Raw genomic sequence first — 50,218 nt, 5'->3', positions numbered from 1 at the left:
CCCCCCCCCCCCCCCCCCCCCCCCCCCCCTGACTCACGTGCAGATCAGCCCCTCATACGATCACGAGCATCACCAGCCCTCCTCAGGAGTTCCCTCCATGAAGACGATCGACGAACTTCTCGCCGAAGGCGTGGACGGCAAGCGGGTCTTCGTCCGCGCCGACCTGAACGTGCCGCTGGCGGAAGGCCTCATCACCGACGACGGCCGCATCCGCGCCGTCCTGCCCACCGTCAAGGCCCTCGCGGACGCGGGCGCCAAGGTGGTCGTCGCCTCGCACCTGGGCCGCCCCAAGGGCGCCCCGGACCCGGCCTTCTCGTTGCTGCCCGCCGCCGAGCGGCTCGCCGAACTCCTCGGCGCCCCGGTCGCGTTCGCCCAGGACACCGTTGGCCCCGCCGCCCACGACGCGGTGAACGGTCTTGAGCCCGGCCAGGTCGCGGTCATCGAGAACCTGCGCTTCAACGCCGGTGAGACGTCCAAGGACGACACCGAGCGCGGCGAGTTCGCCGACCGCCTGGCCGCCCTGGCCGATGTCTACGTAGGCGACGGTTTCGGCGCGGTGCACCGCAAGCACGCCTCGGTCTTCGACCTTCCGGCGCGCCTTCCGCACTACGCGGGCTACCTCATCGCCACCGAGGTCGGCGTCCTGAAGAAGCTCACCGACGAGGTGCAGCGCCCCTATGTGGTCGCACTCGGCGGCGCCAAGGTCTCCGACAAGCTCGCCGTCATCGACCAGCTGCTCGGCAGGGCCGACCGCATCCTCATCGGCGGCGGCATGATGTTCACCTTCCTCAAGGCCAAGGGGTACGAGGTCGGCGCCTCCCTCCTCCAGGAGGACCAGCTCCCGGCCGTCAAGGAGTACATCGAGCGCGCGGAGAAGAACGGCGTCGAGCTGATCCTGCCGACCGACGTGCTGGTCGCCGCCGGGTTCCCCGACCTCAAGACCAAGGCCCCTGCCAACCCCGCCACCGTCGCCGTGGACGCCATCCCGGCCGGTCAGATGGGTCTCGACATCGGGCCCGAGTCCCGCAAGCTGTACGCATCGAAGCTCGTCGACGCCGCCACGATCTTCTGGAACGGCCCCATGGGCGTCTTTGAGCACCCCGACTACGCCGAGGGCACCAAGGCGGTCGCCCAGGCCCTCCTCGACTCCCCGGGCTTCACAGTCGTCGGCGGTGGCGACTCCGCCGCGGCCGTCCGCATCCTGGGCTTCGACGAGACCGCATTCGGCCACATCTCGACCGGCGGCGGCGCCTCCCTCGAATACCTCGAGGGCAAGACGCTCCCCGGCCTCGCCGCACTGGAGGACTGACCTTTTATGAGCACGCGCACGCCGCTGATGGCGGGCAACTGGAAGATGAACCTCAACCACCTTGAGGCCATCGCCCACGTCCAGAAGCTCGCCTTCGCCCTGGCCGACAAGGACTACGACGCCGTAGAGGTCGCCGTCCTGCCGCCCTTCACCGACCTGCGCTCCGTGCAGACCCTGGTCGACGGCGACAAGCTCAAGATCAAGTACGGCGCCCAGGACATCTCCGCACAGGACTCCGGCGCCTACACCGGCGAGATCTCCGGCCCGATGCTGGCCAAGCTCAAGTGCACCTACGTGGCGATCGGCCACTCCGAGCGCCGGCAGTACCACGCCGAGACCGACGAGATCGTCAACGCCAAGGTCAAGGCCGCCTACAAGCACGGTCTCACCCCGATCCTGTGTGTCGGCGAGGAGCTGGACGTCCGCGAGGCGGGCAACCACGTCACGCACACGCTCGCGCAGGTCGACGGCGGCCTCAAGGACATCCCCGCCGAGCAGGCCGAGTCCATCGTGATCGCCTACGAGCCGGTCTGGGCCATCGGCACCGGCAAGGTCTGCGGTTCCGACGACGCGCAGGAGGTCTGCGCGGCGATCCGCGGCCGACTCGCCGACCTGTACTCGCAGGAGCTGGCCGACAAGGTCCGCATCCAGTACGGCGGCTCGGTGAAGTCCGGCAACGTCGCGGAGATCATGGCGAAGCCCGACATCGACGGCGCCCTGATCGGCGGCGCGTCGCTCGACGCCGACGAGTTCGTCAAGATCGTCCGCTTCCGCGACCAGTAGGCCGAGCAGTGAGTATGCGGTAGCGGCGATCCGTCGTACCCTTGCGGGGGTCTGGTGTCCTTTCCACGTGCGGCTGTGCCGCGTGGCCACCGGACCCCCGTCGTCCATCCAGTTCCGAGGAAGTTGGTTCAGCCGTGGTTTTGGGGTTCTCGATCGCCCTGATCGTCTTCAGCGGGCTGCTGATGCTGCTCGTGCTGATGCACAAGGGGAAGGGCGGCGGCCTCTCCGACATGTTCGGTGGCGGCATGCAGTCGTCCGTCGGCGGCTCCTCGGTCGCCGAGCGCAACCTCGACCGCATCACCCTGGTGATCGGCCTGCTCTGGTTCGCGTGCATCGTCGTGCTGGGCATCCTGATGAAGGTCAACAACTGACCATCGGCCGACATCGGTCGACCCACATCGGCACAACAGCACATTACGCACGCATATTGCGCACGTAAGGCCCCATGTTCGGTACGCGACGTAAAGCGCGGCCTATCATGGGGCTTGCGTCTAGGTGCGGGGGGTGTAACTCCAACCACTGGACGCGCGTTGGGCCTTACGTAGACTGAGGCGCTCGCAGCGAAGCGTCACGCCGACTCGTTTCGCGGCACCATCACGCAGGGAGTTACGACCGTGGCAAGTGGCAACGCGATCCGAGGAAGCCGGGTCGGGGCGGGGCCGATGGGCGAGGCCGAGCGCGGCGAGTCCGCGCCGCGGCTGCGCATCTCCTTCTGGTGCTCCAACGGGCACGAGACGGTGCCCAGCTTCGCCAGCGACGCGCAGGTCCCCGACACCTGGGACTGCCCGCGCTGCGGCTTCCCCGCCGGACAGGACCGGGACAACCCGCCGGACCCGCCGCGCACCGAGCCGTACAAGACGCACCTCGCGTACGTACGGGAGCGGCGCAGCGACGCGGACGGCGAGGCGATCCTCGCCGAGGCGCTCGCCAAACTGCGGGGCGAAATCTAGAAGTCGAGTATCGGCCGGGCATCCAGGGATGCCTGGCCGATGGTGTTTTGCACGGCCTCCCGCTCGCTCCGAGGCCGATTGTCAGTGGTGCCCTCTACGGTTCTTGAATCAGCGGAACCGGAGGGGGAATTGTGGCAACGGTCGAGGTGCGGGACCTGCGGGTGCCCGCGTGGCGTGGGGGATTCGGGCGGCTGTGGAGTGCCGCCGTGCTCTCCAGCTTCGGAGACGCCCTGCGCGGCGCCGCGTTGCCGCTGCTGGCCGCGACCCTCACCGACGAACCGATGCTCATCGCGTCCGTCACCGCCTGCGGCTATCTCCCCTGGATCATCTTCGGACTGCTCGGCGGAGCCGTCGCCGACCGCGTGGACCAGCGGCGCGCCATGTGGAGCGTGGATGCCGTACGCGGAGTGCTGGTGGCGGGCTTCGCGGCAGCCGTGGCCCTCGGACACGCCTCGATCGCCCTGCTGATCGCGCTCGCCTTCGCACTGACCACCCTGCAGACACTCTTCGACAACGCCTCCACCGCCTTGCTCCCCGCCCTGGTCGACCGGGAGGCGCTGGGCAGCGCCAACGCGCGCCTGATGACGGGGCAGCGGGTGGCCGGAGGCCTGCTCGCAGCGCCGGTCGTGCCCGTGCTGCTCGCCGCGGGCTCGGCTGTCCCCTTCACCGTCGACGCCCTGACCTTCCTCGCCGCCGCCGCGCTGGTGGCGTCGTTGCGCGGCGGAGCGTCCGCACGCGAGCCGAGACCGGCGGGCAGCACTCTGCGCCGGGAGATCGCGGCAGGTCTGGGCGCTCTGTGGCGGGACAGGGCCCTGCGGGGGCTGTGCGTGGCCACGGCCGTCTGCAACATCGGCATGGGCGCCCTCATCGCCACGATCGTGCTCCTGGTCACCGACTGGCTGGACGCGGGCACCGTGGGATACGCGGCGGTGATGACGGCGTACACGGTCGGGAGCCTGGTCGGGGGAGTGGCGAACCGGTGGATCGTCGGACGCCTCGGACGGGTGCGCGGTGTCCTGCTCGCGGGCGGAGTGCAGATCGGCGCACTGGTCGTGATGGGCTCGGTGCGCGACCTGACCGCTCTGGGCGCGAGCATGGCGGTCTTCGGCCTCATGGGCATGGTGTGGAACGTCAACACGACGACGCTCATGCAGGAGCGCAGCCCCGCCGACATGCTCGGCCGCGTCAGCTCGGCCTTCCGGACCCTCGCCGTCGCGGGGGCTCCGGTGGGCGCCCTGCTGGGCGGAGCCGTTGCCACCCTCTGGGGCCTGAACGCCCCGCCGCTGCTCGCCGCCGTGTTCTTCGTCCTCTCCGTCGCCGCGCTGATACCCGCGCTCAAGCCGGACGTATCTGTTGTTGAGCCGGACGACGGCGTGACGACAGCTCACGTCAAGCCCTGATCAATTAGGTTGGGACCGGCAGCGGGGCAAGGTACGCAGCAGCACTCGCAGGAGAGAAGGCGGAAGTCCGAGATGAACGCAGAAAGCCGTACCAGGCTCAACCAGACGCCCGAGTGGGCCGCTCTCGCCAAGCACCGGGAAGAGCTCGGCGAGGTGCAGTTGCGCGAGCTGTTCGCCGCCGATGCGGAGCGCGGCGCGCAGTTCACGCTCCAGGTCGGGGATCTGCACGTCGACTACTCCAAGCAGCTGCTCACCGGGGAGACGCTGCGGCTGCTGCGCGAACTGGCCGCCGCCACCGACGTGTTCGGCCTGCGCGACGCGATGTTCCGCGGCGACAAGATCAACACGACCGAGGACCGCGCCGTGCTGCACACCGCGCTGCGCGCCCCGCGGGACGCCGTGATCGAGGTGGACGGCGAGAACGTGGTGCCGGCCGTGCACGCCGTGCTCGACAAGATGGCCGCCTTCGCGGGGCGCGTGCGCTCCGGTGAGTGGACCGGGCACACCGGCAAGCGCATCAAGAACATCGTCAACGTCGGCATCGGAGGCTCCGACCTCGGCCCGGCGATGGCGTACGAGGCGCTGCGCTCCTTCACCGACCGCGGCCTCACCGTCCGCTTCGTGTCGAACGTGGACGGCGCCGACCTGCACGAGGCCGTGCACGACCTGGACGCGGCCGAGACGCTGTTCGTCATCGCCTCGAAGACCTTCACCACCATCGAGACGATCACCAACGCCACCTCGGCGCGCAACTGGCTGCTGACCGAGCTGAAGGCCGGTCAGGACGCCGTGGCGAAGCACTTCGTGGCGCTGTCGACCAACGCCGAGAAGGTCGCCGACTTCGGTATCGACACGGCCAACATGTTCGAGTTCTGGGACTGGGTCGGCGGGCGGTACTCGTACGACTCGGCGATCGGCCTGTCCCTGATGATCGCCATCGGCCCGGACCGCTTCCGCGAGATGCTCGACGGCTTCCACCTCGTCGACGAGCACTTCCGCACCGCGCCCGCCGAGTCCAACGTGCCGCTGCTGCTCGGCCTGTTGGGCATCTGGTACGGCAACTTCCACGACGCCCAGTCGCACGCCGTGCTGCCGTACTCGCACTACCTCTCCAAGTTCACCGCCTATCTGCAGCAGCTGGACATGGAGTCCAACGGCAAGTACGTGGGCCGGGACGGCCGCGAGGTCGAGTGGCAGACCGGACCTGTCGTGTGGGGCACGCCGGGCACCAACGGGCAGCACGCCTACTACCAACTCATCCACCAGGGCACCAAGTTGATCCCGGCGGACTTCATCGGCTTCGCCGAGCCGGTCGCCGATCTGCAGCCCGGCCTGGTGGCCCAGCACGACCTGCTGATGGCGAACTTCTTCGCGCAGACCCAGGCGCTGGCCTTCGGCAAGACCCCGGACGAGGTCCGCGCGGAGGGGGTCCCCGAGGAGCTGGTGCCGCACAAGACGTTCAAGGGCAACCACCCGACGACGACGATCCTCGCGAAGGAACTGACGCCGTCGGTGCTCGGCCAGCTGATCGCCCTCTACGAACACAAGGTGTTCGTCCAGGGCGCCGTGTGGAACATCGACTCCTTCGACCAGTGGGGTGTCGAGCTCGGAAAGGTCCTCGCCAAGCGCGTCGAGCCCGCGCTCACCGAGGGCGCGGACGTGCCCGGGCTGGACGGGTCGACGACGGCACTCGTCGCCAAGTACCGGGAACTGCGCGGCCGTTAGCCGGCGTCCGATCGGGAGGGGAAGCGGGCGGCGGGAGTCCCTCCGCTTCCCCTGAGATCCCGGAGGATCACGCAGCGACGACTCGGGGGAGCGAAAGTTGGCACGCACGCGCGGGAACTGGATGAGCGACAGGATCACGCTGCACTCGATCCTGCAGCCGAAACAGGTGGCGCAGGCGCTGTACCACCCGGTATGGATCCCTGCGTCGGTGGATCCGTCCGTGGACCGACTCAAGAAGGCACGCATCATCGCCGGAGCCGTCGCGGCCTTCGGCGTGTACACCTTCGTGCAGCGGAAGTTCAACTTCGACGAAGTGCTGGAGAACATGCTGACGGCGTCCGTCGTCGTGCTGTTCATCACGCCGCTGTCGGTCGGCGTGATGCTCTTCGTGTGGCGGCGCACCGGAACGGTCCGCCAGATGCGGGTGCCACTCTTCAACTCGCTCAAGCTGCTGCTGTTCTTCATCGGCTCGGTCGTCGGCCTGGTGTTCCTGTGGGTGGGCACGACCGCGCTCGGGGGCTTCTGGCTGGTGCCGCTGGGCTTCACGGCGCTCTGGCTGACCGGCATGGTGGCCTACGGGGCGGTGCAGGTCTCCGGGAACTTCTTCGGCACGGCCGTCGTCCACCGGTGCCTGCCCCCGCTGCTCGCCACGATCACGACCTGGCTGATGGCGCTCCCGGACCTGCTCACCGGCGACCTGCACGGGCTCAGCTTCAAGATGGGCATCGTGTTCATCCTCGGGGCGCCGGTGACGGTCACGGCCATAGCCATGCTGGAGATGCGCCGGCTCAAGCGGCGCTACGGCATCCGGCTGAGCGCGCACCCTGCGACCCTGCCGCAGCCGCGGCCCGCGTACACACCGGTCAACAACGGGTTCATGCCGCCGCAGGGACACCCGTACCCGCCCGGGAATCCGTACGGCGCCGGACATCCCTACGCGCCGCACCCGCAGGGCAGTCCCTATCCGCCCGGATCACCGAACCCGTACGGCCAGGGACCCTACGGCCCGGGGCCCTACGGGAGCTGACCGGGCTCAGGCCATCGCGCTCAGCGTGTCCGCGAGTCGGCGGCGGCCCGCCCGTGCCGCCGGCAGGGCGGCGAGCGCGGTGGCGCCCAGCACGGCGGACGCGGCGAAGAGCAGCAGCAGAGAGACGGACGGAGCCTGGGCGATCCCGGCGCCGATGCCGCTCGACCGCCCCTGGGCGTCGATCAGCCAGTACCCCACAGGCACGCCCAGCGCGGTGCCGACGAGCACCGCGGCCAGGGCCGTGCAGCCGGTCGACGCCATGGTGACCGCGGTGATCTGCCGCGGGGACAGCCCGATCGCCTTCAGCGCCAGCAGATCCCGCTCGCCCTCGCGCACCGTGCCGCCGATCGCGGTGAGCAGTTCGATCAGCCCGATCAGGGCCAGTACGGCGATCAGCCCGACCACGACCCCGCGCAGCGGCGAGAGCCCGTCGGCCGGATTCGTCACCTCGTGCACGTCGACATGTCCGTGCCCGGCCCTCGCAAGCCCGGCGGCGACGGAGTGCGCATCGGCGCCGGCACGCAACTGCACCTGGTAGAGGGTCGGCCGCAGGGCCGGGTCGTTCTCGCGGAGGGTGTCGAGCGAGGTGGAGATGACCCGGCCGGCGTTCTCCGGCTCCAGACTGCGCCCCACGATGTGCAGGATCTGCGGCTGCTCGCCCACCGTGATCCGCACCCAGTCCCCGACCCGCACATCCATCAGGTCGAGCAGCCCCTGACCGGCCACCGCCTCGTCGCGCTCGCGCGCGGCGCGCCCCTCGGCCAGCGAGAACGGGTACGGGTCCGCGCGCGTGCCGAGGCCGCGCAGCGCGATGGTGCCCGTCTGGCCCGGGACCAGCGCCGCCACCTCGACACCCGGGTGGACGGCGGCGACCCGCGGATCGCGGGCCAGCAGCTTCCGGGCCGCCGGGTCGTCCAGGCTGTCGTCGGTCCGTACGGTGAGCGCGGCCGCGAGGCCGACCTGCTCGGGCCTGCTCTGGAAGCGGTCGATCGTGGTCCATGCGCTCAGCGCCACCACGATCAGCAGCAGCGGCAGCGCGAGCCGCGCCACCGTGGCCAGCGAACGCGGCCGCCGGGTGAACGCCTTGTGCCAGCCCAGGACCAGCGCGGGCGACAGCCGAAGACCGAACGCGCGCAGCCCGAGCGCCCGGCGCGCCACGCCCGACAGACGCCCTGCGGGCGGCGCCGCGGCCCGCAGTACGGGCACCGGAGTCACCCGCCCGGCCCGCCACGCCGCGAGGGCGGTCGTGGCCCCGATGAACAGCACCGCCGTCACAGGCACCGCCAACAGCACCGCGGTGTGGCCCGGCAGCCCCTGCCACACCCCGACCGCGTCCCCGAGACGCCCGGGAACCCGGCTGCCCAGCGCCTGCGTGAGCGCGGCGGCGACCAGCGCGCCCAGCAGGGCGAACGCCACATGCTGGAGCAGGAAGATGCGCACGACCTGGCCGGGCGTGAAGCCGATCGCCTTCAGCACCGAGATGTCCCGCAGATGACCGCGGATGCGGGTACCGATCGCCCCGTGCACGGCGAGCGCGGCGGCGACCAGGGCACCCAGGCCGAACAGCCCCAGGACCTGGCCGAGCAGCCGGTTGTCGCCCTGCGCCTCGGCACGCGCCTGCTTCCAGTTGTCGACCTCGGTGACCGCTCCGGCACCGAGAAGGGTGACGGCCCGCTGGATGACGTAGTCCGTGTCCCCGGGATCGTCCAGCCGCAGCCCGATGACCTGGCCCCCGCCGCTTGCGGCGGTGCGACCCACGGCGGAGGGGAGGGCCCAGACGAGCCCGGAGCGCTCCCCTGGGCGGTAGTGGGGCTCGGCGCTGTCGGCGACGCCCAGCACGGTCAGGGTGCGGCCGGTGCCGGGCAGGGTGAGGGTGTCTCCGGGCGCCGCCCACAGCGCACGGGCGAGGCTGCTCTCCAGCACCACCCCGTCCGGGGCGGTGGGGTCGAGCCAGTTGCCGGAGGTCATCAGCGGGCGCCCGGTGGCGGGCGGCTCGACGGTGCCGCGCAGCTCGACGGAGGCGCGGGTGCCGCGGGAGGCGACCGTCGCGGAGGCGGTGGGGTACGGGCCCGCCACCGGTCCGACGCCGTCCAGCTTCGCGAGGCGGGCCGCGTCGGCCGACGGGCCGGTGTGGATCCACACATGGGCGCCGTGCGACTGGGAGAACACCCGCTGCCAGGGGTTGGTCGCGTATCCGAAGAGCGCCGCGGCGAGCAGCAGCGAGACGACGATGCCCGCGGTGGCGAGCACGATGAACAGCGCCTCGCCGCGGTGCGTCCGCAGATCCGAGTGCGCCCAGCGCAGAGTGGCCCGCACGCCGCCTCAGCCTCCCGGCCCGCGTACGACGGAGGACTCGCCTACGACGGAGGACTCGCCTACGGGGGAAGACCCACGTACGACAGAAACCCGGTTCCCCGCCCGATGGTCGCGCACGCCGGCTCAGTCCTTCAGTTCCAGCAAGCCGGACACACCGGAGATCCCGGTGCCGGACGACGGCGCCGCGTCCAGTTCCGCGTCGTCGGCGATCCGGCCGTCGAAGAAGCTGATCACCCGGTCCGCGGCGCTCGCGAGCCGTGCGTCATGGGTGACCAGCAGGATGGTCTGGCCGCGCCCGTGAAAGCGGGACAGCAGCCGCATGACCTCGCGCGTGCCCTTGCTGTCGAGGCTCCCCGCCGGCTCGTCGGCCAGCAGCAGGGGCGGATGGTTGACCAGGGCCCGGGCCAGCGCGACCCGCTGCTGCTCGCCGCCCGACAGCTCGCCCGGCATGCTGCGCTCCTTGCCCGTGAGGCCCAGCTCGGCAAGCAGCTCCTCGCGCTCGGCGCGCGCCCGCTTGGGGGAGACCCCGGCGAGCAGGGCGGGCAGCTCGACGTTGTCGGCGACCGACAGGTTCGACACCAGGTTGAAGAACTGGAAGACGATCCCGATACGGCGTCGGCGCTCGACCGCCCAGCGGGCCTCGCCGTAGGCGTCGGTGCACTCGCCGTCGAGCCAGATGCTGCCCGAGTCGGGTCGCTGGAGCCCGCCCAGCAGATGCAGCAGGGTCGACTTCCCCGCGCCGGACGGGCCGGTGACGGCGACGAACTCACCCTGCCTCAGCGCGAGGTCCACGCCGCGCACGGCATGCGCGGGCGCACCCTCGCCGTGGTGGGTCTTCACCAGACCCTCGGCGCGCAGCAAAGGAGCGGTGTGGCTCATTCCGGCTCCTCCAACTCCTCCTGGCACCGCTCCAGCCAGTCGAGGTCGGCCTGCAGGTGCAGCATGGCGCCCTCGATGAGCAGCTGGGCGATGCGGTTGTCCCGGTTCTCGGCGGCGGCGAGTTTCGACAGGTTGCGCATGGTGTTCAGATACTGGCGGCGCTGCCTGTTGATGAGGGCTATCCGGTCGGCGAGACCGGTGGTGGGTGCCAGGGCGAGCTTCATGAAGAACTCGTCCCGCACCCGCGGCTCGTCCGCCGTCTCCTCGTACCAGGCGCGCAGCGCTTCCCGCCCGGCATCGGTGAGGTGGTAGATCTTCTTGTTGGGCCGGCTCGACTGCTCGACTTCCTCGCCCTCGATCAGTCCCGACTTCTCGAGGCGGCCGAGGGTCACATAGATCTGGCCGACGTTCGGCTGAGGGTACGCGGAGCCCAGCATCTGCTCAAGGTCCTGCTTGAGCTCGTAGCCGTGGGCCGGCCCCCGCGCCAGCAGGGCCAGGAGGGCCAGCCGCACTCGCGCTCTCCATCCTCGCGTTCTTGTGGTCGGTCGCGGGTCGCCGGACCGGAGGCCGATGTGCCGCAGGCCCTAGTATCGCCCATACCTAACAGGTATACATGGCCTCTGACGCCGAGCGAAGATGCTTGGCGCCGGTGTACGTGTACAGGGAGGAACCTATGCGGTGGATACGCGCCGCCGGTAGGGGCCTCCTGGTCGTTGCGGTCGTCCTGAGCGGTTACGTGGCCTCCGGGGCAGGGGTCGGTGGGGCCCGCGCGGGCGGCCGGGGCCCCCTCACGCTGGCCACCGCGGGCGATCTCACCAACTATCTGGGCCCGCTCCTCGACGACTGGAACCGCACCCACCCCGGTGAGAAGGTCACCCTCGTCGAACTGCCGGACTCCGCCGACGAGACCCACGCGCAGATGACGACCGACCTGCGCGGCGGCGACCGCGGCCGCTTCGACGTCCTCAACATCGACGTCGCCTGGACCTCGGAGTTCGCCGCCGCGGGCTGGATATCCCCGCTGGAGCGAGCCAGGTTCCCGCTCGACAGCTTCCTGCAGCCGGTCGTCGACACCGCGAGGTACGAGGGAAGGCTGTACGCCGTCCCGTACGTCACCAACGCGGGCCTCCTCCTCTACCGCAAGGACATCCTGGTCAAGGAGGGCGTCGCGCCGCCGCGCACCTGGGCCGAGCTGGAGCACGAGGCCAGGACCCTGGCACCGAAGTACGGCCTCGACGGCTACGCCGGCCAGTTCCTGCCGTACGAGGGCCTGACCGTGAACGCGGCCGAGGCGGTCTACTCGGCGGGCGGCACGATCCTCGGCGACGAGGGCGAACGCGTCACGGTGAACTCCGCCGCCGCCCGCGAGGGCATCGGGTTCCTCGCCCGCGGGGTGCGCGACGGCTGGATCCCGAAGAAGGCGCTGACGTACAAGGAAGAGGAGTCCAAGCAGGCCTTCCAGGACGGGCACCTGCTCTTCCTTCGCAACTGGCCGTACGCCTACGTCGGCGCCTCCGCGAAGGGCTCCGCCGTCGCCGGGAAGGTCGGCGCGGTGCCCCTGCCAGGACCCGACGGACCGGGCACGAGCGTCCTCGGCGGCTCCAACCTCGCGGTCAACAGCCACGCCCGGCACCCGGACTCGGCGCGACGGCTCATCGCCTACCTCACGAGCGCGCCGGTGCAGCGGCAGGTGCTGACCAAGGGGGCGCTGCCCCCCGTAAGGGCCGCGCTCTACGAGGATCCGGAGCTGATCCGGAAGTTCCCCTACCTGCCGACGCTGCGGGAGAGTGTGCTCGCCGCCGCCCCGCGCCCCAAGAGCCCGCACTACGACCAGGTCAGCCTGGCCGTGCAGGCCGTCGTGCACGACGCGCTGACGGGGTACGAGACGCCGGAGTCGGCGGTACGGCGGCTGGCCCGGGAGCTGGCCGCGATCTCGCGACGCTAGTTACCTGTTAGGTATCAGAGGGGTCTCGTAAGGCCCCTGAACCTGCCAAAAATACAGGACATAAGCGTCCATAGCATTTCGTCTTCCTGTCTACTCGTTGACACCCCGGCAACATGTCTACCTAACATGCATGCATAACGGCTGGCACAAACAGACAGGTCGACGGGTGTCTCTCAACACGCACCGCTGGTGGCGCGACGCAGTGATCTACCAGGTGTACGTCCGCAGCTTCCTGGACAGCACCGGTGACGGCATCGGCGACCTCGCCGGAGTCCGGGCGGGACTGCCCTACCTCAAGAAACTCGGGGTCGACGGCATCTGGCTGAGCCCCTTCTACCCCTCGCCGCAGCACGACCACGGCTACGACGTCGCCGACTACCGCGACGTGGACCCGCTCTTCGGCGACCTCGCCGAGTTCGACCTGCTGATGACCGACGCCCGCCGGCTCGGCATCAAGGTGCTCCTCGACATCGTCCCCAACCACTGCTCCAGCGAGCACCCCTGGTTCCGCGAGGCGCTCGCCGCAGCGCCCGGCAGCCCGGCCCGCGCCCGCTTCCACATCGCCGACGGCCGTGGCCCGGGCGGCGCCGAGCCGCCGAACAACTGGCATGCCATGTTCGGCGGCCCCGCCTGGTCCCGGATCACCGAACCGGACGGCACACCCGGCCAGTGGTACCTGCACATGTTCACGCCCGAGCAGCCCGACTGGAACTGGCGCGAGCCCGCGGTCGGCGCCCACTTCGAGGACGTCCTGCGCTTCTGGCTCGACCGCGGGGTCGACGGCTTCCGCATCGACGTGGCCGCCGGGCTCTTCAAGCACCCCCACCTGCCCGACTCCGACGACCCCGAGGCCGACGCCCGCACCCGCGACTCGGTCAACCCGCTCGCCTGGAACCAGCCCGAGGTGCACGACGTGTGGCGGCACTGGCGCGCGGTGTGCGAGGAGTACACCGCCCGCGACGGCCAGGAGCGGCTGCTCGTCGGCGAGGTCTCCGTGCCGACCGCCCGCGAGCACGCCGAGTACGTCCGCCACGACGAACTCCACCAGGCCTTCTTCTTCGACCTGCTCAGCGCCCCCTGGGACCCCGACGCCTTCCGCAAGGTCATCGCCGAGGCCATGCAGGACATCGCGGGCACCGGCTCCACCGTCACCTGGGTCCTCAACAACCACGACCAGGTCCGCACGGTCACCCGCTACGGCGAACCGGCCACCGAGGGCAGCGGCCTCGGCGCCGCCCGGGCCCGCGCCGCCGCACTGCTGATGCTGGCGCTGCCCGGAGCCGCGTACATCTACCAGGGCGAGGAGCTCGGCCTGCCCGAGGTCGTCGACCTGCCCGACGACGTGCTCACCGACCCGATCTTCCACCGCACCGGAAGCCGCGCCCGCATCCGCGACGGCTGCCGCGTCCCGCTGCCGTGGTCGGGGCAGGCCTCACCGTTCGGCTTCACGCCGGGCGCCGAGAGCGCCAAGCCGTGGCTGCCGCAGCCCGCCTATTTCGCCGAGTACGCCACCGACCGCGCCCTCGCCGACACCCGCTCCTTCTGGCACCTGTACCGCGACGGGCTCCAACTCCGCTCCGGACTGCCCCAGTTGGGCGAGGGCGAGCTGCGCTGGCTGGATACCCCGCCAGGCGTCCTCGGCTTCGTGCGCGGCGACGGCCTGGTCTGCGCCGTCAACTTCGGTACGGCGCCCACGCCCGCGCCCGTGGCCGGCACCCCTCTGCTGTCCAGCGGCCCCTGTGCCCCCGGCGTCCTGCCGGGCTCCACGGCCGCCTGGTGGATCAGCGACTCCAGCAATCCCTGACCCACCCATCCCTGAGCCTCCGTCAGTTCTGCACCCCTCGAAGGGACATCAACGATGATGCGACGATGTACCACCCTGCTCACGAGCTGCACCGCCCTCGCCCTGACCTTCGGCGCCACCGCCTGCGGAGGCGGCCCCGTCTCCGCGGGCGGCGGCGACAAGCCGCTCAGCGGCCAGACGGTCGATGTCGCCGGTGTCTGGTCCGGCAGCGAGCAGAAGAACTTCCAGAAGGTCCTGGACGCCTTCACCGAGAAGACCGGCGCCAAGACGCAGTTCACCTCCACCGGGGACAACGTCTCCACCGTCGTCGGCAGCAAGATCGAGGGTGGCAACGCCCCCGACGTGGTGATGGTTCCGCAGGTCGGCGTGCTCCAGCAGTTCGCGAAGAAGGGCTGGCTCAAGCCGCTGTCCAAGACCACGCAGCAGTCCGTCGACGCCGGCTACGCGAGCGTGTGGAAGAACTACGGCAGCGTCGACGGCACTCTGTACGGCCTCTACTTCAAGGCCGCCCACAAGTCGACCGTCTGGTACAGCCCCGCCGCCCTCGACCAGGCGGGCGTCAAGCCGCCGACGACGTACGACGCCATGCTGAAGGCCGGGCACACCGTCTCCGACTCGGGCCTCGCGGCGTTCTCCGTCGCCGGACAGGACGGCTGGACCCTCACCGACTGGTTCGAGAACATCTACCTCTCCCAGGCCGGACCCGAGAAGTACGACGCCCTGGCCGCCCACAAGATCAAGTGGACCGACCCGACGGTCGTCGACGCCCTCACCACGCTCGGCAAGCTGTTCAAGGACAAGCAGCTGATAGCCGGCGGCCGGAAGGGCGCCCTGAACACCGACTTCCCGGGCTCGGTCGAGAAGGTCTTCGGACCCAAGGCCGAGGCGGGCATGGTCTACGAGGGCGACTTCGTCGCCGGGGTCGCCAAGGACCAGTTCGGCAGGAAGATCGGCCAGGACGCAGACTTCTTCCCCTTCCCCGCGGTCGGCGGCGGCAAGGCACCCGTGGTCAGCGGCGGCGACGCGGCGGTCGTCCTCAAGGACGGCAAGAACCAGAAGGCCGGTATGGCGCTCCTGGAGTACCTGGCGACCCCCGAGGCGTCCGCCGTCTGGGCGAAGGCGGGCGGCTTCCTCTCCCCGAACAAGAAGCTCGCCCTCACCTCCTACGGCGACGACGTCACCCGCGAGACCGCCAAGTCCCTCGTCGCCGCCGGGGACTCGGTCCGCTTCGACATGTCCGACCAGGCCCCGGCCGCGTTCGGCGGCACCAAGGGAGCGGGCGAGTGGAAGCTCCTGCAGGACTTCCTGCGCGACCCGTCCGACCCGAAGGGGACCGCGGCGAAGCTGGAGAACGCGGCGGCCAAGGCCTACCAGGACTGATCACCGTGACCAGCACTCTCGTGAAAGAGACGAGCCCCCCGGCCGCCACGCCCGTGGCCGACCGCAGACGCCGGGCCAGGCGGCGCGGGCGGATCGTCGCCGCGCTCTTCGTCCTCCCGGCCCTGCTCCTGCTCGGCGCGCTCGTCGTCTACCCCGTGCTCTTCTCTGTCGGCCGCAGCTTCTTCGACGCCTCCGGCACCCGGTTCGTGGGCGGCGACAACTACGCCGAGATGTTCCGCGACCCCGCCACGCTCAAGGCCGTCCGCAACACCGTCGTCTGGGTGGTCGTGGCCCCGGCTCTGCTGACGGGGCTCGGCCTGATCCTCGCCGTCCTGGTGGAGAAGGTCCGCTGGGCCACCGCCTTCAAGCTCCTGCTTTTCATGCCCATGGCGGTCTCCTTCCTCGCCGCCGGCATCATCTTCCGCCTCGCCTACGACGAGGACCCGGACAAGGGTGTCCTCAACGCCGCGGTGGTCGGCCTGCACGACGCGTTCCAGGGGACCTCGTCGTACCCGACCGCCCGTGCGCGCGACGGGCACGGCCTGACCGAGGGCGCCGACGGCTCGTACGGTACGAGCGCCACCGCGTCGCCGGGCCACACCGTCGGCCTCGGGCTGGTGGGAGTCCTCCCCGGCGACCTGCCGAAGGACGCGAAGCCCGCGTACCCGGCCGCCGGGCGCAAGGCCGCCCCGGACGAACTCCGCGGCGTCGTCTACCTGGACTTCACGCCCGGCGGGGGAGGGGCGCAGGGCAAGGTCGACCGGGCCGAGAGCGGACTGCCGGGGGTGAAGGTCGAGGCGGTGCGCGACGGGAAAACGGTCGCCGGCACCACGACCGCGGCCGACGGGTCCTTCCGCTTCACGGACCTGGACTCCGGCGCGCCGTATGCCCTGCGGCTGCCCGCGTCGAACTTCGCGCCGCCCTACGAGGGCGTCTCCTGGCTCGGCCCGGCGCTCGTCACCCCGGCCATCATCGGCGCGTACCTCTGGATCTGGACCGGCTTCGCCATGGTCCTGATCGGCGCCGGGCTCGCCGCACTGCCGCGCGACGCACTGGAGGCGGCCCGGATGGACGGCGCGAACGAATGGCAGATCTTCCGCCGGATCACCGTGCCGCTGCTCGCCCCCGTGCTCACCGTGGTCTTCGTGACCCTGGTGATCAACGTGATGAAGGTCTTCGACCTCGTCTACATCATCGCCCCCGGTCCCGTGCAGGAGGACGCCACCGTGCTGGCCACGCAGATGTGGCTGGTGTCCTTCGGCGGCGGCAACAACCAGGGCCTGGGCAGCGCACTCGGCGTCCTGCTGCTGCTTCTGGTGGTCCCCGCCATGGTCTTCAACGTCCGCCGCTTCCGAAGGAGTCAACGATGAACGCGCTCAGGCGGGGGCTCGGCAACAGCCTGGTGCAGGCGTTCCTCGTGCTGGTCGGACTGGTCTGGCTCACCCCGCTCGCCGGGCTGTTCCTCTCCTCGCTGCGCTCCGCGCAGGACCAGGCGAGCGGCGGCTGGTGGACTTCGCTCGCCAGTCCCGGGCAGCTGTCCTTCGACAACTACTCGGCGCTGCTGGGCAATTCGGGCATGACCCGGGCCTTCTGGAACACGGTGCTGATCTCGGTGCCGACCACGACACTCGTCGTCGTCATCGCCGCGCTCGCCGGATACGCCTTCGCCTGGCTGGAGTTCCCGCTGCGGGAGCCGCTCTTCCTGCTCGTGGTCGCGCTGTTGGTGGTGCCCGTGCAGATCGGCCTGCTGCCGGTGGCCAAACTCTTCGGGCAGCTCGGTCTGTTCGGCACGATTCCCGGCGTCGTCCTCTTCCACGTCGCCTACGGGCTGCCGTTCGCCGTCTTCCTGCTGCGCAACTACTTCGCCGAGATGCCGAAGGAGATGCTGGAGGCGGCTCGGATGGACGGGGGCACCGAGTGGCGCATCTTCACCCGGCTCGTCCTGCCCGTCGGGCGGCCGGCCATCGCCAGCCTCGCGATCTTCCAGTTCCTGTGGGTGTGGAACGACATGCTCGTCGCGCTGCTCTTCGCCGACAGCTCCTCGCAGCCGTTGACGGTTGAACTCCAGTCTCAGATACGCCAGTTCGGCAGCAACATCGACGTGCTCGCGCCGGGGGCGTTTCTGTCCCTGGTGGTGCCGGTGGTCGTCTTCTTCGCCTTCCAGCGGCACTTCGTGCAGGGAGTGATGGCGGGGTCGGTGAAGTAGCGAACCGGGGCCGGGGGGAGGTTTTTCGCCCCCTCCGCCCCTGCCCTTCCCGTCTTCCGGGGCTCCGCCCCTGGACCCCCGCTCCTCAAACGCCGGAGGGGCTGAATTTCCACGCCGGCCGGAGAGTTTTCAGCCCGTCCGGCGTTTGAGGACGAGCGCGAAGCGCGATGCAGGGGGAGAGGGGGCGCAGCCCCCAGGACAACGGGCAGGGTAGGGGCGGAGGGGGCGAAAACCCTCCCCCGCCACCCCCCACCTCAGGGTGAAGCCGGCGGATACAGCGACCGTGGCAGCTGGGACGCCGCCGCGGCGTCCAGGAGCCACAGGGTGCGGGCACGCCCGTACGCCCCCGCGGCAGGCGCCTGTACCTCGCCCGCCCCCGACAGGGCGATCGCCGCGGCCTGCGCCTTGTCCTCGCCGGCCGCGAGGAGCCACACCTCACGAGCGGCCCGGATCGCGGGCAGCGTGAGCGACACCCGCGTGGGCGGCGGCTTCGGCGCACCGTGCACGCCGACCACCATCCGCCCCGTCTCCCGCACCGCGGGCAACTCCGGGAAGAGCGAGGCCACATGGGTGTCCGGCCCGACGCCCAGCATCAGCACGTCGAAGGTCGGCACGGAACCGTGGTTCTCGGGGCCGGCGGCGAGCGCCAGCTCCTCCGCGTACGCGGCAGCCGCCGCATCCGCGTCGGCGCCGTAGGGACCGTTCGACGCGGGCATGGCATGCACCCGCTTGGGATCCAGCGGCACCGAGTCCAGCAGGGCCTCGCGGGCCTGCGTGACATTGCGCTCGGGGTCGCCCTCGGGCAGGAACCGCTCGTCGCCCCACCACAGGTCGAGGCGGCCCCAGTCGATGGCGTCCCGGGCGGGCGCAGCGGCCAGCGCGGCGAGCAGCCCGTTGCCGTTGCGGCCGCCGGTGAGGACCACGGAGGCGTAGCCGCGCGAGGCCTGCGCGTCCACGACCTTCGTGATCAGCCGGGCGGCGGCCGCCTGGGCCATCAGCTCCTTGTCACGGTGGACGACGAGCTGCGGAGTACTCACTTCGCGGCCGCCTTCTTGGCCGGAGCCCGCTTGGCGGCGGCCTTCTTCGCCGGCGCCTTCGCGGCGGTCGCGACGGAGGCGCCCCCCGCCTCCGTCGCCTCGGACGTGGCCTCCGCCGCGGTGACGGTCAGCCGGTCCACGCCGAACCGCAGCGCCGAGGCGTAGGTGTCGTCCGGGTCGAGCCGGCGCAGCTCCTCCGCGATCAGCTCGGCCGTGTCACGGCGCTTGAGCGCCACCGCACGGTCGGGCTGGCCCTGGATGGAGAGCGTGGCGAGCGTTCCGTCCGCGCGGTCCAGGACGATCGGGCCGCAACTCGTGCCCATCCGGACGGAGGTGAGGCCGGGACCGGAGGACAGGGAACGCCTGACGGGGACGTCGAGGCGGTCCGCCAGCCACATCGCGAGCAGCTCGCAGCTGGGGTTGAACTCCTCGCCCTCCACCTCGACCTCCTCGACCTGGCAGGTGACCTGGTCGAGGGCGGCGGCCAGCATCGAGCGCCACGGCGTGATGCGGGTCCACGCGAGGTCGGTGTCACCCGGCGTGTAGGCGTCGGCGCGGGCGCTCAGCTCCCGCACCGGGGTCTCGGCCGCGTAGGTGTCGGTGACCCGGCGCTGGGCGAGCGCGCCGAGCGGGTCCCGCGCCGGGTCGAGCGGCGCGTTCACCGGCCACCAGACGACGACTGGGGCGTCCGGCAGCAGAAGCGGAAGGACCACCGACTGGGCGTGGTTGACCACCTCGCCGTACAGCCGCAGGACGACCGTCTCGCCGGTGCCCGCCTCCACGCCCACCCGCACCTCGGCGTCGAGGCGCGACTTCGTGCGGTCGCGGGGCGAGCGGGAGACACGCTTGACCACCACGAGGGTGCGCGAGGGGTGCTCGCGCGAGGCCTCGTTGGCCGCCTTGAGGGCGTCGTAGGCGTTCTCCTCGTCGGTGACGATGACGAGGGTGAGGACCATGCCGACGGCGGGGGTGCCGATGGCGCGGCGGCCCTGCACGAGCGCCTTGTTGATCTTGCTGGCCGTGGTGTCCGTCAGGTCTATCTTCATGGGCGACGCCAGCTCCGTCCGTCTCGCTCCAGCATCTGGTCCGCCTCGACGGGCCCCCACGTTCCGGACGGGTACTGCGCGGGCTTGCCGTGCTTGTCCCAGTACTGCTCGATCGGGTCGAGGATCTTCCAGGACAGCTCGACCTCCTCCGTACGCGGGAAGAGGTTCGAGTCGCCGAGCAGCACGTCCAGGATGAGCCGCTCGTACGCCTCCGGGCTCGACTCCGTGAACGACTCGCCGTAGGCGAAGTCCATGGACACGTCCCGGATCTCCATCGAGGTGCCGGGCACCTTGGAGCCGAAGCGGACCGTGATGCCCTCGTCCGGCTGGACGCGGATGACGATCGCGTTCTGGCCGAGCTCCTCCGTCGCCGTGTGGTCGAAGGGGGAGTGCGGGGCGCGCTGGAAGACCACCGCGATCTCGGTGACGCGGCGGCCCAGGCGCTTGCCGGTGCGCAGGTAGAAGGGGACGCCCGCCCAGCGGCGGTTGTCGACCTCGACCTTGATGGCCGCGTAGGTGTCGGTCTTCGACTTGGGGTCGATGCCGTCTTCCTGGAGGTAGCCGACTGCCTTCTCGCCGCCCTGCCAGCCGGTCGCGTACTGCCCGCGGACGGTGTCCTTGCCCAGGTCCTTGGGCAGCTTCACCGCGCCGAGCACCTTGGTCTTCTCGGCGGCGAGCGCGTCCGCGTCGAAGGAGGCGGGCTCCTCCATCGCGGTCAGGGCCATCAGCTGGAGCAGGTGGTTCTGGATGACGTCACGGGCGGCGCCGATGCCGTCGTAGTAGCCGGCGCGGCCGCCGATGCCGATGTCCTCGGCCATGGTGATCTGCACGTGGTCGACGTACGACCGGTTCCAGATCGGCTCGAACATCTGGTTGGCGAAGCGCAGCGCCAGGATGTTCTGGACCGTCTCCTTGCCCAGGTAGTGGTCGATGCGGAAGACCTGGTCCGGGGCGAAGACCTCCTCGACGGTCGTGTTGAGGTCCTCGGCCGACTGGAGGTCGTGACCGAAGGGCTTCTCGATGACCGCGCGGCGCCAGGAACCGCCCTCCTGGTCGGCCAGCCGGTGCTTCTTCAGCTGCTGGATGACCACCGGGAAGGCGGACGGCGGCACCGACAGATAGAAGGCGAAGTTGCCGCCCGTGCCCTGCGCCTTGTCCAGTTCCTCGATCGTGTCGCGCAGCCGCTCGAAGGCGTCGTCGTCGTCGAAGGTGCCCTGGACGAAGCGCATCCCCTGGATGAGCTGGTGCCAGACCTCCTCGCGGAACTCCGTGCGCGCGTGCTCCTTGACGGCGTCGTGGACCTCCTGCGCGAAGTCCTCGTTCGCCCACTCGCGGCGGGCGAACCCGACGAGCGAGAAGCCCGGCGGGAGCAGACCGCGGTTCGCCAGGTCGTACACGGCGGGCATCAGCTTTTTACGTGACAAATCGCCCGTAACGCCGAAGATCACCAGGCCCGACGGCCCCGCGATACGCGGGAGCCGTCGGTCCGCGGCGTCACGGAGCGGATTCGCTCCGGTGACGGGGGAAGGTGACAAGGTTTCAGCCCTCCGAGGGGGCGAGGCGCTGGAGCTCCGCCTCGGTCGACTTGAGCAGGTCGTTCCAGGACGCCTCGAACTTCTCGACGCCCTCGTCCTCCAGCAGCTGGACCACGTCGTCGTAGGAGATCCCGAGCTTCTCGACGGCGTCGATCTCGGCGCGCGCCTGCTCGTAGGTACCGGCGATGGTGTTGCCGGTGATCTGCCCGTGGTCCTCGGCGGCGAACAGGGTCGCCTCCGGCATGGTGTTCACCGTGTTCGGCGCGACCAGGTCGTCGACGTACAGGGTGTCCTTGTAGGCCTTGTCCTTGACGCCGGTCGAGGCCCACAGCGGACGCTGCCTGTTGGCCTGCGCCTTGTCGAGAGCGGCCCAGCGGTCAGAGGAGAAGACCTCCTCGTACGCCTGGTAGGCGAGCCGCGCGTTGGCGAGGCCGGCCTTTCCGCGCGCGGCCTTGGCCTCGTCGGTGCCCAGGGCGTCGATCCGCTTGTCGATCTCGGTGTCCACGCGGGACACGAAGAACGACGCCACCGAGTGGATCTTGGAGAGGTCCAGGCCCGCGGCCTTCGCCTTCTCCAGGCCCGCCAGGTAGGCGTCCATGACCTCGCGGTAGCGCTCCAGCGAGAAGATCAGCGTGACGTTGACGCTGATGCCCCTGCCGATGACCTCGGTGATCGCGGGCAGGCCCGCCTTGGTCGCCGGGATCTTGATGAGCGTGTTCGGACGGTCCACCAGCCAGGCCAGCTGCTTGGCCTCGGCGACGGTGGCGGTGGTGTGGTGGGCCAGGCGCGGGTCGACCTCGATGGAGACCCGGCCGTCCTGGCCGCCGGTCGCGTCGAAAACCGGGCGCAGGATGTCGGCGGCGTCACGGACGTCCGCCGTCGTGATCATGCGGATGGCCTCTTCGACGGTGACCTTGCGGGCGGCGAGATCGGTGAGCTGCTGCTCGTAACCGTCACCGCTGCTGATCGCCTTCTGGAAGATCGACGGGTTGGTGGTGACGCCCACGACGTGCTGCTGGTCGATCAGTTCCGCGAGGTTGCCGGACGTGATCCGCTTGCGCGACAGGTCGTCCAGCCAGATCGCGACGCCTTCCTCGGAGAGGCGCTTGAGTGCGTCTGTCATGGAAATTGCATCTCCTACGTGTCGTATATCAGCGTCAGCGCTGGGCTGCGGCGATCGATTCCCGGGCTACGGCGGCGACGTTCTCGGCAGTGAAACCGAACTCCTGGAAGAGCACCTTGCCGTCGGCGGAAGCCCCGAAGTGCTCCAGGGAAACGATGCGACCCGCGTCCCCGACGAACCGGTGCCAGGTCAGACCGATCCCGGCCTCGACCGCGACCCGTGCCTTCACGGACGGCGGCAGGACGCTGTCCCGGTACCCCTGGTCCTGCTCCTCGAACCACTCCACGGACGGCATCGAGACCACCCGCGTCGGGACCCCCGAGCCCTGGAGCTGCTCGCGCGCCTCGACGGCGACGTGCACCTCGGAGCCGGTGGCGATGAGGATGACCTCGGGCGCGCCGCCCTCGGCCTCGAACAGCACGTAACCGCCCTTGGCGGCGTCCTCGTTGGCCTCGTACGTCGGCACACCCTGGCGGGTCAGCGCCAGACCGTGCGGGGCGCCCTTGCCGAAGACCTTCGTCCAGCGCTTGAGGATCTCGCGCCAGGCGATCGCCGTCTCGTTGGCGTCGGCGGGGCGGACGATGTTCAGGCCGGGGATGGCACGCAGCGTCGCCAGGTGCTCGACCGGCTGGTGGGTGGGGCCGTCCTCGCCCAGACCGATGGAGTCGTGCGTCCACACGTACGTCACCGGCACGTGCATCAGAGCCGACAGCCGGACCGCGTTGCGCATGTAGTCGGAGAACACCAGGAAGGTGCCGCCGTAGATACGCGTGTTGCCGTGCAGCGCGATGCCGTTCATCTCCGCGGCCATCGAGTGCTCACGGATACCGAAGTGGATCGTTCGGCCGTACGGGTCCGCCTCCGGCAGCGGGTTGTCCGCCGGGAGGAAGGAGCTGTTCTTGTCGATGGTGGTGTTGTTCGAGCCCGCGAGGTCGGCCGAGCCGCCCCACAGCTCGGGGATCACCGCGCCGAGCGCCTGCAGGACCTTGCCGGACGCGGCACGCGTCGCGACACCCTTGCCCGCCTCGAAGACCGGGATCTTCTCCTCCCAGCCCGTCGGCAGCTCGCCCGCGGCGATGCGGTCGAACTCGGCGGCGCGCTCGGGGTTGGCGGTGCGCCAGGCGGCGAAGCCCTTCTCCCACTCGGCCTTGGCCTGGGCGCCGCGGTCGAGGGCCTCACGGCTGTGCGCGAGCACCTCGTCGGCGACCTCGAACGACTTCTCGGGGTCGAAGCCCAGCACACGCTTGGTGGCCGCGACCTCGTCGTCACCGAGTGCCGAGCCGTGCGCGGCCTCGGTGTTCTGCGCGTTCGGGGCCGGCCAGGCGATGATCGAGCGCATCGCGATGAACGACGGCCGGTCGGTGACGGCCTTCGCCGCCTCGATCGCGTCGTACAGGGCGTGCGGGTCGAGGTCACCGTCCGGCTTCGGGGCCACGCGCTGCACATGCCAGCCGTACGCCTCGTACCGCTTGACGGTGTCCTCGGAGACCGCGGTCTCGGTGTCGCCCTCGATCGAGATGTGGTTGTCGTCCCACAGCAGGACCAGGTTGCCGAGCTTCTGGTGACCGGCCAGCGAGGACGCCTCGGCGGAGATGCCCTCCTGGAGGCAGCCGTCACCGGCGATCGCGAAGATGAAGTGGTCGAACGGAGAGGTGCCGGGGGCGGCCTCCGGGTCGAACAGACCGCGTTCGTAGCGCGCGGCCATCGCCATGCCCACGGCATTGGCGACACCCTGGCCGAGCGGGCCGGTCGTGGTCTCGACGCCCGTGGTGTGCCCGTACTCGGGGTGGCCGGGGGTCTTGGAGCCCCACGTCCTGAACGCCTTCAGGTCGTCCAGCTCCAGGCCGAAACCGGCCAGGTACAGCTGGGTGTAGAGGGTCAGGGACGAGTGACCGGCGGACAGGACGAATCGGTCCCGTCCCACCCAGTCGGCGTCCGCCGGGTCGTGCCGCATCACCTTCTGGAAGAGGGTGTACGCGGCAGGCGCCAGGCTCATCGCCGTACCGGGATGGCCGTTGCCGACCTTCTGTACGGCATCGGCGGCCAGGACGCGGGCGGTGTCAACGGCCCGCTGGTCCAACTCGGTCCACTCGAGGTCTGTGGTGGTCGGCTTGGTGCTCACCCTGGGTCAGGGCTCCTCTCCACATGTCACGCATGTCGAATGCCGGTGCACTGGGCGCCCACCGGCCGTTGTCGAGCCTACCCCCGTAAGAACGTGCGTTTTTTCGAGTCATTCCAGACTGCCGGGACTCTTCACGATCCGCCTCCCGGCCGGTGCGTTCCTTATTCGGCAGGTGAATACGGAGTCGCTCGTTCGAGTACTCAATTGAGTGGCACCCGGCTCTTCGTGCGAGGGGTCGGAAGCGGTCCGGCCCGCTCTTCGCGGGCGCTCCCCAACACGACCCCACCCCCGCGAAGGTCGGGGTCTGGGCAACGTCTACAGTGGCGTGGTACGCGCGAGCCTTTACCGGGAGTTCACACCCGGGGCTTGCTGGGATGTCTCTGTCAGGGGTGTGCGTGACGGCCGTCGAATCCCGTCCAGCCGGGGTGCTCGCGGAGAGCAGCAGCCGGGGCCAGCGGCCGTTCGGGGCCCGTGTCAAGGCGTTTGTGGCGCTGACCAAGCCGCGGATCATCGAACTGCTGCTGATCACCACCGTTCCGGTGATGTTCTTGGCCCAGCAGGGTGTGCCCGACCTGAAGCTGGTGCTCCTCACCTGCCTCGGCGGCTATCTGTCCGCGGGCGGCGCCAACGCGCTGAACATGTACATCGACCGTGACATCGACGCCCTGATGGAACGCACCTCGCAGCGCCCGCTGGTCACCGGCATGGTCAGCCCCCGCGAGTGCCTGGCCTTCGGCATCTCGCTGGCGGTCGTCTCGACGCTCCTGTTCGGCCTGACCGTCAACTGGCTGTCGGCGTGGCTGTCGCTCGGAGCGCTCCTCTTCTACGTCGTCGTCTACACGATGATCCTCAAGCGGCGTACGTCGCAGAACATCGTCTGGGGCGGCATCGCGGGCTGTCTGCCGGTGCTCATCGGCTGGTCGTCCGTCACGAACTCCATGTCGTGGGCGCCGGTCATCCTCTTCCTCGTCATGTTCTTCTGGACGCCGCCGCACTACTGGCCGCTGTCCATGAAGGTCAAGGACGACTACGCGCGCGTGGGCGTGCCGATGCTGCCGGTCGTCGCCTCCAACAAGGTGGTCGCCCGCCAGATCGTCATCTACAGCTGGGGAATGGTCGCGGTCTCGCTGCTGCTCACCCCGCTCGGCTACACCGGCTGGTTCTACACGGTCGTCGCCCTGGCGGCCGGCGGCTTCTGGCTCTGGGAGGCGCACGGGCTGCAAAACCGTGCCAAGGCCGAGGCGACGGGCGGCAAGCTCAAGGAGATGCGCCTGTTCCACTGGTCCATCACCTATGTGTCGATCCTCTTCGTGGCCGTCGCGGTGGACCCCTTCCTGCGCTAGGCACTCGGCTCTCCGCTCGGGCGGGGCGCGTGGTCAAGGCCACGCACCCCGCCCGTCGCCGTTTGATCTACCCGTCGGTAGCATCCTGGCCATGGCAGACACCCAGCAGGTTGACGAGAGCACCGGCGCCGCCCAGGACGCCAGGGCCGAGCGCAGGACGGCCAAGCTCGCGAAGCAGATCTCCGCCTTCGCCACGGCGCACGGCGGTGCCGAGGGACAGATCGCGTACATCGGCCAGAAGGGCGCCCGGATCGTGCTCGTCGGCGAGGACGGCGGCTGGGGCGACCTCGTGGCACCCACCCACGCGATCGCCGAGCAGGCCGTGCGGAAGGCCGGGATCACCGTGCACGAGACGTTCGACGGGGAGTTCGCGGCCAAGGTCGAGACCGGGCCGTACGAGTGGAAGCGGATGGCGGGCATCCAGGTCGGCGGCGCCGGCAAGGGCTGACGACGCCCCCGGTGCGCGGCCTCGCCGACGGCCGACAACTGTCGGTTGTTCGCACGGGGTGTGGGAGAGCAGCACCTGATGACCGGTTCACCCGTTAGGACCTGAAGAGGCACGGTCCAGTCACGGGGAGCCCGGATGATCGAAACGCCGTCCCTGGTGGACCAGTACTGCCACGGCGTACTGAGGACGGAGCTGGGCCTCGGCACCTTCGAGGCCCACCTCGCCCGCACCGAGGGCCCGCCGGCTCCCGGCACCACCTTCTTCGACACCCAGACCGGATTCGCCGTACGCCGCTGGTGTCCGCCGCTGCTGGGTCTGGAACCGCACTGCCCGCCCGCCCGCTACCTGGCGCGGCGCCGCGAACTCGGTGTCCTGGAGACGGGACGCCGGCTGCTGCGGGGCAGCGGCATCACGACGTACCTCGTCGACACCGGTCTGCCCGGCGACCTCACCGGACCGCGCGAGATGGCGTCCGCGGGCGACGCCCAGGCGCACGAGATCGTCCGTCTGGAGCTACTGGCAGAACAGGTCGCGGACACCTCGGGCACCGTCGAGTCCTTTCTCGCCAATCTCGCCGAGTCCGTCCACGGGGCCGCCGCGAACGCCGTGGCCTTCACCTCCGTGGCGGGCGTACGGCACGGTCTGGCGCTCGCGCCGGAGCCGCCCGGGCCGGGGGAGGTGCGGGGCGCGGTGGGCCGCTGGCTCACCGGGCGCCGGGTGGGCGGGCCGCTGAGCGATCCGGTGGTGCTCAGACATCTGCTGTGGATCGCGGTGGCCTCCGGCCTGCCCCTCCAGCTGCACGCCGGACTCGGCGAACCCGGCCTGCGGGTGGACCGCACCGACCCCGTGCTGCTCACCGACTTCGTCCGCGCCACGGCCGGCCTCGGCACCGACCTCGTCCTGCTGTACGGCTACCCGTACCACCGGCACGCGGCACACCTGGCCGGTGTCTTCCCGCACGTCTACGCCGACGTGGGCGCGGCCCTGGTGCGGACGGGGGCGCGCGCGGCGGCCGTACTGGCGGAGATCCTCGAACTCGCGCCCTTCGGCAAGGTCCTCTTCTCCAGTGGCGCACACGGGCTGCCCGAACTTCATGTGGTCGGCGCACATCTCTTCCGGGAGGCGCTCGCTCGGGTCCTCGGCGGCTGGGTCGCCGAGGGGGCGTGGTCCCTGGCCGACGCGCAACGTGTGGCGGGGCTGATCGCGGCGGGGAACGCCCGGCGGGTGTACGGGGTGGAGTGAGCGCCGCAGAATGTGCGGATGGCAGACAGGCAATCCACGGACCGGCTGCTCGACGACTTCCTCGCCGCGGTCGGAGATCTCGCCCCCGTCGCCGTATGGGCACACGGGTCCCTGGCCGGCGGTGACTACCAGGAGGGCCGCAGTGACCTCGATCTGATCGCGGTTGTGGAGCGTCCGATGACGTTGGCCGGCGTGCGCGGCGTGGTCCGGCTGCATCGGGGGCTGCGGAAGGCGGGGCCGCTCGCCGAGAACGTGCACTGCAGCTATCTGACGCCCGATGCGATGGCCGACGTCGACCACTCCCACCTCACCTGGGCCCACGACCGGCTGATGCGCAGGCCCGTCACCCCGGTCACCCGCCGCGAACTGCACGCCTTCGGGCTCGTGCTGGACGGCAAACCGCCCGAGGACCTGCTGCCGCCCGTGTCGGACGCCGAGCTGCGCGAGTTCGTCGTACGCGATCAGCGGGAGTTCTGGCGGCCCTCGGTGGACAAGGCCCGGCTGTGGACGCGGGACATCTGGGTCGACCTGGGCATGGTGACCTTCGCCCGGGCGAGCGTCACGCTGCGGGAGGGCCGGCTGATCTCGAAGCGGGAGGCCCTGGACCTCCTGCTGGGGCTGGGGGCGCCTGTCGAGGTGGTCGACGACATCGGCGGGCGGCGGTACGGCGGTGACTGGCGTGCCGGAGCGGCCGCCGAGGCCCGGGAGCCTTTGCCGCCGGCCGGTCCGTGGCTCGACCGCCGTGCCGAGCTGACCCGGGCGTTCCTGGGGCCCGCGATCGACCGACTGGTCGCGGCGTACGGATGAGCGTGCGGGCCGGGCGAATGCGCGGCCTACGGCTCCGCCCAGCCGCCCTCGACGACCGGCAGCGGCAGGGGTTTTCCTCCCTCGGTGACCACCCGGGTGTCGTTCTCGTAGACCACGCGGGAGAGTTCCACGGCGCCGGGGGCCCGGGAGAACTGGGTGCGGTAGTTGCCGTGCTGCTTCGGATGGCGGGCGGCGGGCCCCACCACGGCGCAGTTGAAGCAGTCCTCCGGATCGAGCCGCGGGTCCATCCCGGCGCCGACGGCCAGGCTGTTGGAGAGGACGACCCAGGCGCCCTGCTCCTCGACGCAGCGCTGGGCCGCCACGCGCTCCCAGCGGTCCTGGGGCTTGCGGCTGATCGGCGAGGCGAACAGCGGGACGAAGATGTGGGAGACCCCGAAGGCCTGGAACTTCGCCTCCCACAGGACCGACTGCTTGATGTCCTCGCAGATCAGGATGGCGATGCGGCCCAGAGCCGACTCCATCACGCTGATATGCCGCCCCCGGGTGATGTCCTCGACCGCGAGGCAGTCGCGCGGCTCGCCGGGCAGCCCCCACCGGACGGCCTGGCCCTCGCCCATGGTGAAGCCCGCCATCTTGTCCTGCTCCAGCACGGCCTGGCCGGTGAGGCAGTCGACGAGGACGGCCCGGTTCGGCGGCGGGTCGTCGGTGCCGAGCGGACCGGTCCCGAGCAGGAGCCACTGCAGGCTGCTGTCCTGGGGCAGTTCGGTGAGCAGCTGGTGCCACTGGCTGAGAAGCGCGTTCGACAGGGTGCTCTCGGGCAGGGTTCCGATCACCGCGTCCGAGTCGCCGAGATTGCGGATGACCTGGCCGATACGTTCGCTCAGACGTTCGGTGGAGGGTGTGATCCGGTAAAGGCCGACGTCGTCGTCACGGCTGAAACCGAACTCCAGATCGTCGTTGCTTTCCAGCAGGGGGACGGCCCCGAGGGAAATCGCTTCCCCAGCTGAGAATGCCAGGTCATTTCTGCTCGAAATCCGGCCGTGCTGGATTCCTCGGCAGTTGTCCGGAGTGACCCGGTGTACGTTGAAGAAATCCGGTTTGTTCGTCGGATTGGCGGCCAGTTTTCCCGGTCGTGTGCAACGGGGCAGCAGGAGGCCGGCCTCCTGCTCGTCGCGGGGGCTGTCGAAGCGGCCGTACCGTGCGTAGCGGCGGGCGAGCCGGCCCATGGCCGGCTCGTCGTAGCAGGGCATGAAGGGGTTGGCCGCACCCATGGCCCAGTCGAGGCCGGTGAGGACGGCGAAGATGCCGCGATCTCCGTGTTCCCTGATGATCCGGCCCACGAGCTCCGGCGTGGCGTACCCGTCCTTCAGTACGTCCGCGCACACGTCGTCCGCAAGTCCTCTTACGGTCGGATTCTTGCGCCAACCGATCGGTTTGCGTGCACGGAAGTGCTCATCCGAAAGCCGGTCGTAGAGGGCGACGAAGAGATCGGCCGGGTCGGCCGGTAATTCCCCGTTGATCGAATGGGCGGCTCCGCGCGTTGCCTTCTCGTTCATGGTTCCCCCCGGAAGCGTGAGCGCGTAATCAGATGCTAACGGTGCGCTGTCGCATATGCGTATCGGATTTGTCGATGAACGTGTAACAGGTAGGCCGCAAAAGGGACTCCGCCCGGGTCGTCCGGGGTCTCGCGAAGAATCATGGGTTCGTCACTTGACAGTCACTTGACATCGGCGCATGGTGGAATGGTCGACCCGAGAGCGGGCGCGGAGACCGGGGGAGTGACATGAGTGGAACGAGTGCGGTAACCGGTGTGGTGGAGCGTCCTCGGTGCGACCGTCTGACCGAGGTGCAGGACCTGATGGACGAGATGAAGTCGGAGTACGAGATCCCGGAGGGCTGCTTCAGTTCTCTGGGCATGCTCATCACCGACGCCTCGCTGGCCGCCGACGAACCGGCACTGCGGGCCGCCCACGACGGGTTGCGGCGGCTGTACGGGAAGCATGTCCGCGACGGTGACGAGCACAAGGGCGCCGAGCAGCGCGGACGCCTGCTCGGCATGATCGACGTGACGTTCTGGTCCCTGCGCCGGCTGCCCTCGGGCCTGCAACTGAACCTTGACCCGGAAGGCCACGCCGCCCGCTTCCTGACCGAGATCGCGCAGGAGCCGGGCCTGAGCAACGAACAGCTCGCCAAGCGGCTCGAAGTGGACATCACCGAGATCAGCAGGCTCGGCCGCAAGCTCCTGTCGTCCGGCGTGGCCTCCAAGAGCCGCCAGTGGCGGTACAACTCCTGGGACATCACCCCGCGCGGCACCCGCTGCCTGGAGCAGGCGGGCCTGATCGCCTCGGCGCCGGAGGGCCAGGAGCCCACCGCGGACACGAAGGCCCGGCCCACCGCCACGAGCCAGCCGTAGCGCCGTGCCGGAGGAGGAAGCGGAAGCGGCGCCGGAAGAACCACCGAGAGCCCCCGCACCACAGCGGGATCCCGAGGCGCCGCGGGTGGTGTCCGGTGTGGGCGCCAGGTTCGCGCGGACCCGTGACATCGTCGCCCTGGCCGGCTTCCTGCTGCTCCTGTCCTGCGCGTTCGGCGCCGTTCTGCTCCAGACCTGGCCCCCGCCGCCCGCGCCGGCCGGTTCCGCGGCCGCGGCGCAGGAGCACGCGACACGGGTGCGGATCCTGTTCTGGCGGCTCGGCCTGCTGCGCGACGTACGGCTGTTCTTCGTCGTGACGGCGGCCGGCGGGCTCGGCGCCCTGGTGCACGTCCTGCGCTCGCTCTACGAGTACGTCGGCAACCAGGGCCTGAAGCGGCGCTGGCTGCTCATGTACGTCCTGGAGCCCTGCATCGGGTCGATGATGGCGCTGATCGTCTACTTCGTCCTGCGCGGCGGCCTGACCACGACGACGGCGTCCTCGAACGACATCAACCCCTACGGGGTGGCCGCCCTGGCGGCCCTCGTCGGCATGTTCGCGCGGGAGGCCGTGGACAAGATGCGCCGCGTGTTCGAGACGGTGTTCACCACCGCGGAGAAGACCGCCGACCGTATGCCGACGTCCGGCGACCGTCCCTCAGACCCCGGCCCCGACCGATGAGCCCGCCTGGGAGGGGCCCGGAATCCCGAGGTCGGCCAGGGGCCGCTCGCGCAGCGCGAGCAGCACCCGCAGCACCCCGATCCACACCAGGCACGAGCCGAGCATGTGCACGGCGACCAGGGCCTCGGGCAGGTCCGTGAAGTACTGGACGTAGCCGATGACGCCCTGTCCGAGAAGGATCAGGAACAGCTCGCGGGTGCGGTGCAGCGGGCCCTTCGGGGCGTCGACCGCCTTGAGGACGAACCACAGCGCGAACGTCAGCGTCACCACGATCCAGGCCAGCACGGCGTGCAGCTTGCTGATGGTCTCCCAGTCCAGCGGGATGCGCCTGACCTCGCTGGAGTCACCCGCGTGCGGCCCGGCGCCGGTCACGACCGTGCCCACGCCGATCAGCAGCACGGCCGCGGCGACCAGGCACCACACCAGCTGCTGCACGGCCTTGCCGACCAGCGGGCGCGGCGGCGTGTCGCCCTCGCGGGTGCGCTGCCACATCACCGTGGCGACCGCGATCAGGGCGGTCGACAGCAGGAAGTGCGCCGCGACCGTGTACGGGTTGAGGCCGACGAGGACCACGATCCCGCCGAGGACCGCATTGCTCATGACGATCCAGAACTGCGCCCAGCCCAGCCGGGTGAGGCTGCGCCGGCGCGGCTTCTCCGACCGCGCGGCGATGATCGCCCAGCCGACCGCCGCACACAGCACGTATGTCAGCATGCGGTTGCTGAACTCGATGACGCCGTGGAAGCCCATGGCGCTGGTGGTGGTCAGCGAGTCGTCGGTGCACTTGGGCCAGGTCGGGCAGCCGAGGCCCGAACCCGTCAGCCGCACGGCACCGCCGGTGACCACGATGAGGACCGCCATCACGAGCGCGGCGAGGGCCGCCCGCTGGACTGTGCGGGGCGCCGGGGTCCAGCGTTCGGCGATGAAGGAGAGCGGGTTGCGCGCGGCCTGGACGGCGTCGGCGGGGGTCACGTTCGGCACGCTCCCCATCGTAGGGGGCTGCTTGTGCACGCCTTCACGAGGGCCCCATACCTACTCCCAGCGGAAGAATTTCCCTGCGGCCGCCAGCCCCGCGACCGCCCAGACGGCCAGGATCCCGAGGTCCCCCCACGGCATGCCGGCGCCGTGCTGGAGCACGTCCCGCAGCCCGTCCGACAGGGCCGAGATCGGCAGCAGGCCGAGCACGTCCTGAGCGCCGGAGGGGAACTTGTCCAGCGGCACGATCACCCCGCCGCCCACCAGGAGCAGCAGGAAGACCAGGTTGGCCGCGGCGAGGGTCGCCTCCGCCTTCAGGGTGCCGGCCATCAGCAGACCGAGGCCGGAGAAAGCGGCGGTGCCGAGGACCAGCAGGAGCAGTACGGCGAGGGGGTTGCCGTGCGGGGACCAGCCCAGCGCGAACGCGATCGCCGTCAGCAGGATGACCTGGAGGACCTCCGTGACCAGCACGGACACGGTCTTCGCGGCCATCAGACCCCAGCGCGGCAGCGGGGAGGACGCGAGCCGCTTCAGGACGCCGTAGCGGCGTTCGAAGCCCGTCGCGATGGCCTGACCGGTGAACGCCGTCGACATCACGGCGAGCGCGAGAACGCCCGGGGCCAGGAAGTCGACCGCCTCGCCCTTGCCCGTGTCGACGATGTCGACCGAGCTGAACAGGGCGAGCAGCAGCGCCGGGATGACGACCGTGAGGAGCAGCTGCTCGCCGTTGCGCAGCAGCATCTTCGTCTCAAGGACGGCCTGCGTGCCGATCATGCGCCCGAGCGGGGCCGCGCCCGGCTTCGGCGTGTACGTACCGGCGGTGGTCATGAGCGCAACTCCTTGCCCGTGAGCTCCAAAAACACGTCTTCGAGGGTGTGGCGTTCGACGGAGATCTTCTCCGGCATCACGCCGTGCTGGGCGCACCAGGAGGTGACCGTCGCCAGCAGCTGCGGATCGACCTTGCCGCCGACCCGGTAGGAGCCCGGGGTGAGTTCGGCCGCCGTGCAGTCCGCGGGCAGGGCCTTCAGCAGGGAGCCCACGTCGAGGCCGGGGCGGCCGGTGAACCGCAGGGTGTTCTCGGCGCCGCCGCGGCACAGCTCCTCCGGGGAGCCGTGCGCGATGACCTTGCCCGCGTCGATGATCGCCACGTCGTCGGCGAGCTGCTCGGCCTCGTCCATGTAGTGCGTGGTGAGGATCACGGAGACGCCGTCGGAGCGCAGGTCGCGGACGAGGTCCCAGGTCGCCCGGCGAGCCTGCGGGTCGAGGCCTGCGGTCGGCTCGTCGAGGAAGACCAGTTCGGGGCGGCCCACCACGGCCATGGCGAGGGCGAGCCGTTGCTGCTGGCCGCCGGACAGCCGCCGGTAGGTCGTACGGCCGCAGCTCTCCAGCCCCAGCCGCTCGATCAGCGCGTCCACGTCCAGGGGGTGCGCGTGCAGCTTGGCCACATGGCGCAGCATCTCGTCCGCCCGCGCGCCGGAGTAGACACCTCCGGACTGGAGCATCACGCCGATGCGGGGCCGCAGTGCGGCGGCCTCGCGGACCGGGTCGAGGCCCAGGACACGCACCGTGCCGGAGTCCGGCCTGCGGTATCCCTCGCAGGTCTCGACCGTGGTCGTCTTGCCCGCCCCGTTGGGTCCGAGTACGGCGGTGATGCCCGCCTTGGCCACCAGGTCGAGGCCGTCCACCGCGGTCTTCGTGCCGTACCGCTTCACCAGGGCCTGGACCTGGACCACGGGGTCGCTTCGCATGAGCGCCAAGTCTAAGGACGTCGTCGGGCGGGTCGGTCGCCGGGGGCCGGGAGTTCCTCCTCGCGCGGACGGTGCAGCGTCAGCCACCGTTCGGCGTAGCCGACGGCGTCGGCCAGGGGGAACAGTCGTACGTCGGCGGCGCCCACCCGGCCCCGTACGACCGGACGGTCCCGCTCGAAGTCGTGCCCCAGCTCGTCGAAGCGGTCCGAGCTGATCGACACCTCGGTCACCGTCTCCCAGCCGTCCGGGCCCGGACGGCCCACCGCGACCGGCGGCGACGGGATCCGGTACTCGGCCAGATGGAAGCCGGTGCACGTGTCGTACCCCGCGCCGAGCAGCAGCACCCGGGCGCCCAGCTCCTCCAGGCGGGCCAGCGGACTGCGCTCACCGAGCCGGCAGTCCGGCGCGTGCCCGTCGACGACGGCCGCCGCGCGCGGGCCGATCGCCGCGAACGAGGTCTGCGGGTGCGCGCTGCGCAGGGCGCCGGGCCAGTTCCGTACGGTCTCCGGGATCACCCCGACGCCCCGGGAGGGCGTCACACGGGGGTCGTACGCGGGCATCGTCGCCCGGACGGTCGGCCACCACTCCTCGGGAACGGGCGGGTTGCTCCACAGCGCCGGATCGGAGAGCTCGCCGGACTGGGTGGGGACCACCAGGGTGCCTTCGGGGCCCAGTGCGTCGAGCAGCCCATGGACGATGGCGACCGGGCCGCCGTTGACCCAGCCGAGGGAGCTGAGGGAGGTGTGCGCGAGGAGGATCTCGCCGGGGCGTACGCCGAGTTCGCGCACCTGTGCGGTGAGGGTGCTCCGAGTGACAAGTGGGCCGGTCGGAGGGGGTGAGGGCATGCTTCGGAGTGTCCCGGAGCGCGGTCGGCAGCGCCATCGAATTGATCGATCAAAGATCATTTCCGCAGGTCACCTTAGGTATGCCTAAGTGATGCAGCGCACCGCCCCCCTCTCGGGGTGCGGGTTGTCAGGCTCTGAGGAATTACGCAACAATGGCGTTGTGAAAAACGTCGGCGAGGCTCGGGAGACCCCCACGGGGGCCCCTCAGGAGGAACTCGCGACCGGTGAGCGGAGCACCCGCAACCGGGTCGCGCGCTCCATCCTGGACCACGGCCCCTCGACGGTCGCCGATCTCGCAGGACGCCTCGGCCTCACCCACGCCGCCGTCCGCCGGCATCTCGACGCGCTGGTCGCCGACGACGTCGTGGAGGCCCGCGAGCAGCGGGTCTACGGCGCGCGCACGCGCGGGCGCCCCGCCAAGGTGTTCGCCCTGACCGACTGCGGCCGCGACGCCTTCGACCAGTCCTACGACAAGCTCGCCGCGGACGCGCTGCGCTGGATCGCCGAGCGCGAGGGAGGCGAGGAAGCCGTCGCCGCCTTCGCCCGTGCCAGGATCGCCGCGCAGGCCGGTGCCTACCGCAAGGCCGTCGAGGCCGCGGCCCCCGAAGAGCGGGCCGAAGCGCTGGCCAAGGCCTTGAGCGCGGACGGGTACGCTGCTACGGCGAAGAGCGCCCCCCTTCCGCAGCGGGGCGAGCAGCTCTGCCAGCACCACTGCCCGGTCGCCCACGTGGCCGAGAAGTTCCCGCAGCTGTGCGAGGCGGAGACCGAGATCTTCTCCCAGCTGCTCGGCACGCACGTCCAGCGGCTGGCCACCATCGCGCACGGCGACGGCGTCTGCACGACGTTCATCCCCAAGATTTCCAAGACCGACCAATACGGCCACAACGCATCTGCAAGCACCGCCGGGAGGAACCCCGCATGACGCTCCCCATCGAGGAGACTGCCCACCCCGAGCTCGAGGGTCTGGGCAACTACGAATACGGCTGGGCCGACTCCGACGTGGCCGGTGCCTCTGCCAAGCGCGGCATCAACGATGACGTCGTCCGGGACATCTCCGCGAAGAAGAACGAGCCGGAGTGGATGACCAAGCTCCGCCTCAAGGGCCTGCGCCTCTTCGAGAAGAAGCCCATGCCGAACTGGGGCTCGGACCTGTCGGGCATCGACTTCGACAACATCAAGTACTTCGTGCGTTCCACGGAGAAGCAGGCGGAGTCCTGGGAGGACCTGCCCGAGGACATCAAGAACACGTACGACAAGCTCGGCATCCCCGAGGCGGAGAAGCAGCGCCTCGTCGCGGGCGTCGCGGCCCAGTACGAGTCCGAGGTCGTCTACCACCAGATCCGCGAGGACCTGGAGGAGCAGGGCGTCATCTTCCTCGACACCGACACCGCTCTCAAGGAGCACCCGGAGCTCTTCAAGGAGTACTTCGGCACCGTCATCCCGGTCGGCGACAACAAGTTCGCGTCGCTGAACACCGCGGTGTGGTCCGGCGGCTCCTTCATCTACGTGCCGAAGGGCGTGCACGTGGAGATCCCGCTCCAGGCCTACTTCCGTATCAACACCGAGAACATGGGCCAGTTCGAGCGGACGCTGATCATCGTCGACGAGGACGCCTACGTCCACTACGTCGAGGGCTGTACGGCGCCGATCTACAAGTCGGACTCCCTGCACTCCGCGGTCGTCGAGATCATCGTCAAGAAGGGCGCCCGCTGCCGCTACACGACCATCCAGAACTGGTCGAACAACGTCTACAACCTGGTCACCAAGCGCGCCGTGGCGTACGAGGGCGCGACCATGGAGTGGATCGACGGCAACATCGGCTCCAAGGTCACCATGAAGTACCCGGCCGTCTACCTGATGGGCGAGCACGCCAAGGGCGAGACCCTCTCCATCGCCTTCGCGGGCGAGGGCCAGCACCAGGACGCCGGCTCCAAGATGGTCCACATGGCGCCGAACACCTCCTCCAACATCGTCTCCAAGTCGGTGGCGCGCGGTGGCGGTCGTACGTCCTACCGCGGTCTGGTCGAGATCGGCGAGGGTGCCCACGGCTCCAAGTCGAACGTGCTCTGCGACGCGCTGCTCGTCGACACCATCTCCCGCTCGGACACGTACCCCTACGTGGACGTCCGCGAGGACGACGTGTCCATGGGCCACGAGGCGACCGTCTCCAAGGTCTCCGAGGACCAGCTCTTCTACCTGATGAGCCGCGGTCTGACCGAGTTCGAGGCGATGGCGATGATCGTGCGCGGCTTCGTCGAGCCGATCGCCAAGGAACTGCCCATGGAGTACGCCCTCGAGCTCAACCGGCTGATCGAGCTGCAGATGGAAGGCGCGGTCGGTTAAGGCCCGTCCCCGAAGCAGTCGCCAGATTTCTTGACGTAGGAAGAGAGCAGACCGACAGCCATGGCTGAGGCTCAGAACATCCCCGTGGGCTCGACCACCGCGGGCCAGATCGCGGTGGCCGCCGAGTCGACCGTCGCCACGCGCATGAGCGCGCCGCCGTCCTTCGACGTGCAGGACTTCCCGGTCCCGCACGGCCGCGAGGAGGAGTGGCGGTTCACGCCGCTGGAGCGGCTGCGCGGGCTGCACGACGGCACCGCGACCGCCACCGGCACCGGCGTGAAGGTCGACGTGGAGGCCCCCGCGGGCGTCACCGTCGAGACCGTCGGCCGTGAGGACGCCCGCATCGGCAGGGCGGGCACCCCGGTGGACCGCGTCGCCGCGCAGGCGTACTCCGCCTTCGAGAAGGCCGGCGTGGTCACCGTCCCCAAGGAGACGGTGCTCACCGAGCCGATCCGCATCGCGGTGCACGGCGAGGGCGGCGTGGCCTACGGCCACCAGGTCATCGAGCTGGGCGCCTTCGCCGAGGCCGTCGTCGTCATCGACCACACCGGTGACGCGGTGCTCGCCACCAACGTCGACTACATCCTGGGCGACGGCGCCAAGCTGACCGTCGTCTCCGTCCAGGACTGGGACGACAAGGCCGTGCACGTCGCCCAGCACAACGCGCTGATCGGCCGCGACGCCACCTTCAAGTCGTTCGTGGTCACCTTCGGCGGCGACGTCGTACGCCTCCACCCGCGGGTCGCCTACGCGGGCACCGGCGGCGAGGCCGAACTCTTCGGTCTGTACTTCACGGACGCGGGCCAGCACCAGGAGCACCGCCTCCTGGTCGACCACAACACCCCGCACTGCAAGTCCAACGTCGTCTACAAGGGCGCGCTCCAGGGCGAGGGCGCCCACGCGGTGTGGATCGGCGACGTGCTCATCGAGGCCAAGGCCGAGGGCACGGACACCTACGAGATGAACCGCAACCTGGTTCTCACCGACGGCGCCCGGGTCGACTCCGTGCCGAACCTGGAGATCGAGACCGGCGAGATCGTCGGCGCGGGGCACGCGAGTGCCACCGGCCGCTTCGACGACGAGCAGCTCTTCTACCTGATGGCCCGCGGCATCCCGGCCGACGAGGCCCGTCGCCTGGTGGTCCGCGGCTTCTTCGCCGAGCTGGTCCAGCAGATCGGTGTCGACGACATCCAGGAACGCCTTCTCGTGAAGATCGACGAGGAGCTGGAGGCCACGGTCTGATGTCGGCTTTCCTACGCGCGTGTGCGCTGAGCGAGCTGGAGGAGGACACCCCGAAGCGGGTGGAACTCGACGGCACGCCGGTCTCGCTCGTGAAGACCGAGGGGGAGGTGTTCGCGATCAACGACATCTGCTCGCACGCGAACGTCTCGCTCTCCGAGGGCGAGGTGGAGGACTGCCAGATCGAGTGCTGGCTGCACGGCTCCGCGTTCGACCTCCGCACCGGCAAGCCGTCCGGCCTTCCCGCGACGCGCCCCGTCCCCGTATACCCCGTAAAGATCGAAGGGGACGACGTGCTCGTCTCCCTCACCCAGGAGTCCTGAGGAACCCATGGCAACGCTTGAAATCCACGACCTGCACGTCACCGTCGAGGCCGACAACGCCACGAAGGAGATCCTCAAGGGCGTCGACCTCACCGTGAAGCAGGGCGAGACGCACGCCATCATGGGCCCCAACGGCTCCGGCAAGTCGACGCTCGCCTACTCGCTCGCGGGCCACCCGAAGTACACGATCACCGGCGGCACCGTCACCCTCGACGGCGAGGACGTCCTGGAGATGTCCGTCGACGAGCGCGCTCGCGCCGGCCTGTTCCTGGCGATGCAGTACCCGGTCGAGATCCCCGGTGTCTCCGTCTCCAACTTCCTGCGCACCTCGGCCACGGCCGTGCGCGGCGAGGCCCCCAAGCTGCGCACCTGGGTCAAGGAGGTCAAGGAGACCATGGAGCGACTCTCCATGGACCCCTCCTTCGCCGAGCGCAACGTGAACGAGGGCTTCTCCGGCGGTGAGAAGAAGCGCCACGAGATCCTTCAGCTGGAGCTGCTCAAGCCGAAGATCGCGATCCTCGACGAGACCGACTCCGGCCTGGATGTCGACGCCCTGCGCGTCGTCTCCGAGGGCGTCAACCGCGTCCGCGAGTCCGGCGAGGTGGGCACCCTGCTCATCACGCACTACACGCGCATCCTGCGCTACATCAAGCCCGACTTCGTCCACGTCTTCTCCGGCGGTCGCATCGTGGAGTCCGGCGGCGCCGAGCTCGCCGACAAGCTGGAGAACGAGGGCTACGAGGCTTACACGAAGGGTGGCGTATCCGCGTGACGCAGTTGCCGGGCCTCCTCGACACCGAGGCGATCCGCAAGGACTTCCCCATCCTGGACCGACAGGTCCACGACGGTCAGAAGCTCGTGTACCTGGACAACGCGGCGACTTCGCAGAAGCCGCGCCAGGTGCTGGACGCCCTGAGCGAGTACTACGAGCGCTACAACGCCAACGTCCACCGCGGTGTGCATGTGCTCGCCGAGGAGGCCACGGCGCTGTACGAGGGCGCGCGCGACAAGGTCGCCGCGTTCATCAACGCCCCGAGCCGCGACGAGGTGATCTTCACCAAGAACGCCTCGGAGTCGCTCAACCTCGTGGCCAACATGCTGGGCTGGGCCGACGAGCCCTACCGCGTGGACCACGAGACCGAGATCGTCATCACGGAGATGGAGCACCACTCCAACATCGTCCCGTGGCAGCTGCTGTCGCAGCGCACCGGCGCGAAGCTGAAGTGGTTCGGCCTGACCGACGACGGCCGCCTCGACCTCTCGAACATCAACGAGATCATCACCGAGAAGACGAAGATCGTCTCCTTCGTGCTGGTGTCGAACATCCTGGGCACCGTCAACCCGGTCGAGGCGATAGTGCGCCGCGCCCAGGAGGTCGGCGCGCTCGTCCTGATCGACGCCTCGCAGGCCGCCCCGCACATGCCGATGGACGTGCAGGCGCTGCAGGCGGACTTCGTGGCCTTCACCGGGCACAAGATGTGCGGTCCGACGGGCATCGGCGTGCTGTGGGGCCGCCAGGAGCTTCTTGAGGACCTTCCGCCGTTCCTCGGCGGCGGCGAGATGATCGAGACGGTGTCGATGCACTCGTCGACCTACGCTCCCGCCCCGCACAAGTTCGAGGCGGGCACCCCGCCGATCGCCCAGGCGGTCGGTCTCGGTGCGGCGATCGACTATCTGTCCGCGATCGGCATGGACAAGATCCTCGCGCATGAGCACGCGCTCACCGAGTACGCGGTGAAGAGGCTCGGCGACGTTCCCGACCTGCGGATCATCGGCCCCACGACGGCCGAGGACCGTGGCGCGGCGATCTCGTTCACGCTCGGCGACATCCACCCGCACGACGTGGGCCAGGTCCTCGACGAGCAGGGCATCGCGGTGCGTGTCGGTCATCACTGCGCACGGCCGGTCTGCCTGCGGTACGGAATTCCTGCGACCACGCGAGCGTCGTTCTATCTGTACTCCACGCCGGCCGAGATCGACGCTCTGGTCGACGGCCTGGAGCACGTCCGGAATTTCTTCGGCTGAGGAGCGGCTGAGACGTGAAGCTTGATTCGATGTACCAGGAAGTCATCCTGGACCACTACAAGCACCCGCACGGGCGGGGCTTGCGGGATGGCGACGCCGAGGTGCACCACGTCAACCCGACGTGCGGCGACGAGATCACGCTGCGCGTGAAGTACGACGGCGAGCGGATCGCGGACATCTCGTACGAGGGCCAGGGCTGTTCGATCAGCCAGGCCTCGGCCTCCGTGCTGAACGAACTCCTCGTCGGCAAGGACGTGACCGAGGCGCAGAAGGTCCAGGAGACCTTCCTGGAGCTGATGCAGTCCAAGGGCCGCATCGAGCCGGACGACACGATGGAGGAGATCCTGGAGGACGCGGTTGCGTTCGCCGGTGTCTCCAAGTACCCGGCCCGTGTGAAGTGCGCCCTCCTGAGCTGGATGGCATGGAAGGACGCGACCGCCCAGGTCCTGGGTGAGAGCGCCGAGAGGAAGACGGCATGAGCGAGAACGAGACTCTGACGAAGCCGGCCTCGGAGGAAGAGGTTCGCGAGGCGCTGTACGACGTCGTCGACCCCGAGCTGGGTATCGACGTCGTCAACCTCGGCCTCATCTACGGCATTCACATCGACGACGCGAACATCGCGACGATCGACATGACCCTGACGTCGGCGGCCTGTCCGCTCACGGATGTCATCGAGGACCAGGCCAAGTCCGCCACGGACGGCATCGTCAACGAACTGCGCATCAACTGGGTCTGGATGCCGCCGTGGGGCCCGGACAAGATCACGGACGACGGTCGCGAGCAGCTGCGCGCGCTCGGCTTCAACGTCTGAGACGCACGGAATGGACGAGGCCCCCGGCTTGAGCCGGGGGCCTCGTCGCGTTGCAGGCGGTGGGACTCAGCTCAGCCCCTGCACCAGCCGGAACGCCGAGTCCGCCTGGTAGAGCGCGCTGTTCTGGTAGGGGTCCAGACGCAGCCGGAAGTTCTGGTGACGCAGGAAACGGCCCGGGTAGTTGATCGACTCCAGGGCGACCGCGCCGGGGTAGGACGAGGCGCGGGGACAGAACGTGGCGTCCTGCTCGAAGAGCGACGAGCCGTCGTCGTACTCGGAGCGCAGGACGAAGTTGCGATGACGGAGGTAGCTGCCGTTCGACGTCCTGAAGGAGTAACACGAGGCGTCCGCAAGGCCCTTGACCCGTTTGAAGGTGGCGTCCTGCCGGTCCGAGCGGGAGCCGACCGGGTCGAGTGCGACGTAGCTGCCGCTCACCTGCCAGTAGCGGTCGGGGTAGTTGACCGAGCGGATGGACGTGCCGGTCGACGAGGGCTTCGGACGGGACGAACTGCCGTGGGACGCGGGCGACTTGGACGGCTTGGCTGAGGCCGTGGGTGTCGGCGTGGCCGTGGGCCTCGTGCTGCGGTGCCCGGTGGCGGTCTTGGAGGGCCGGGCGGACGGCGGGCCGCTCGTGCCGCTGGGGGTGCCGGCGCTGCCGGTGGGCGGGGTGGCGAACGAGATCAGGCCGGGCCCCGATGTGTCGGCCGCGGGCGCGGCACCCCTCGCGGAAGGTGACGTGTCGTCAGAATCCTTGTCCATCACGGCGATCGCGGTCACACACGCGACGATGGTGGCCAGGGCGACGGCGCCGGCCAGCCAGAGCCGCCGCGTTCCCGGCTCGCGGGAGGTGTCCGGGGTCCAGCCGTTCTCCCACGGTTGCTGCTGAGGGGACCGGGGGTTCTTCTTTGCCATGCGCTGATCCTCCGGCGGCGCCCACGGCGACGGCTGCGAGAGTGAAGTGAGGGAAAAGTGTTGAACGGTGAAACACTAGTGGAGCCAGTTGGCCTCCGACAGTCGTTTCAGCGAGCGGTTTCCATGAGATTTCAGGGGCCGGTGCGAGGCTGCCGGCGCCCGGCCGGGAGTGCTGGGCCGCCTGGCGCAGAGCGGTGGCGGACGCGGTGAACGAGAGGGAGACTGCGGCCCATGGCCGTCTCCCTGTACCAAGTCGTCGTCGACACCCACGACCTGCCCGCACTCGCCCGCTTCTGGTGCCAAGTCCTCGACTGGCGCGTGCTGTTCGAGGCAGAGGACGAGATCGTCATCGGCGCGGACGAACACGCTCTGCCCGGGCTGTGCTTCGTACCGGTCCCCGAACACAAGACGGTCAAGAACCGCCTCCACATCGACCTCGCGCCGGACGACCTGGCGGCCGAGGTCGAGCGGATCATCGCGCTCGGCGCGCACCGAGCCGATGTGGGGCAGGGTGAGGACGTCACCTGGGTCACGCTCGCCGACCCCGAGGGCAACGAGTTCTGTGTACTGCGGCCCAAGAAGTCGCTCCTGGACTGAGCCGCATGCTGTCCACAGCGATCGCGGTACCGATCCGCCCGTCGATGCGTACGGCCGTACACATCGATGTGTACAGTTGTACGCATGGGATATCTGCTGCTCGCCGGAGCCATAGCCGCCGAGGTGGCCGCCACGACCGCGATGAAGTTCAGTGAGGGCTTCAGCCGGCTCTGGCCCTCGCTGATCACCTTCGCCGGGTACGTCATCGCCTTCGCGCTCCTCGCCCAGACCCTGAAGACCGTCTCGGTCGGCACGGCCTACGCGATCTGGGCCGGCGTCGGCACCGCCGCCATCGCCGCGATCGGCATGGTGTTCCTCGGGGAAGGGCTGAACGCCGCCAAGCTCGCCGGGATCGCGCTGATCATCGGCGGGGTCGTCGTCCTCAACATGGGCGGGGCCCACTGATGGCACGCCGCTACGACCCCGAGCGGCGCCGGCGGATCATCGACGCGGCGATCCGGGTCGTGGGCGCAAAGGGTCTCGCCGGGCTGAGCCACCGCTCCGTCGCCGCCGAGGCCGATGTGCCGCTCGGCTCCACGACGTACCACTTCAAGACCCTCGACGACCTCATGGTCGCCGCACTGCGCCAGGCGAACGAAGGCTTCGCCAAGCTGGTCGCGGCGCGCGGCGGCCTGGCGGACACCCGGGCCGACCTGGCCGGTGAACTCGCAGGCCTGATGGGCGAGTGGCTCGCGGGCGACCGCACCGCCGTGGAGCTGGAGTACGAGCTCTACCTCGCCGCCCTCCGCCGCCCCGCCCTGCGCCCCGTCGCCGAGGAGTGGGTCCGTGAACTCGCCGACTGCATCGCCCAGCGCACCGACCCCGTCACCGCACGCGCCCTCGTCGCCCTGCTGGACGGCATCTGCCTCCAGGTCCTGCTGACGGGGGCGCCCTACGACGAGGAGTACGCACGCGAGGTTTTGGGACGCGTGATCCCCTGAACTGCCATGAAGGGCCTCCACGTGCTGGTGCGCCCGCCACCTGAGACGCCCGGCGCACCGGTTCGCCCGCGCGGGCCCCGCCACGTTAGGTTTCACCCATGACCGACACGACTGCTACTCGCACCACCGGCGCCGTCGCCGCCGGCCTCGCCACTGTCACCGCCGACGGCACCGTTCTCGACACCTGGTTCCCCGCGCCCGAGCTGGTCGCCGAGCCCGGCCCCTCCGGCACCGAGCGGCTGTCCGCCGAACAGGCCGCGCAGCTGCTCGGCGGCGGCGCGACCGCGGCCACCGGGCCGGACGCCCGCCGCGGCGTCGAGGTGATCGCGGTCCGTACGGTCATCGCCTCGCTGGACGACAAGCCGCTGGACGCGCACGACGCGTACCTGCGGCTGCACCTGCTCTCGCACCGCCTGGTCAAGCCGCACGGCCAGAGCCTGGACGGCCTCTTCGGCCTCCTCGCCAACGTCGCCTGGACCTCGCTCGGCCCGGTCGCCGTCGACGACGTCGAGAAGGTCCGGCTCAACGCCCGCGCCGAGGGCCTGCACCTCCAGGTCACCTCCATCGACAAGTTCCCGCGCATGACGGACTACGTCGCGCCGAAGGGCGTCCGCATCGCCGACGCCGACCGGGTACGCCTCGGCGCGCACCTCGCCGCGGGCACGACGGTCATGCACGAGGGCTTCGTGAACTTCAACGCGGGCACGCTCGGCACCTCCATGGTCGAGGGCCGCATCTCGGCCGGCGTCGTGGTCGGTGACGGCTCGGACATCGGCGGCGGCGCCTCCACCATGGGCACGCTGTCCGGCGGTGGCAACGTCCGCATCACCATCGGCGAGCGCTGCCTGGTCGGCGCCGAGGCGGGCGTGGGTATCGCGCTCGGGGACGAGTGCGTGGTCGAGGCGGGTCTGTACGTCACCGCGGGCACCCGCGTCACGATGCCCGACGGCCAGATCGTCAAGGCCCGCGAGCTCTCCGGCGCCTCGAACATCCTCTTCCGCCGCAACTCGGTGACGGGCACGGTCGAGGCCCGCCCGAACAACGCGGTCTGGGGCGGCCTCAACGACGTACTGCACAGCCACAACTGAGCCTTCGCGTACGTCGGTTCAGCCTCGACGCCCTCCTGCCTGCCGCAGGAGGGCGTTCGGCTATGCGGAGGTCCCGAGGGCCGCGGCGAACTCCGTGAGCGCCGTGAAGTCGTCCTCGCGCAGGCCGAGTCGGGGACTGACGTGGTGGAGCAGCGCGGGCCCGGCGTGATGTGCGGCGACGTACGAGTCGTCGGCCGGGCCCTGTTCGTCGTCCACCCAGGCGAAGGCGCGGCCCTCGGCGTACGCCACGATCCGCTCCGTCTTCCAGTGGACCCCGTCGGGCCGCTCGACGAACAGGGCGCCGGTGAAGTCGACGTAGGGGAGTTCGGGCAGGCCGACGACCGGGGCGATCCAGCGGTTCGCAGCGTCCATCCACGTGGTGGCCCAGCACAGGTCGAAGCCGAGGTCCAGCAGGCTCCGGCCGTGGCCGGGGTGCAGCCACACCCGCAGCGGCCGCTCGCCGGGGTGCACGCTCGCCCGGATCGTCGTGTACCCCTCGGGCCGCCGCGACGGCCGGGCCGCGTACGGGTTGAGGGGGCCGTCGACGTCGAGGAACAGCAGAGGCCTGCTCATGGAGCCACCGTAGGGGACGGGCCGCGGGCGGCCGAGGGAATTTGGTTCGAGGCCGGCGGCATAGTGGCGGGCGGGTGCGCGCGTCACAAGGGGCAGAGGGGCGAGCCATCGGGTCCGCCGGGGAAGAGAAGGTGACGATGGATGCCGTAACGCAGGACAGCTTCCGGGAGTTCGTGGCGAACCGGTCGTCGGCGCTGCTGAAGACGGCCGTACTGCTGAGCGGCGGCGACCGGCACGCCGCCGAGGACCTGCTGCAGAACGCCTTGATCAAGGCTGCCGGGCGCTGGCACCGCATCGACGAGCCCGAGGCGTACGTACGGCAGATCCTCTACCGGCAGCAGGTGAGCCGCTGGCGGCTGAAGTGGCGCCGCCGGGAGTTCACCGTCGCCGAGCCGCCGGAGGCCGCGCGGGGCGGCGGGGACGCGGCGTCCGACGCCGAGCTGCGCGTGGTGATGCGCGGCGCACTGGCCCGGCTGACCGACCGGCAGCGCACCGTGCTCGTGCTGCGGTACTTCGAGGATCTGCCCGAGGCGGAGGTCGCCCGGGTCCTCGGCTGCACCGTCGGCACCGTGCGCTCCACGACGCACCGTTCGCTCGCCAGGCTCCGTGCGCTCGCCCCCGAACTGGCCGCGATGGGCTCGGCGGCCGCCGAGCAGCCGCCGTCCCGTGACTTCTCGCCCTTGGAGGTGCGCTCATGAACGTCGACGAACTGGTACGTGACACATTCCGTGAGCAGGCGGCCGACGACACGCTCGCCCCGCTCGGCCTCGCGGACCGCGTGCTCGCCGCCCGCAGGCGCCGCCGCGCCCGCACGGTCGTCGGCGTCGCGGTGGGCACGGTCGCCGCGATCGCGGTGGCCGTCGCCGTACCGCTGACCGGCTCCGGCAAGGACGACATCCGTCCGGCCAGCCGGATGAACCGGAGCGACATCATCGCCCACCCCGACCAGTCGCCACCGCGCGACCTGATCGCCGCGGGGGACGAGGCGCTCGCCGCGTTCAGCACGAGCAGGAACGTGAAGCAGCCCAACAAGGACCAGATCGTCACGCGGACGTACACCCTGCTGAACCAGAAGACCGGGAAGTACGTGAAGGACCGCCGGTGGTCCTTCGTGGACATCGCGCCGGGCATGCTGACCGCGGCCGTCCTGGAGGGCGAACTGCCCGCCAAGCGCGTCGGGTTGCTGAACCTGATGACCGGCAAGGTGGACCGCTGGATCCCGGTCGGCCAGGGCGTGGCCGGCGTCCACTTCTCGCCCGACGGCAAGAAGCTGGTCGCCACGACGTACGCCAAGAACCCGGACCGGCTCTTCTGGAGCCACCGGATCCCGGTCAACGACAGCATCGAGCCGCAGGCCGTGCCGAGCAGGACCGGGTTCACCGTCGTCGACGTCGCCTCCGGGAAGGGCGAGTGGCACAAGGCGCCTTACCCGAAGGACGCCTTTGTGGGCAGCGCCCGCGCGGACTTCAGGTTCGACCACGACGGCACGCTGCTCGTCGAGCAGATCTCCATGGCGCCCGGCAGCGTCTACCGCGACCTCCAGGGCAAGAAGGTGGCCACACCTCGCGCCGAGAAGTACGTCGACGTGTACGTGGACGCGGGCCTCTCGCCCGACGGGAAGATCGCCGCAGGCGGCTTCGCCGGCCGCGGCAAGGAGATCGCCTCCGAGCTCCTCGACCCGGTCACCGGCAAGCGGATCGGCAAGGTGCCCGGTCAGATGCTGCTCGCCTGGGCGGACAACAAGCGGCTGATCGCCTGGGGCATCACCCCCGGCACGAACGAGTTCCGTCAGCAGCTGGTACTGATCACCATCGGCAGCGACAAGATCGTGCCGCTCAGTGACTTCCGTACCCCGAAGGACAACTCGATCGGACGCTGGGAACCGCTGTTCACGACGCGCTGACCAGCTCGTCGTATGCGCGGAGCAGCCCGTCGACCGCCTCGCGGCCGGCGGGCCGCAGCGGCGCGCGGACCGGACCGCCGGGCAGGCCGAGGGAGTTCAGGAGCGCCTTGGCGGTGACGGTGCCGGGGAGGCCGGAGGCCATCATCGACTCGACGAGGTGGCAGGCCTGTTGTTGAAGGCGGGCCGCCCCGGCCGTGTCCCCGGTGTCGAACGTGTCCAGGATCAACCGAAAGTGACGTGGCGTCACATTGGCGACCGTGCTGACGTATCCGGCGCCGCCGATGGCGTACTGCGCAAGGACGTACTCGTCGCAGCCCGTGTAGTACGCCAGATCCGTGCGGGACATCACCTTCTGGGTGCCGAGGAGGTCGTAGGCGCAGTCCTTGACGGCCACGATCCGAGGGTGCTGGGCGAGGCGGATCATCGTGTCGGGCTCGATGCGGGTGCCGGTGCGGCCGGGGATGTCGTACAGCGTGAGCGGCAGTCCGCAGGCGTCGGCGATCTCGCGGAAGTGTGCTTCGAGGGCGTCCTGAGGGGGCCGGCTGTAGTACGGGGAGACCACCAGCAGGCCGTCCGCGCCCGCCTTTTCCGCCTCCAGGGACAGCTCCACGGTATGCCGCGTGTCGGCGGTGCCGACGCCCGCCACGATCGACGCCCGATCGCCGACCGCCTCGCGGACCGCCCGCACGAGCGCCGTCTTCTCGGCGTCCGTCGTGGTCGGCGACTCACCGGTGGTGCCGGAGAGCACCAGCCCCTCACAGCCCTCGGAGACCAGCCGGTCGGCGAGCCGCTGCGCACCGTCGAGGTCGAGCGTGCCCGCCTCGGTGAAGGGCGTGATCATCGCGCAGAGGGCGCGGCCGAAGGGGGTCGAAGTCGTCATGGGAGTAGTGTCGGCGCCATCGACAGTGAAGCTCCACTTAATTCTTCTACGAGGAACAGGGAAGCATTGCTACGAGGTGGCTGCTTTCTCGGAGGCACTGGTGCCAATTCGGCCCCTTATGGGTCACCATGGCGAGGACGGTAGCCGGCAGCAGGTCAGTCGACAGCAGGTCACGGGAGGCGTCATGAGGCTCGGCAAGGCACTCGCCACCGGAGTCGCGGAGGAGCAGGTCGCCCCGCAAGCGGAAGAACTCCGACTCCCCGACGAACTCACCGAAGAGACAGCGGAGTCGAAGGCGCCCGCGCCCGAAGAGGTCCCGGTCGCCCGATGAGACTGCGGCTCCCAGAGGAACACCCGACGGAGCCGCCGACCGGATACAAGATCGCCTACCCGGTGCTGTCCCACGACGGCACCCGGGCCGGCTTCACCGGTGTGTCGCTCGGCGGCGCGCTGCCCTACGGCGTCCTCGACGAGGCCGGGTGCGTCTACGGACGGCGGCACAGCGCGCCGCACCGGCGCTGCGACTGCGGCTTCCACTGCGTGCACGACCGCGCGGCGGCCGAGGCGCTGCTGTGCACCGAGCACGCGGCGGCGGTCCTGCTCGAGGTCACCGTCCTCGGCGCCTACATCCGCTTCGAGCTCGGGTTCCGTTACGCGCGCCAGCGGGTGCGCACCGCGACGGTCGGCCGGTGCGCGTGCGGCGCCCCGGCCGCCGCCCTCGCCGACGCGGGCTGGGGCCGCCCCGGCCGGCGCGTGCTGGCCGCCGCGTGCGCGGGATGCGTACGGGGCCGTACGTCGTTGACGCTCGCGGCGTTCGCCCGGCTGGCCGGGGAGGGTCTGCGGGTGCGCGCCGGGGACGGCGCCCTCGCGGCGGTCCCCGGCGGCGCGCAAGCGCTGACCGGCGTGCTGGACGTCAGCGAACTCACTGCCGAAGCCGCGCTGTTGCAGGCCCGGCTCGACTGGTTCCAGACCCAGCTGGCCCGGCTCGGCGAGCGCGGGCCGGAGGGGTAGCCGGTCCCGGTCCGGGTACCCGGGTGTCCCGAAACGAGAGGAGGCGGGACACCGTGACCGGGACCATGGACCACCGGCCCGCACGGGACGAGCACGCGCATCAGTCGGTGGGCGAACTCGTCGGGCAGGCGACCGAACAGCTCTCCCTGCTGGTACGGCAGGAAGTGAGCCTCGCCAAGGAGGAGTTGGCGGCCAAGGGGCGGCACGCGGGACGCGGCGGCGGGCTGCTCGGAGCGGCAGGCGCTGTCGGGTACGTCGGGCTGATGACCCTGGCCGCCGCGGGCGTCGCCGCGCTCTCCCTGAGCCTGGCCGTGTGGGCCGCGGCGCTCATCGTCATGGCGGTGCTCTTCGCGATCGCGGGCGTCCTGGCCGCCACCGGTCGCGCACAGCTGCGCCGCGCCGCGCCCCCCACGCCCGAACGGGCCCTCGACAGCGTCAGGGCAGATGTGGACGAGATCAAGGAAAGGGCACACCGATGACGGACGACAGCACGGGTGCCGAAGCCGCGAAGGCGGCGGAAGCCAAGA

General features: G+C 70.2%; 52 protein-coding genes (1 of these 52 running past the window's edge). 36 read left to right on the top strand and 16 right to left on the bottom strand.

Going from position 1 to position 50,218, the window contains the following annotated elements; all coding sequences use genetic code 11:
• The first annotated feature begins 97 nt into the window (after positions 1-97).
• The 7 genes from ACN6LB_RS20100 to ACN6LB_RS20070 all read left to right on the top strand — a co-directional run bounded on the left by ACN6LB_RS20100 (position 98) and on the right by ACN6LB_RS20070 (position 7,194).
• Entirely contained in the window at positions 98-1,309 is a 1,212-nt protein-coding gene (locus ACN6LB_RS20100) for a phosphoglycerate kinase (RefSeq protein WP_445027127.1), read from the top strand.
• A gap of 6 nt (positions 1,310-1,315) precedes the next feature.
• Complete coding sequence (tpiA, locus tag ACN6LB_RS20095) at positions 1,316-2,092, top strand: triose-phosphate isomerase (RefSeq protein ID WP_445027126.1); 777 nt, start codon at positions 1,316-1,318, stop codon at positions 2,090-2,092.
• Between the two features lie 140 nt (positions 2,093-2,232).
• Positions 2,233-2,463 (top strand): preprotein translocase subunit SecG, encoded by a 231-nt coding sequence (gene secG, locus ACN6LB_RS20090; RefSeq protein ID WP_356144966.1) that lies wholly within the window; start codon positions 2,233-2,235, stop codon positions 2,461-2,463.
• 243 nt (positions 2,464-2,706) lie between these two features.
• Complete coding sequence (locus tag ACN6LB_RS20085; protein WP_078077905.1) at positions 2,707-3,042, top strand: RNA polymerase-binding protein RbpA; 336 nt, start codon at positions 2,707-2,709, stop codon at positions 3,040-3,042.
• A 131-nt stretch (positions 3,043-3,173) separates the two neighbouring features.
• The gene (locus ACN6LB_RS20080) at positions 3,174-4,442 is read left to right on the top strand and encodes an MFS transporter (protein ID WP_445027125.1); all 1,269 of its coding nucleotides are present in this window, start codon (positions 3,174-3,176) and stop codon (positions 4,440-4,442) included.
• Positions 4,443-4,514: 72 nt separating this feature from the next.
• Complete coding sequence (gene pgi, locus ACN6LB_RS20075; RefSeq protein ID WP_445027124.1) at positions 4,515-6,167, top strand: glucose-6-phosphate isomerase; 1,653 nt, start codon at positions 4,515-4,517, stop codon at positions 6,165-6,167.
• A 121-nt stretch (positions 6,168-6,288) separates the two neighbouring features.
• Entirely contained in the window at positions 6,289-7,194 is a 906-nt protein-coding gene (locus ACN6LB_RS20070) for a DUF3824 domain-containing protein (RefSeq protein WP_445027123.1), read from the top strand.
• 6 nt (positions 7,195-7,200) lie between these two features.
• Here ACN6LB_RS20070 and ACN6LB_RS20065 read toward each other — a convergent pair whose 3' ends face one another.
• The 3 genes from ACN6LB_RS20065 to ACN6LB_RS20055 all read right to left on the bottom strand — a co-directional run bounded on the left by ACN6LB_RS20065 (position 7,201) and on the right by ACN6LB_RS20055 (position 10,901).
• Positions 7,201-9,510, bottom strand: coding sequence for an ABC transporter permease (locus tag ACN6LB_RS20065; protein WP_445027122.1), 2,310 nt, complete (start codon positions 9,508-9,510; stop codon positions 7,201-7,203).
• A gap of 123 nt (positions 9,511-9,633) precedes the next feature.
• Positions 9,634-10,389 (bottom strand): ABC transporter ATP-binding protein, encoded by a 756-nt coding sequence (locus tag ACN6LB_RS20060; RefSeq protein WP_445027121.1) that lies wholly within the window; start codon positions 10,387-10,389, stop codon positions 9,634-9,636.
• A complete protein-coding gene (locus ACN6LB_RS20055; RefSeq protein ID WP_356144942.1) occupies positions 10,386-10,901 on the bottom strand; it encodes a PadR family transcriptional regulator in 516 nt (171 codons plus the stop codon). Before ACN6LB_RS20055 ends, ACN6LB_RS20060 begins: the two co-directional genes overlap by 4 nt.
• A gap of 161 nt (positions 10,902-11,062) precedes the next feature.
• Between ACN6LB_RS20055 and ACN6LB_RS20050 the strand changes: the two genes are divergently transcribed.
• From ACN6LB_RS20050 to ACN6LB_RS20030, 5 genes are all read left to right on the top strand, one after another.
• Complete coding sequence (locus tag ACN6LB_RS20050) at positions 11,063-12,334, top strand: ABC transporter substrate-binding protein (RefSeq protein WP_445027120.1); 1,272 nt, start codon at positions 11,063-11,065, stop codon at positions 12,332-12,334.
• A gap of 130 nt (positions 12,335-12,464) precedes the next feature.
• Complete coding sequence (locus ACN6LB_RS20045; protein WP_445027119.1) at positions 12,465-14,138, top strand: glycoside hydrolase family 13 protein; 1,674 nt, start codon at positions 12,465-12,467, stop codon at positions 14,136-14,138.
• A gap of 54 nt (positions 14,139-14,192) precedes the next feature.
• Complete coding sequence (locus ACN6LB_RS20040) at positions 14,193-15,518, top strand: ABC transporter substrate-binding protein (protein ID WP_445027118.1); 1,326 nt, start codon at positions 14,193-14,195, stop codon at positions 15,516-15,518.
• Positions 15,519-15,523: 5 nt separating this feature from the next.
• A complete protein-coding gene (locus tag ACN6LB_RS20035; protein ID WP_356144934.1) occupies positions 15,524-16,888 on the top strand; it encodes an ABC transporter permease in 1,365 nt (454 codons plus the stop codon).
• The gene (locus tag ACN6LB_RS20030; RefSeq protein ID WP_445027117.1) at positions 16,885-17,724 is read left to right on the top strand and encodes a carbohydrate ABC transporter permease; all 840 of its coding nucleotides are present in this window, start codon (positions 16,885-16,887) and stop codon (positions 17,722-17,724) included. Before ACN6LB_RS20035 ends, ACN6LB_RS20030 begins: the two co-directional genes overlap by 4 nt.
• A gap of 254 nt (positions 17,725-17,978) precedes the next feature.
• Here the strand turns inward: ACN6LB_RS20030 and pgl are convergent, their stop codons facing one another.
• Genes pgl through tkt form a run of 5 tightly spaced genes read right to left on the bottom strand, consistent with a single transcriptional unit; the run spans position 17,979 to position 24,587 of the window.
• Entirely contained in the window at positions 17,979-18,761 is a 783-nt protein-coding gene (gene pgl / locus ACN6LB_RS20025; RefSeq protein ID WP_445027116.1) for a 6-phosphogluconolactonase, read from the bottom strand.
• Positions 18,758-19,807, bottom strand: a complete 1,050-nt coding sequence (gene opcA / locus ACN6LB_RS20020) for a glucose-6-phosphate dehydrogenase assembly protein OpcA (protein ID WP_445027115.1) — start codon at positions 19,805-19,807, stop codon at positions 18,758-18,760. The genes pgl and opcA overlap by 4 nt, the downstream gene beginning before the upstream one ends.
• On the bottom strand, positions 19,804-21,342 hold the full coding sequence (zwf, locus tag ACN6LB_RS20015) for a glucose-6-phosphate dehydrogenase (protein ID WP_356142540.1): 1,539 nt from the start codon (positions 21,340-21,342) through the stop codon (positions 19,804-19,806). The genes opcA and zwf overlap by 4 nt, the downstream gene beginning before the upstream one ends.
• A gap of 4 nt (positions 21,343-21,346) precedes the next feature.
• On the bottom strand, positions 21,347-22,465 hold the full coding sequence (gene tal / locus ACN6LB_RS20010; RefSeq protein WP_356142542.1) for a transaldolase: 1,119 nt from the start codon (positions 22,463-22,465) through the stop codon (positions 21,347-21,349).
• A 34-nt stretch (positions 22,466-22,499) separates the two neighbouring features.
• Positions 22,500-24,587 (bottom strand): transketolase, encoded by a 2,088-nt coding sequence (tkt, locus tag ACN6LB_RS20005; RefSeq protein WP_445027114.1) that lies wholly within the window; start codon positions 24,585-24,587, stop codon positions 22,500-22,502.
• A 389-nt stretch (positions 24,588-24,976) separates the two neighbouring features.
• Between tkt and ACN6LB_RS20000 the strand changes: the two genes are divergently transcribed.
• From ACN6LB_RS20000 to ACN6LB_RS19985, 4 genes are all read left to right on the top strand, one after another.
• Positions 24,977-25,930 (top strand): heme o synthase, encoded by a 954-nt coding sequence (locus tag ACN6LB_RS20000; protein WP_445027129.1) that lies wholly within the window; start codon positions 24,977-24,979, stop codon positions 25,928-25,930.
• 91 nt (positions 25,931-26,021) lie between these two features.
• On the top strand, positions 26,022-26,378 hold the full coding sequence (locus ACN6LB_RS19995) for a hypothetical protein (protein ID WP_356142546.1): 357 nt from the start codon (positions 26,022-26,024) through the stop codon (positions 26,376-26,378).
• Positions 26,379-26,513: 135 nt separating this feature from the next.
• Entirely contained in the window at positions 26,514-27,620 is a 1,107-nt protein-coding gene (locus ACN6LB_RS19990) for an amidohydrolase family protein (RefSeq protein WP_445027113.1), read from the top strand.
• An 18-nt stretch (positions 27,621-27,638) separates the two neighbouring features.
• Entirely contained in the window at positions 27,639-28,427 is a 789-nt protein-coding gene (locus tag ACN6LB_RS19985; protein ID WP_445027112.1) for a nucleotidyltransferase, read from the top strand.
• A gap of 26 nt (positions 28,428-28,453) precedes the next feature.
• Here the strand turns inward: ACN6LB_RS19985 and ACN6LB_RS19980 are convergent, their stop codons facing one another.
• Positions 28,454-29,944: a hypothetical protein gene (locus ACN6LB_RS19980; protein ID WP_445027111.1), complete on the bottom strand. Its 1,491-nt coding sequence runs from the start codon at positions 29,942-29,944 to the stop codon at positions 28,454-28,456.
• Between the two features lie 227 nt (positions 29,945-30,171).
• Between ACN6LB_RS19980 and ACN6LB_RS19975 the strand changes: the two genes are divergently transcribed.
• Positions 30,172-30,801, top strand: a complete 630-nt coding sequence (locus ACN6LB_RS19975) for a hypothetical protein (RefSeq protein WP_445027110.1) — start codon at positions 30,172-30,174, stop codon at positions 30,799-30,801.
• A 97-nt stretch (positions 30,802-30,898) separates the two neighbouring features.
• The gene (locus ACN6LB_RS19970) at positions 30,899-31,477 is read left to right on the top strand and encodes a hypothetical protein (protein WP_356142556.1); all 579 of its coding nucleotides are present in this window, start codon (positions 30,899-30,901) and stop codon (positions 31,475-31,477) included.
• On the opposite strand, the gene ACN6LB_RS19965 is transcribed toward ACN6LB_RS19970, so the two are convergent.
• Genes ACN6LB_RS19965 through ACN6LB_RS19950 form a run of 4 tightly spaced genes read right to left on the bottom strand, consistent with a single transcriptional unit; the run spans position 31,454 to position 35,045 of the window.
• Positions 31,454-32,467: a COX15/CtaA family protein gene (locus ACN6LB_RS19965; protein WP_445027109.1), complete on the bottom strand. Its 1,014-nt coding sequence runs from the start codon at positions 32,465-32,467 to the stop codon at positions 31,454-31,456. The two genes, ACN6LB_RS19970 and ACN6LB_RS19965, sit on opposite strands and share 24 nt — an antisense overlap.
• 42 nt (positions 32,468-32,509) lie before the next feature.
• Entirely contained in the window at positions 32,510-33,280 is a 771-nt protein-coding gene (locus tag ACN6LB_RS19960; RefSeq protein WP_356142560.1) for an ABC transporter permease, read from the bottom strand.
• Positions 33,277-34,200 (bottom strand): ABC transporter ATP-binding protein, encoded by a 924-nt coding sequence (locus tag ACN6LB_RS19955; RefSeq protein WP_356142562.1) that lies wholly within the window; start codon positions 34,198-34,200, stop codon positions 33,277-33,279. The genes ACN6LB_RS19960 and ACN6LB_RS19955 overlap by 4 nt, the downstream gene beginning before the upstream one ends.
• 11 nt (positions 34,201-34,211) lie before the next feature.
• On the bottom strand, positions 34,212-35,045 hold the full coding sequence (locus ACN6LB_RS19950; protein ID WP_445027108.1) for an aminoglycoside N(3)-acetyltransferase: 834 nt from the start codon (positions 35,043-35,045) through the stop codon (positions 34,212-34,214).
• A 160-nt stretch (positions 35,046-35,205) separates the two neighbouring features.
• On the opposite strand from ACN6LB_RS19950, the gene ACN6LB_RS19945 reads away from it, so the two are divergent.
• From ACN6LB_RS19945 to ACN6LB_RS19910, 8 genes are read left to right on the top strand one after another with little or no spacing between them, the layout of a single operon-like run.
• Positions 35,206-35,967 carry a helix-turn-helix transcriptional regulator gene (locus tag ACN6LB_RS19945; RefSeq protein ID WP_356142566.1) on the top strand — a complete coding sequence of 254 codons (762 nt, stop codon included), beginning with the start codon at positions 35,206-35,208 and terminating at the stop codon, positions 35,965-35,967.
• Positions 35,964-37,388 carry a Fe-S cluster assembly protein SufB gene (sufB, locus tag ACN6LB_RS19940; RefSeq protein WP_356142569.1) on the top strand — a complete coding sequence of 475 codons (1,425 nt, stop codon included), beginning with the start codon at positions 35,964-35,966 and terminating at the stop codon, positions 37,386-37,388. The genes ACN6LB_RS19945 and sufB overlap by 4 nt, the downstream gene beginning before the upstream one ends.
• A gap of 60 nt (positions 37,389-37,448) precedes the next feature.
• A complete protein-coding gene (gene sufD / locus ACN6LB_RS19935) occupies positions 37,449-38,630 on the top strand; it encodes a Fe-S cluster assembly protein SufD (RefSeq protein WP_356142572.1) in 1,182 nt (393 codons plus the stop codon).
• Positions 38,630-38,950 carry a bifunctional 3-phenylpropionate/cinnamic acid dioxygenase ferredoxin subunit gene (locus ACN6LB_RS19930; RefSeq protein ID WP_356142574.1) on the top strand — a complete coding sequence of 107 codons (321 nt, stop codon included), beginning with the start codon at positions 38,630-38,632 and terminating at the stop codon, positions 38,948-38,950. The genes sufD and ACN6LB_RS19930 overlap by 1 nt, the downstream gene beginning before the upstream one ends.
• A 7-nt stretch (positions 38,951-38,957) precedes the next feature.
• Positions 38,958-39,722 (top strand): Fe-S cluster assembly ATPase SufC, encoded by a 765-nt coding sequence (sufC, locus tag ACN6LB_RS19925; protein ID WP_356142576.1) that lies wholly within the window; start codon positions 38,958-38,960, stop codon positions 39,720-39,722.
• A complete protein-coding gene (locus tag ACN6LB_RS19920) occupies positions 39,719-40,975 on the top strand; it encodes a cysteine desulfurase (RefSeq protein ID WP_356142578.1) in 1,257 nt (418 codons plus the stop codon). Before sufC ends, ACN6LB_RS19920 begins: the two co-directional genes overlap by 4 nt.
• A gap of 14 nt (positions 40,976-40,989) precedes the next feature.
• Positions 40,990-41,454, top strand: coding sequence for a Fe-S cluster assembly sulfur transfer protein SufU (gene sufU / locus ACN6LB_RS19915; RefSeq protein WP_356142580.1), 465 nt, complete (start codon positions 40,990-40,992; stop codon positions 41,452-41,454).
• Positions 41,451-41,786: a metal-sulfur cluster assembly factor gene (locus tag ACN6LB_RS19910; RefSeq protein WP_135329414.1), complete on the top strand. Its 336-nt coding sequence runs from the start codon at positions 41,451-41,453 to the stop codon at positions 41,784-41,786. Before sufU ends, ACN6LB_RS19910 begins: the two co-directional genes overlap by 4 nt.
• Positions 41,787-41,852: 66 nt before the next feature.
• Here the strand turns inward: ACN6LB_RS19910 and ACN6LB_RS19905 are convergent, their stop codons facing one another.
• Positions 41,853-42,698, bottom strand: coding sequence for an AbfB domain-containing protein (locus ACN6LB_RS19905; protein ID WP_445027107.1), 846 nt, complete (start codon positions 42,696-42,698; stop codon positions 41,853-41,855).
• A 231-nt stretch (positions 42,699-42,929) separates the two neighbouring features.
• Here ACN6LB_RS19905 and ACN6LB_RS19900 point away from each other — a divergent pair, with 231 nt between their 5' ends.
• The 4 genes from ACN6LB_RS19900 (at position 42,930) to dapD (ending at position 45,324) form a co-directional block, all read left to right on the top strand.
• Positions 42,930-43,295, top strand: coding sequence for a VOC family protein (locus ACN6LB_RS19900; RefSeq protein ID WP_445027106.1), 366 nt, complete (start codon positions 42,930-42,932; stop codon positions 43,293-43,295).
• 84 nt (positions 43,296-43,379) lie between these two features.
• Positions 43,380-43,700 (top strand): DMT family transporter, encoded by a 321-nt coding sequence (locus ACN6LB_RS19895; RefSeq protein WP_445027105.1) that lies wholly within the window; start codon positions 43,380-43,382, stop codon positions 43,698-43,700.
• A complete protein-coding gene (locus ACN6LB_RS19890; protein ID WP_445027104.1) occupies positions 43,700-44,236 on the top strand; it encodes a TetR/AcrR family transcriptional regulator in 537 nt (178 codons plus the stop codon). The genes ACN6LB_RS19895 and ACN6LB_RS19890 overlap by 1 nt, the downstream gene beginning before the upstream one ends.
• A gap of 98 nt (positions 44,237-44,334) precedes the next feature.
• Positions 44,335-45,324 (top strand): 2,3,4,5-tetrahydropyridine-2,6-dicarboxylate N-succinyltransferase, encoded by a 990-nt coding sequence (dapD, locus tag ACN6LB_RS19885; RefSeq protein ID WP_356142594.1) that lies wholly within the window; start codon positions 44,335-44,337, stop codon positions 45,322-45,324.
• A gap of 60 nt (positions 45,325-45,384) precedes the next feature.
• Here the strand turns inward: dapD and ACN6LB_RS19880 are convergent, their stop codons facing one another.
• Complete coding sequence (locus tag ACN6LB_RS19880; RefSeq protein WP_445027103.1) at positions 45,385-45,897, bottom strand: hypothetical protein; 513 nt, start codon at positions 45,895-45,897, stop codon at positions 45,385-45,387.
• A 137-nt stretch (positions 45,898-46,034) separates the two neighbouring features.
• On the opposite strand from ACN6LB_RS19880, the gene ACN6LB_RS19875 reads away from it, so the two are divergent.
• A complete protein-coding gene (locus tag ACN6LB_RS19875) occupies positions 46,035-46,595 on the top strand; it encodes a SigE family RNA polymerase sigma factor (RefSeq protein WP_356142598.1) in 561 nt (186 codons plus the stop codon).
• Complete coding sequence (locus ACN6LB_RS19870) at positions 46,592-47,800, top strand: WD40 repeat domain-containing protein (RefSeq protein ID WP_445027102.1); 1,209 nt, start codon at positions 46,592-46,594, stop codon at positions 47,798-47,800. The genes ACN6LB_RS19875 and ACN6LB_RS19870 overlap by 4 nt, the downstream gene beginning before the upstream one ends.
• On the opposite strand, the gene dapA is transcribed toward ACN6LB_RS19870, so the two are convergent.
• Complete coding sequence (gene dapA, locus ACN6LB_RS19865) at positions 47,787-48,680, bottom strand: 4-hydroxy-tetrahydrodipicolinate synthase (RefSeq protein ID WP_445027101.1); 894 nt, start codon at positions 48,678-48,680, stop codon at positions 47,787-47,789. The two genes, ACN6LB_RS19870 and dapA, sit on opposite strands and share 14 nt — an antisense overlap.
• A 184-nt stretch (positions 48,681-48,864) precedes the next feature.
• On the opposite strand from dapA, the gene ACN6LB_RS19860 reads away from it, so the two are divergent.
• The 4 genes in view from ACN6LB_RS19860 to ACN6LB_RS19845 are tightly spaced (at most 53 nt apart) and all read left to right on the top strand, a layout consistent with a single transcriptional unit that may run on beyond the window.
• A complete protein-coding gene (locus ACN6LB_RS19860) occupies positions 48,865-49,011 on the top strand; it encodes a hypothetical protein (RefSeq protein WP_445027100.1) in 147 nt (48 codons plus the stop codon).
• A complete protein-coding gene (locus ACN6LB_RS19855) occupies positions 49,008-49,691 on the top strand; it encodes a hypothetical protein (RefSeq protein ID WP_445027099.1) in 684 nt (227 codons plus the stop codon). The genes ACN6LB_RS19860 and ACN6LB_RS19855 overlap by 4 nt, the downstream gene beginning before the upstream one ends.
• Positions 49,692-49,744: 53 nt before the next feature.
• Positions 49,745-50,170 carry a phage holin family protein gene (locus tag ACN6LB_RS19850; protein WP_356142608.1) on the top strand — a complete coding sequence of 142 codons (426 nt, stop codon included), beginning with the start codon at positions 49,745-49,747 and terminating at the stop codon, positions 50,168-50,170.
• Positions 50,167-50,218: the start of a DUF3618 domain-containing protein gene (locus ACN6LB_RS19845; RefSeq protein WP_356142610.1), read on the top strand. It continues 404 nt past the right edge of the window; the window shows 52 of its 456 coding nt (coding positions 1-52); the start codon lies at positions 50,167-50,169; the stop codon falls past the right edge of the window. Before ACN6LB_RS19850 ends, ACN6LB_RS19845 begins: the two co-directional genes overlap by 4 nt.

It is taken from the genome of Streptomyces sp. SAS_270, assembly GCF_052543295.1.
Note: the sequence above shows the minus strand (reverse complement) of the source record. Positions and strands in the feature narration are given on the sequence as shown.

Coding starts and splice junctions, on each gene's coding strand:
- ACN6LB_RS19985 (WP_445027112.1), top strand. CDS start 27,639: ATGGCAGACAGGCAATCCACGGACCGGCTGCTCGACGACTTCCTCGCC.
- ACN6LB_RS20100 (WP_445027127.1), top strand. CDS start 98: ATGAAGACGATCGACGAACTTCTCGCCGAAGGCGTGGACGGCAAGCGG.
- pgi (WP_445027124.1), top strand. CDS start 4,515: ATGAACGCAGAAAGCCGTACCAGGCTCAACCAGACGCCCGAGTGGGCC.
- ACN6LB_RS19995 (WP_356142546.1), top strand. CDS start 26,022: ATGGCAGACACCCAGCAGGTTGACGAGAGCACCGGCGCCGCCCAGGAC.
- ACN6LB_RS19955 (WP_356142562.1), bottom strand. CDS start 34,200: ATGCGAAGCGACCCCGTGGTCCAGGTCCAGGCCCTGGTGAAGCGGTAC.
- ACN6LB_RS19895 (WP_445027105.1), top strand. CDS start 43,380: ATGGGATATCTGCTGCTCGCCGGAGCCATAGCCGCCGAGGTGGCCGCC.
- dapA (WP_445027101.1), bottom strand. CDS start 48,680: ATGACGACTTCGACCCCCTTCGGCCGCGCCCTCTGCGCGATGATCACG.
- sufC (WP_356142576.1), top strand. CDS start 38,958: ATGGCAACGCTTGAAATCCACGACCTGCACGTCACCGTCGAGGCCGAC.
- ACN6LB_RS20045 (WP_445027119.1), top strand. CDS start 12,465: ATGCATAACGGCTGGCACAAACAGACAGGTCGACGGGTGTCTCTCAAC.
- ACN6LB_RS19900 (WP_445027106.1), top strand. CDS start 42,930: ATGGCCGTCTCCCTGTACCAAGTCGTCGTCGACACCCACGACCTGCCC.
- sufB (WP_356142569.1), top strand. CDS start 35,964: ATGACGCTCCCCATCGAGGAGACTGCCCACCCCGAGCTCGAGGGTCTG.
- tpiA (WP_445027126.1), top strand. CDS start 1,316: ATGAGCACGCGCACGCCGCTGATGGCGGGCAACTGGAAGATGAACCTC.
- ACN6LB_RS19905 (WP_445027107.1), bottom strand. CDS start 42,698: ATGGCAAAGAAGAACCCCCGGTCCCCTCAGCAGCAACCGTGGGAGAAC.
- ACN6LB_RS19965 (WP_445027109.1), bottom strand. CDS start 32,467: ATGGGGAGCGTGCCGAACGTGACCCCCGCCGACGCCGTCCAGGCCGCG.
- opcA (WP_445027115.1), bottom strand. CDS start 19,807: ATGAAGATAGACCTGACGGACACCACGGCCAGCAAGATCAACAAGGCG.
- ACN6LB_RS20050 (WP_445027120.1), top strand. CDS start 11,063: ATGCGGTGGATACGCGCCGCCGGTAGGGGCCTCCTGGTCGTTGCGGTC.
- ACN6LB_RS19880 (WP_445027103.1), bottom strand. CDS start 45,897: ATGAGCAGGCCTCTGCTGTTCCTCGACGTCGACGGCCCCCTCAACCCG.
- ACN6LB_RS19990 (WP_445027113.1), top strand. CDS start 26,514: ATGATCGAAACGCCGTCCCTGGTGGACCAGTACTGCCACGGCGTACTG.
- tal (WP_356142542.1), bottom strand. CDS start 22,465: ATGACAGACGCACTCAAGCGCCTCTCCGAGGAAGGCGTCGCGATCTGG.
- dapD (WP_356142594.1), top strand. CDS start 44,335: ATGACCGACACGACTGCTACTCGCACCACCGGCGCCGTCGCCGCCGGC.
- sufD (WP_356142572.1), top strand. CDS start 37,449: ATGGCTGAGGCTCAGAACATCCCCGTGGGCTCGACCACCGCGGGCCAG.
- ACN6LB_RS19950 (WP_445027108.1), bottom strand. CDS start 35,045: ATGCCCTCACCCCCTCCGACCGGCCCACTTGTCACTCGGAGCACCCTC.
- ACN6LB_RS19960 (WP_356142560.1), bottom strand. CDS start 33,280: ATGACCACCGCCGGTACGTACACGCCGAAGCCGGGCGCGGCCCCGCTC.
- ACN6LB_RS19875 (WP_356142598.1), top strand. CDS start 46,035: ATGGATGCCGTAACGCAGGACAGCTTCCGGGAGTTCGTGGCGAACCGG.
- ACN6LB_RS19870 (WP_445027102.1), top strand. CDS start 46,592: ATGAACGTCGACGAACTGGTACGTGACACATTCCGTGAGCAGGCGGCC.
- ACN6LB_RS20070 (WP_445027123.1), top strand. CDS start 6,289: ATGAGCGACAGGATCACGCTGCACTCGATCCTGCAGCCGAAACAGGTG.
- ACN6LB_RS19930 (WP_356142574.1), top strand. CDS start 38,630: ATGTCGGCTTTCCTACGCGCGTGTGCGCTGAGCGAGCTGGAGGAGGAC.
- ACN6LB_RS19980 (WP_445027111.1), bottom strand. CDS start 29,944: ATGAACGAGAAGGCAACGCGCGGAGCCGCCCATTCGATCAACGGGGAA.
- ACN6LB_RS19910 (WP_135329414.1), top strand. CDS start 41,451: ATGAGCGAGAACGAGACTCTGACGAAGCCGGCCTCGGAGGAAGAGGTT.
- ACN6LB_RS20060 (WP_445027121.1), bottom strand. CDS start 10,389: ATGAGCCACACCGCTCCTTTGCTGCGCGCCGAGGGTCTGGTGAAGACC.
- ACN6LB_RS19890 (WP_445027104.1), top strand. CDS start 43,700: ATGGCACGCCGCTACGACCCCGAGCGGCGCCGGCGGATCATCGACGCG.
- ACN6LB_RS19855 (WP_445027099.1), top strand. CDS start 49,008: ATGAGACTGCGGCTCCCAGAGGAACACCCGACGGAGCCGCCGACCGGA.
- ACN6LB_RS20030 (WP_445027117.1), top strand. CDS start 16,885: ATGAACGCGCTCAGGCGGGGGCTCGGCAACAGCCTGGTGCAGGCGTTC.
- ACN6LB_RS19975 (WP_445027110.1), top strand. CDS start 30,172: ATGAGTGGAACGAGTGCGGTAACCGGTGTGGTGGAGCGTCCTCGGTGC.
- ACN6LB_RS20040 (WP_445027118.1), top strand. CDS start 14,193: ATGATGCGACGATGTACCACCCTGCTCACGAGCTGCACCGCCCTCGCC.
- ACN6LB_RS19860 (WP_445027100.1), top strand. CDS start 48,865: ATGAGGCTCGGCAAGGCACTCGCCACCGGAGTCGCGGAGGAGCAGGTC.